Origin of the sequence: Desulfopila sp. IMCC35008 (assembly GCF_010646885.2) — a bacterium.
Lineage (GTDB): Bacteria > Desulfobacterota > Desulfobulbia > Desulfobulbales > Desulfocapsaceae > Desulfopila.
Genome location: NZ_CP050700.1, coordinates 5,090,001 through 5,147,671, shown reverse-complemented (window position 1 = coordinate 5,147,671; position 57,671 = coordinate 5,090,001). Strand labels below are relative to the sequence as shown.

Genomic DNA, 57,671 nt, shown 5'->3' with positions numbered 1-57,671 from the left:
TGGTACCATGCTGGACCCGATGCTTGTTGATGGTTTTGTGAATGTCCAGGAGTCGTTTTATCAGGTGCTTACCTCGTTCCCGGCTGGCACGTCTGACGCGGTTGAAATGATGGCAATGCGGTCTCGGGCACAGAGTGCTTCAGTAAAGGGTGAAAAAGAATTTCACCAACATACCTAAACACATCACTACAATCAGTATGCGCAGGAATTTGGGGTTGATCATGAAAAGGCAGTGAGAACCGGCCCAGGCACCAAGCGCCTGACCGGCCATCATGAGGATCCCTGCAGTCCAGACGACCTTTCCGGCGACGAGAAAAACGAGCAATGACGAGATATTCGTTGAGAAATTAAGGGTCTTGGCGACTGCAGTGGAGTGAATCAAACCCTGTCCCCGCAAGGAAACCCCGGCGAGGGCGAAAAAAGAACCGGTGCCAGGTCCGAACATGCCGTCGTACCAGCCTATTACCGGGACAACCAGGTTTCGGTATAAGGACAGGGGAAGTTTCGGTTCTGTTGCTGTTTCCGATGGTAATGGTGAGAAGAGGAAGTAGACAGCGATAACAACCAGCACGCCTGGGATAATAAAGGTCAACATGGCTGTATCGATAAACTGCACCGCACATGTCCCCAGTGTGGAGCCGATAAACGCGGCCAGCATAAGTATTTTTACATCCTCCCAGCGAACCCTTCTTTTGCGCAGCATCATAAACGTCGCCGTAGCGGTGCCCATGCTTCCCTGCAATTTGTTGGTGCCGAGCGCAAAGAGAGGGGGGATGCCGCTTAAGATAAGGGCGGGTAGGGAGAGAAGACCGCCCCCTCCCGCCAGGGTGTCGAGAAAGGCGGCAACAGTGGCGGTGCCAAAAAGAAAGGCGAGTAACTCGAAAGACAGGTGTATGGATTCCATTACAGCTCCGTGGGTCGTTAATTTCAGGCTAAGCATAGCAGAAATTGTGGTGAATCCAAATAAATAACGACTGTTTTCATCTCATTTATAATCTGACAACACCAAACTGAAGTGCTTAGTACAATAATGGACAGGGATCATTTTTCAATGCCTGAGTTGGTTCTAAATTGCTACCGACACGACATAAGTGTAGGGAGATAACAAAATTGTCGAGCGTGAAAAGGCGCTAGGCACTCCAACTGCGACATATTATCAAGTGGCTATGCTAATAAAATATTGATTGTATAGCTTTTTTTAGTTGAACGTGTGGTCTGGCATGGCTGTTGCTCTTTAGTTATTAAATTACGGACTGGTTCCACAGGGACGAAATAACAGATAAGGTGAATATCATGTCGAAAAAAAATGTAGAGGATTTTCTTATTGCCGGTGGTTCTAATGAAACACTTCGGATGAAGTATGATGCCATAAAAGGTATGGATGAGTTTGTTGCCACAGCAAATGAAGACGGTCACGACTTCAGTTCGGATGAACTTGAAGATGTACTCCGTGAATCGGGCGATTCATTCGAATCGTTCGGGAATCCGTCCAAGAGAATGATCTGGTGGTTTTAGTCTGAATCAAGCATTAGTTAGTTCCCATCCAAAAACGCAGCATTCTGTTCTATATCGAGGCGTGGCTTCATTAATTACCGCACGCATATGTACGATATTCGGAGGATAACTAATTTTGCCGGAACGCTGAGATTGGGCAGAAGGGTAGTTTTAGGACAGGAGCTAGTTAAAGCGGTGCCCGATTCAAAGTTATGGCAGTAGATCATGGCAGGTTATATCTACTGCCATAACACTGCCAGGACAGTACGGCATGGGGGAGCCTTTGGTGAATGTGAACCATTGAAAATGCCGGGCAAGGAGGGGGGCGAGAAGAGGGACTATTGTTTCCCCGTCTGCGGGTTTTGGCCGGAGATCGGCAGGGTAATCCGTGACAAGCGATTGAACTGATAGTTACGGGGTGTCCTGCATCGCCCTTTCGCAGATCTCCGCCATCCTTTTTCCGGCATCCAGATAGTGGTTTCTTATACAGGCTTCCAGTTCGTACACTTCACCCTTTTTCAATGCATCAACAATGACTTTATGTCTCCAGTATACCTCCTCAATAGAGTAGAGCTGGATCCAGTACTTGAAAAGAAGGAACTTCGATATGCCCTGGCATGATCTGGTGCAGAATTCGAGGAGCAGTTCGTTGTCCATTCGGGAAAAAAGGATTTTATGAAACTTATCATCGAGATGGGCGATTTTTTCTATCGGCTCATTGTTCTCCGATATAAGCCGCATTTTTTCTGCAATATCCTCCAGTTTCTTTATGTCCCGAAGTGTATATTTCTGGATGACCGAGCAGACGGCCGCGGCTTCGAGTATGCCGCCGGTGAAATAACTGTCACGGATCTGTTTTGGGGTTAACTCCGTTATGAATTTCCCTTTTTGTGGAATCCAGACGACTAAACCTTCCTTTATAAGAATCTGGAGGGCTTCCCGAATCGGGGCGCGACTTATTGACAGTTTTTTAGCTATGACCAGTTCCTTAACTTTGGTGCCTGGTTTGTAGGTGCCGTCAAGTATGGATCTCTTGATATACGTGACGACGAGATCTGTGTATGTCTGTTTTTTCAATTCCAAACCAGTTTTCCTTATTGGGGTTAGTTTTGCATGGGGTGCTTCCTAAAGCCCGGTGGAGCGAAACCGTTGTCAAGGTTAAGTGAATACATTGTTACCTGTAAATTGAAAATTATTCAATACAGGGAGCTGGCAGGTGTAATTATATGAAGCTTCGGCGATACAATTGAGTCAGGGGTGGTCCTCTTTATTGCACACCTATCATGAAAGGAAGGCGAAGTCTTTTTCATTGAAATTGCGTCTTGCATCACATTCATCATTTGCGGCCTGGATATTTTCAGCCAGGAGAGGAACCGCATTTTCAATTACCTCCAGGTACATGTCTGAGTCCTGGGCGGTAAATGCCGGAATTTTCCAGATATGAATAGCAGACTCTGAGATGGCCATGGAGAGAACTGCTGCGCTGCCCGGCATGAGACCGCCTCCTCCAACTATATCGTGGAGCCTTGAAGACATGAAGGAAATACCTCCAGCGTCTTCGCTGACCAGTAAAGCAAGTTCACCGATAATCTGCACTTTCTCCCGCGAAGTTTCAGATTGGGCCAGGGCCTTACCCAGGTCGGCGATCCTGTTTCCAAGGGCGCGGGTGGCTGAAGCGATTTCACCGGTTTCACGGATATAGGCAGTGTCTGTTTCGATACAGAGATGATTGGCCATTGCTGTACCGCGTACAAGCGAGTCATATACGATCCTGTTGTCCACATCTTTGTTTATGCGAACCCAGAAAGCGTTCTGGTCACGACCTTTACAGATGGCGGGAACGTACGCCTTGCTCTCCAGTACGATAGTTGGGAGGTGGTCAAGGCCCAATTCCTTCATTAACGTAGCTTTCCTGCCAAGCATTATGTTGCCTTCAAGATCCTCGTCCGGGCCAAGGCCACCCTCGTTGGCATTGAGTACGGCCATGACAGAGACAGGGATGCCGTCAATCTCAATGACACTCCCGATACATTTTCCAACTTTGCCTTGCATGCCTTCCGGGCAGGACCGAAAAGATTGCCGGTACCGTTTTTCGAATGTATCGATGACAGCTAGGCAGGTTGCGGTTTGCAGGGCTACCGGTAGTTCGAGGCATCCTTGACCGTAAATCCTGCCAAAGGCGGCGAATGCTGCACTTTGGCTATAAACGGCATCGAGACCGATAATAAGGCGGGCCAGGGTTGCCTCGTATGGCGTAATCCCCCTTCTCGCCTTTGCGGTACCGGTGCCGCCATCCTGCGTTTTTACGGTGACGGTCCCGGTGTCAATATCCGCCTCGACGGAGGAAATCGTTGTGCAGACCGGGAAGGCACGACGAAGAAGGCAGGCAATTACTGCAAAACCTGCTGTATCATCCTGAACAAAACCGGAGTGGCTATGTACGTGACCGGCACCTGCGTGCCCGGTAATACCGAGAATTCCTTGGTCCTTGGTGCTCTTGGTAACATTCATAGCTCGCTCCTTATTTGTTGTCTAATCTTAGACTTGAGTTATAACGCTCTTTTCTACTACAGGCCCGGTAACCAAAGTGCTATCTGCGGAATAAATGTCAGTGCCAGGAGCGCCAGGATCATGGTCAGCAAAAACGGCATGACCGCCACACTGAGTTTTTCGATGGAGATGTTGGCGATACTGCAGCCGACGAATAGGTTGACCCCGACCGGCGGCGTTAAAAAGCCCATTGATGAACAGACAATCATGACAATACCGAAATGGATCGGGTCTACACCGAGCACCTTGACTACCGGCAGAAGCAGTGGGGTTAGGATCAGGATGTTTGCCAGCGCATCCATAAATGTTCCCATGATGAGCAGGAAAATAAGGATTATCGGCAGTAAAATATATTTATTGTCAGAGATGCTGACGAGGATTTCTACGAGCATGTTCGGGAGATTGTAGAACAGCAGGATCTGGCCGAGAGCTGTGGCTGTGGCAACCACGAGAAAAATAGACGAAGTTGTCAGCGCGGTTCCTCTAAAAACATCTATTACTTTTTGCCAGCTGAGGGTGCGTAAAAAAAGACCTTCGACAATAAGTGAATAGACGACAGCAATAACCCCGGCTTCTGTCGGTGTGGTCAGCCCGCCATAGATTCCACCAAGGACGATAATTGGCACCATGAGAGCAGGGAGTGCATCCCGGAAAGTGATGGCAATCTCTTTTATCGGGGCTCTTTTTCCTGTACCGGTAAAGCCATATCTTTTCGCCAGGATATAACTGCATACCATCAGGCAAAAACCAATGAAAAGGCCAGGAATTATTCCGGCGATGAAAAGATCACCAACTGAAACTCCGGCAGTGGTGCCGTAAATGATAAGAGGGACACTCGGTGGAATTATAACTCCAAGGCATCCCGCAGCGGTGTTCACGGCGGTGGAAAACGATTTGGAATATTTCTCCTTTTCCATGGCGGGAATCATAATACCGCCAACTGCCGCCACTGTGGCCGGGGCAGAACCTGAGAGGGAACCATAAAATAAACTGGTCAGAACAGAAATATGGGCCATACCGCCAGTTAAGTGGCCGACCAGAGCCCTGGAAACAGAAAGAAGCCTTTGGGCCATACTCCCTTTTTGCATGATTTCACCGGCCATAATAAAAAACGGAACGGCCATGAGGGGGAAAACATCCAGGGATGTGATCATTTTCTGGATAAGAAATTCGTATGGCAGCATGTCGCTGAAAGTCATTCCTACAACAACGCTTAAACCAATGGCGATACCTATGGGGACGCTTAGCAGGAGAAATGTTGCCAAGGCAACAAAGGTCAATATGATGGCTAAGTCCATTGTCAACTACTCCTTAATTAATCTCTATTTCGGCAGGATTGATTTTCCCCGTTATTAACCAGTACAGTCTCTCAAGTGTTCGAAGCCCCATAAAACCAAGCCCAACCGGCATGCAGAGGTAGACCCAGTAGGCGCTAATTTCCAGAGCCGGAGTTTTCTGCCCGGTTCCTGCAAGGAATATGATGAATTTTACCCCGAGAACAGTGGCGAATATGCAGAATGCAAGGGTGAAGAATGAAGCAAGAATGGTTATGGGTCGAGCAAATTTGCCTTTAAAGACAGTTCGTAGAATGGTCACTTCAAGGTGCCTGTCCATCTGGGTTGCATAGCTGCAACCAACATAAACAGACCAGATAAAGAGATAGCGGGCAAGCTCTTCGGACCAGTCGAGAGAACTTTGGAGAACGTATCTGTTAAAAACTTGAACCGCGGTTATGCCTGTCATTACTACCAGTGAAACAGATGCAATAATCATCTCCACACTGGGTATCATGGATTTCGGCGTACTTTTCATGGTGGAACTCTCCATTGTCTCGTAATACCGGGTGGTGTAGAACCACCCGGTATATTAGATACGCTTATTCACCTGCAATGGTCGCCTTGGCTTTTTCGATCAGGTCTTTGCCAATTTTGTCTTCAAATTGGGCGTAGACTCCAGCTGTTGCAGCTGCCCAGCGCTTTCGTTCTTCAGGGGAGAGAACGGTAACCGTTACACCTTTGTCGGCGAGTTTCGCCATGATTTCTTTCTCGCCATCACGAATGAGCTTACGCTCGTAGAGCTTGATTTCGTCGAAGGTGGTGAGAACAAGTTCTTTATGCTCTGGTGAAAGGCTATCGAGGAAGCGCTTTGAAATCATTACCAGGTGCGGGCTGAACAGGCTGTTAACGATGGTTACGTGGTTGTTGACCTCGGGGAAGTTGTTGTGCCATGCAAGGTTGAGATCAATGTCGATTCCGTCAACAGTTTTTTGTTGCATCGCGGTATAGACTTCACCCCATGAAATTGGAGTTGGGTTTATGCCAAGACTTTTGAGGGTCGCGATATGCGCTTTGGAGGGTGTTGAACGAATCTTTAACCCCTTTGCGTCCTCAAGAGTTGCCACTGCTCTGTTATTGTTCCAGAGGTTACGAAAGCCAATTTCAATGTAGCCAAGTCCGATAATGCCACTGCTTTCCAGAGCTTTTGTAGCATTCATCCCTATGGGACCATCGGTGATTTTATCAGTCGATGGGTAATCGGGAAAGAGAAACGGCAAGTCAAAGATGAGGAATTCATTGGAGAATGGGGAAAGGTTCGGAGTTGAAGCAGAACCCATCTGGAGCATGTTGAGCTGAAGACCCTGCACTACACTGTCAAAGTTGCCGAACTTGGAACTGTCAAAAATGTCGACACGAAAAGCGCCGTTACTGCGCTCTTCCATGAGTTCCTTGAATTTGATGAAGGCCATCCCCATCGGATGCTGCGGCACGTTCGGGTGGGCCAGTTTGATGACGATCGGTCCTGCAAAAGCAGAGGACATTCCCAGGCACATGCAGAGTACCAGTGCGGTTAATACGGTTTTGAAACTTTTCATTGACTCCTCCTGAAGGTTTGGACGATCTTCCAGCATCCCAAGTATGCTGTCTGATCTTGTGTGTAAAATAAAGATACACATATCGTTGTTTGACACATTGCTACAGAAAGAGGACTATCGAGCACCTTGAAAAAACTGATTTATCAAGGTGCTTCTCTACTGTAACAGTGTATCGCGGATTACCTGAAAGTATCAAGGTACGCATAGAGTGCCGGTGAGCCACCGGTATGGAGGAACAGTACATTGGCGCCCTCCTTGAAATGGTCCTTGCGTACTAGGTCGATGAGTCCGGCCATTGCCTTTCCGGAATAAACGGGATCAAGTAGGATGGACTCGGTTTGAGCGAGCAGCTTAACGGCTTCCGTCATGCTGTCGGTGGGGAGGGAATAGCCCGGTCCGACATAGCCGTCAAAGCACGTCACCTGGTCTGCCGGTATCTCTTCCCGCATTCCAAGGCGCTCGGCAGTTTCCATAGCGAGTTTGTGTACAATTTCTTCCTGTATATCTTTTTTTCTGCTGACATTGATGCCGGAAACAGGAATGCCTGCATTGGTGCCGTACATGCCGACTACGATACCCGCGTGGGTTCCTGCACTGCCGCTCGGAACGACCATGTGATCGATGTGCAGGTTTTTGCAGAACATCTGTTGCTGGATTTCCTTGGCGCAGGCGACATAGCCGGTGGCTCCGATAGCGTTGGAGGCACCACCAGGGATGATATACGGCTTCTTGCCATCACCTTTCAATTTATCTGCGAGTTTTTCCATTTCGCCTAGCATGTCGGAACCGCCAGGGACGACGGATGTGCTTTTAACACCCATCAGCTGGAAAAGGAAGTTGTTGCCGGAGCCGTCTTCCTTGTAGCTGCCGGGTACACGTTCTTCCAGGATGAGGTGGCAATCCATAGCCTCCTTGACTGCCCATGAGAGGGTAAGGCGGCAATGGTTCGATTGCACGGCACCACAGGTAATTATCGTGTCAGCACCGTTTTCAATGGCGTCTGCGATACAGAAATCCAGTTTCCTGGTTTTGTTTCCACCGGCACAACCAGGTAACAGGTCGTCTCGTTTGATGAAAATGTTCACTTTGCCGCCGAGGGCTTTGGAGAATGCCGGTAACGCTTCTATCGGTGTTGCATCCTGTACGTAATTTCTTCTGGGGAATTGAGTTAGATTCATATTTCTATCCTGTAAATGTGAAGTTCATTTGATGAGTACAACGGCTTCTATTTCTATATCAGCGCCCAATGGAAGGGCGGCTACCTGGAAAGCACTTCGTGCCGGAAATGGCGTTGAAAAATATTCGGCATAGACGGTGTTGACTTTCTGGAAATCCCCGATGTCTGCCAAAAATACTGTCGTCTTTATAACGTCTTCAAGCTTGCCGCCAGCGGCCTCAATGACTGCGGCAAGATTCCTGAGAACCTGATGTGCGCGGTCTTCAACAGAGCCTCCCACCATCTTTCCTGTCGCCGGGTCGATCGGCAATTGGCCGGAGGTGAAAAGCAGGCTGTCAGTTTTCATTGCCTGGGAATAAGGGCCAACAGCGCTGGGGGCGCTTGCTGTCTCGATTGCTATTTTTCTATTCATTATCTCACGTGGGTTGTGTGTTTTGTATTTAATGTGTCTTAAGTGTTTGTAAAAGAGCTAAAAAATGGCTTAGAAAATGTGTAATGTCGACATTTATAGTTTTTCTTATGCCAGACTTGCCCATCCTTGTCAAATAAAAAAGAAGCATCCAATGGAAGATATATTGATTTTTCTATTCTATTCAAAACAGATAGCATGTAAAATTTATTTAGACGTAGAAACAGCCCTTTTGCTTGGAAAGAAGCGGTGTTGTAATACTGTGCTGTCAAAAAATTAACTGCCGCTTTGATATAAATATCTTGCCTGTTTCAACACGAGAAGTGTAGATATATAAAATACCGTGATGTATTGCCATATCATTAATGTCGACATTTTTTTACTGTATGGATAAACTATTTCAATAGCTGAACTGCTGTATCTTCACATCAGGGATAGCACCTTGTAATTGATACTATTACGTAGAGAGAAGAGATATGGGGAAGACCACACTGGACCCTGAGGATTGGGGCGCTTTTCGTTCATCGGCCCATAAAATGCTGGATGATGCTCTGGATAAAATGGAATCCGCACGAGACGGCAGGGTCTGGAATCCTTTACCGGAGAAGATGAAGGCGGCTTTGCAGTCGGAGATACCTAAGCAGGGATTGGGCATTGATGAGTTACGCCAAAAGCTTGCTGACCTACTTCCCTACGGAGTAGGGAATACCCATCCTCGGTTCTTCGGTTGGGTTCACGGGGCCGGGAATCCTGGCGGTATCCTTGCAGAGATGACCGCTGCGGCCATGAATGCAAATCTGGGTGGTCGTGATCACGGAGCCATATATGTTGAAAAGCAGGTGGTGGAATGGTGCCGTCAGATGATGGGTTTTCCGGCAGGGGCAAGCGGGCTTATTGTCTCAGGAACTTCGATGGCGACAATTATTGCCCTGAAAGTAGCACGGGATCAGCGGTTCAATTTTACCTGCAGGCAGGAAGGTCTATCCGGGAGGAGACTGGTCGGTTATGCCTCTTCACAGTCACATTCCTGCCTTGGCCGGGCCTTTGATCTGCTTGGGCTGGGAGCCGCAGCGTTGAGGAGAATTGAGTGTGACCATAACTTCCGCATGGATACAGCTGAGCTGGAGGAGACAATTACAAGGGACCGTGCAAGAGGGCTGGTCCCGTTTGTTATTGTCGGCACGGCAGGGTCTGTGAATGTCGGGGCCATAGATGACCTGCAAACCATCAACATGATTGCTGAAAGAGAAGATCTCTGGTTGCATGTGGACGGCGCCTTCGGTGCCACTGCGGTTCTGAGTAAAGATCTTAAGGGAAGGCTTGCAGGGCTTGAGCAGGCGGACTCGCTGGCTTTTGATTTTCACAAATGGCTGCATGTCAATTATGATGCAGGGTGCATCCTTGTCCGGTCAGGTGAGTCGCACCTACGCTCCTTTTCAGGCAGACCGGAGTATCTGGCAGGTGAAGGACAAGGCTTGGCAGCGGGAAGTCCATGGCCTGTTGATTTCGGGCCGGAGCTTTCGCGAGGATTCAGGGCGCTTAAAGTCTGGGCGCATCTTCTTGAGCACGGTGTTGAAAAACTTGGTCGTGCTATCAATGAAAACTGTGTGCAGGCCGCTTACCTGGCAGAAAAAATTACAGCTTCTTCTCTTTTTGAGCTCGCCGCTCCGGTAACGCTTAACATCGTCTGTTTTCGCTACGTGTCGGAATCCGTCAACGATCAGGATGAACTAAACAGGTCTATTGTCATCAATCTTCAAAATAAGGGGATCGCTGCACCTTCAACGACCATTTTACGCGGAAAACTGGCGATCAGGGTGAATATCACCAACCACCGGACTGAGTGTGGTGATCTCGATCTGTTTTTTGAAGAGACAGCAAAAATTGCGGTGGAACTCGAGAGGGCCGCGTCGTCGAATGGCGTATGAATGCCACATCGTCTTAGAGAGGGGTTGAGTTGGGAGGATTAATCCTCGTAATCATACTCACCCTTACCGCACAGAAAACACCGCAGGACCGGATCGTCACTGTCGAAAATGTATTCCCACTTGTATTCCTTGATCTTCTCTTCCTGCTCTTTGACACAAAAGGGGCAGATCCATTTGTCGCCTTTTTCAGTTTCAAATAAATGCATTCGGTTATCCTTGCACGTGAATTTTTCGGGGTAATTCCTGTATAAGCCGTACAGTGTGCGGCTGTTGTGATTACAGCCGGGAAACTGTATCCTGTTTAAGCCAGAAAGGCTATGAATAATGTCTTTTTATGTCTCACAAAGGATACCTGGGTTGACGTCAAGGTATAATATTTGCTAAAAATAGCGCCTTCTATCAGTTTAGTGTCCCCGTCGGGGATGGTTGAAACCCCTCGCCTTTAGGCGAAGAGAAGATTAAAATTGTCGCTATGCGACGTTACAGACTTGGATCTCATACAAAAACAGACCTGAAGGTGCACATAATTTGGATCCCCAAGTATCGAAAAAAGGTACTGAAGGGTGAAGTTGCTGTGCGCACTCGTGATATCCTCAGGCAAATTGCATATGAACATGAACTTGAAGTGATCTCTGGCAAAGTAGCGAGCGATCATGTTCATATGTTTATAGGGTATCGACCGACCCAGAATATAAGTAAAATCGTTCAATGGTTAAAAGGAATCAGCTCGCGGGTCCTATTGTCCGAATTTACCCACCTAAAAAAGCAATTTTGGGGCAGGCATTTATGGGCTCGAGGTTACCTTGCCGTGAGTTCAGGCAACATAACCGATGAGATGATTCAACAGTATATTGAAGAGCATGAGGGTGAACCGGTTAATGCCGACAACAGTCGATTTCCAATCGACCCCTCTTGAACCCCTCGTCTTAAAGACGAGGGTTGTTTAGTGTCCCACCACTTAATGAAGGAATGATCCATATACCTAGAGGTTTTGAATGTCCGCGATGACCGAAAAAGATGTACGCAATCCAGATTACCTGCCGCCCCTGCACCAGTCGATACCACTTGGGATACAACATGTGCTTGCCATGTTTGCATCCAATGTAACTCCGGCAATTATTATCTCGCTGGCTGCAGGCTTTACCTTCGGCTCTGCTGAGATGGTATACATGATCCAGATCGTCATGGTTTTTGCCGGTATTTCCACACTGTTCCAGACCGTGGGATTGGGGCCGGTCGGTGCAAGGCTTCCTGTTGTTCAGGGGACCAGTTTTGCCTTTATCCCGATCATGATACCGATTGTGAAAACAGCGGGTATGGCTGCGCTTTTCGGAGGCGTTGTTATTGGTGGGATATTTCATTTTTTGCTTGGAACCGTGATCGGGCGGCTTCGTAACCTGTTGCCTCCCCTGGTGACAGGGATTGTGGTGCTTACCATCGGCCTTTCCCTTATTCCGGTTGGTATCAAATATGCTGCGGGTGGTGTACCACTTATGGGGAAACCAGAATTTGGCGGATTGGAGCACTGGAGTCTGGCCCTGGTCGTGATTTTTGTAACCCTGGCATTGAAATTCTTTACCCGGGGGTTGTTCTCTACGGCTGCCGTTCTTGTTGCACTTGTTGTAGGCTACCTGGTCGCTATTCCTATGGGTATGGTCAACCTGAGTAAGGTGAGCGGTGCTGCCTGGTTTGCGATGCCATCCCCTCTCCACTTTGGTTTTGAGTTTAATGTGGCGGCAGTTGTCGGCATGTGTCTGATGTCGTTTGTCTCGGCGATTGAGACTGTGGGTGATATTTCGGGAATTACCAAAGGTGGTGCGGGCCGGGAGGCTACAGATAAGGAAATCTCCGGCGGCACCATGGCCGATGGCTTGGGAACCGCTATTTCCGGCATATTCGGCGGATTACCGAATACCTCTTTTAGCCAGAATGTCGGTTTGATCTCAATGACCGGTGTCATGAGCCGTCATGTTGTTACCTTTGGTGCACTCTTTCTGGTTCTGGCAGGGCTCATCCCGAAAGTGGGGGCGGTCATTGCCGCAATGCCCATTGCAGTTCTTGGCGGCGGTGTGATTGTTATGTTCGGTATGGTTGTCTCCGCAGGTGTCACTATGTTGAGCGAGGTCGCCTGGAACAGGCGCAACATGCTGATCCTGGCTATTTCGCTTTCCATTGGTCTTGGTTTGCAGGCGGTCCCGGAGGCTTTGCAGCATGTGCCTGGTACCCTGAAGATTTTGCTTACCTCAGGCATTCTGCCGGCTGCCGTTTTATCAATTGCCCTGAATGCCGTTTTGCCTGAAGAGCTTAAAGGATAGAAATATTTTATGGATGTGCCCTGTTCATAACTGAGAGCAGGGCTTCAAGAACGCCGCCGGAGATACAGCGTGCCTTGTCTGAGATGGTGAAACAATTCTCTGGCTCGTTCATGCGGGGATCGACGTCCGCAATTTTCATGTTCTCCTTCACCCTGAACCGATCCCGAATCATTCCCCTCACCAGCCCGGTTAGAGGTGCGTGGACAGGGATTGTGCCGATGCGGGCAATGATCTCACCTTTCTGTACAGCGCTCCCGATATCCCTTTTGATTTCAAGGATGCCCGCTACTGAAGCATGTACGACGCGCTCCCGGCTGTAACCTTGTATATCACCCGGAACGCCACTGTTGGGCAGGGGCGGGCCGGAGTGGATCAACCGGCCGAGATTGTGGCCGCGGGCGGTTTCGATGACGCAGTGAACATCTCTGCCTGCATGAAATCCAGGTCCAAGGGCAATGGTGTATGGGGCCATTGCCATGTATGTACCGAAATTTTTTTTCCCTACGATGGCATCAACAATCACCCCGGCCTGGATTCTATGTAGGTGGCTGCAGCACGGATCAATAAATAAGGGAATATTTTTGCGGTTCCAGACCTCATGCCTTTGGCTCAGTTCACTGATACGTTCTGCGGTAACCCCTTCCACAGTCTGTTGTCCGTCGTACACGGCTTCGCTCAAAGAAACCCGTCGTCTGATTGCCGATGGATTCTCGGTTTCAAGAACGAGAAGTCGGAAGCCGCAGTTATACAGTCTGCAGATTGTGGCGGTGGCGATATCACCGGCTCCACGTATGATTATCAGGTTATCGTCTTCCATCTCGTAAGGTCTCAGCTGTAGACTTCGGCCAGGTGGAGACTGCCGCCAAAGCACTGTAACTGAGGCAGCAGATTGCGAAGCTCAGCTGCTTTAGCAAAATCATTGGCAGATTCCATTCTATTGAAGAATACGATTTTTTCTCCACGACTGTTCACAAAAATCCCTTTGCGACCTTCAATAAGTCGTTGTAAATGGGAGAGGGTGACGGCTTCTCCTTGTCTGGCTCCGGTCAAACTGAGGAATTGGGGGAGTCGGTGAACATTGTGTTCATTGACGACCATATTGATCGTGTTGATATCGACAATACCAATGGTTTTTGTGGTGAATTCGGGAATTACCGGTTCGTTCTCCCGCCAGCCTTTCAACCTTTTGCAGGCAGCCCCGTCAGCTTCATTCAATACAAGATCAAACCGATCTCTCGCTGATTGCAGCACGTCAAATGAGCAACCGGTAATTTTGTCATCTTTGTAAGCTTTAGAGCCACCGACATAAATGCCTGGGTCGAGTTCCTGCTGGCTATCAAACAACATTCCGCTCAGATCGATCCGGTCATATTGATTCCTTGCCGGTACCAGTATCCTTGTGGTTGTTGTAACGAGTACCCTGAAATCCATGTCACGTGCTTCCTGAGCAAGATGATACATGAGAGAGGTTTTGCCTCCGGCTCCGCTCAGACAAATGAGATCTCCTCTTTGTATCGCGAATGCTGCAAGAAAGGATACATCTCTATCCCACCGCTTCATCACTTTCCAGCATGGTCATCAGCACTTTTTCGCCTGTCACCGGCAGATCCCGGAAGTAGTGGCTGGTAGCGTTATGGATGGCGTGGGCAATGGCCGGAGCCGGAGTGTTGCAGACGACCTCGCCGACGGATTTGGCACCAAAAGGGCCGGTCGGTTCGTTGCTCTCTTCAAAAGCGACCTGAATGTTGCCTATATCCTCTCTGCAGGGAATTTTGTATTCCATAAAAGAATCGGTGGCCAGTCTGCCCCTTGAACTGTAACGAACATCTTCAAACAGGCCAAGTCCAATACCCATAACCACACCGCCTTCCACCTGGATGCGTGCGAGATTTTCATTTAATACGGTACCGCAGTCGACCACGGCGACGAAATCGGTAACTTCGCTGACCCCGGTTTGCAGGTCAACCACCACCTCGGCAAAACCTGCGATGAAAGGAGGAGGGGAGGTGTTGCCGCCAAAAGACCCTTTGGCGACGAGTTGGTCCTGTCCCTCGAATGAGCAAAGTTTTTGGGCCAGTTCTGAGATGGTCATGGTTGTGCCATCCGTCATTGTAAAGGTGCCGGATTCATAAGTCAGGTTGGTAATCCCTGTGTTCAGAAAACGAGCAGCCGCTTCGAACATTTGCTTTTTCATGTCTTCCGCTGCCAGTCGCGTGGCATTTCCGGTAACGTAGGCACCGCTTGATGCGTAGGCACCAGGATCATAGGGAAGGGTATCCAGGTCAAAGCTGCAGACCACCACTTCATCCATGGAAATTTCCAGGATGTCAGCGGCTATCTGGTTTTGGATGGTATCCGAGCCCTGGCCCATGTCCGAGGCGGAGTGACTGAGTGTGAAAAAACCGTCTTCATTAAGTTTAATGAGGACCGAGGCAGTATCAATATTGGCGATACCTGAGCCTTGCATGGTGACAGCCATGCCATATCCACGCATCTTTGTGTCGCTGATCTTTGTTGCTGGATAGTTCTCCTGCCAGCCGATCAGTTGTTTGCCCCTCTCGATACATTTATGCAGACTGCTGCTGGTCAGTGTTGCAGGTTGCCCGGGGACGGAACCGCATAGTTCCGGATGACTCTGCCCTTCACGCGTAAGGTTTTTTGCTCGTAGTTCTGTGGGATCGATCTGCAGTGCATCTGCAAGTTCGTTGATAGCCGACTCGAGAGCGAAGGTCCCTTGAGTTGCACCGTAACCACGAAGAGCCCCGCCCGGTGTTTTGTTGGTGTAGACGGCGTGACCATGATATCGGCACGCCCTGGCATTTCCATACATCGGTAATGTCTTTTGGCCGACGACCCAGAAGACGGTTGGGGCGTGCTCACCATAAGCGCCGGTGTCAGATATACAATAGATATCCACCGCCTTGATATTCCCATTGTTGTCGGCGCCGAGACGTACCTTGAGTGTCATGGCGTGACGACTGGTCGTACAGCTGAAAGTTTCCTTACGGGTGTAAACGAGTCGGGCTGGTCTCCCTGTTTTCATGGTGATCACGGCGGGGAAAATCTCCATGGCCGCTGTCTGTTTGCCACCAAACCCGCCGCCCACCCGAGGTTTCAGTACCTTTATCCTCGATTTCGGGATGTCGAGGATGTGGGAGAGATGGCGTCGAACATGGTAGGGAATCTGGGTAGAGGTCATTATCTGCAATCGGCCGTTCACATCAAAAGAGGTGGTTGCCCGGTAGGTCTCCATCATGGCGTGAGCCTGCGGTTGCGTGCGATATGTCTGCTCAATGATCACATCGCTCTCTGCCAGTTCCTTCTCCACATCCCCCTGTTCGGTGTAGTGACTTGCGGCAATGTTTCTGGAGGCATCATTACCGATCTCGAAATTGGTGAACGGCTGGCGGTCATGTACGAGAATTTCGTTGTCAATGGCGTTCTCAGCGTCAAGTAACGGCTCATATATCTCGTATTTGACCTTGATCCTGTCCAGGGCTCTTGTGGCGCTCGCCTCATCAACAGCTGCGACGATGGCGACCTCGTCACCCACATAACGTAAAGTTCGGTCGAGGATTTTCCGGTCGTATGGAGATGGTTCCGGAAACGATTGCCCGGCAAGGGTAAATTCTGTTTGGGGTACATCTTCCCAGGTTAGTACGCATTCAACTCCGGGAAGAGCCCGTGCTTCTGCAGCGTCGATAGAGACAATTCGGGCTGAAGCATGCGGACTCCTGAGTAGTTTAACGATGAGAGCATTATTAGTAATGTCCAGATCACTGGTATAAGCCGGGGTGCCCTTTACCAGCTCCCTGCCGTCAATTTTGGGAATCGGTTTGCCGACAAAATTCATTACTCAACCCCCATATATTTTTTTATTGCCCGCATTTGGGACTTATACCCGGAACAGCGGCAGAGATTACCGGCGAGATAATGGTTCATAGCCTCCTCGGTAGGATGGTCGAGTTCATTTTTCATGGCAAGTACTGTCATGGTGAATCCGGGGGAACAGAAACCGCATTGTTCGGCCCCTTCCTCTACCATGAAACGGGCGAAGTCGGATGCTTCATCCTGGACACCCTCGATGGTGGTTATGACGCAGTTTGCCATTCGCGCGGTGAGGGTTGAGCAGGAGAGAACCGGTTTCTGATCAACCCAGACGGTACACAAGCCGCAGGAGGAGGTCTCACAGCCTTGCTTTACCCCCAAATAGCCGTAACGCCTGAGCGTATCGTAAAGGGCTTCACCCGGGGGGAAGTCAAGCGTTACCGTACGGTTGTTGATCGTTGTTTCAAGCTTCATTTATGTACCTCCGCAAGGCAACGTTCGATCAGAACGGGACAAATTGCACTCCGGTATTTGCCTTTTCCTCTCGGGTTGTCCCCAAACTTGAGTTCCTCGGCGGCAATTTTTCCGGCTTTGCTGGCGGTGTCGGCATTAAGCCCGTTTGCCAGCAGATATGCCTCTGCCCTGGTCGCACGTTGCGCTTTGCCCGGCCTGCTGCCAACAACTATCCGAAAAGAATCGGTTGTTACCGTTACTGCACAATTGAGTATTGCGTAGTCGGTGTTGGATTTGCGGATACTGGCAAATGCTCCGTTCCTGACATCATCCGGTATGGTAATCTTGACCACAATATCGCGGAGTCCCTTGGTTTCAAGGAAATCTGCCAGGTCAATCTCTCCATGATTAAAAAGTGCAACCTTCGCATCGAGTGCCAATAGAGCTGTTATCGGGTCAGAAAAAGCGTAACGACCGGCTACTGTACCACCTGTAGTTACGATATTGCGTAACTGCACCCCAACGATATGGCTTACGGAGTTGGCAAGCATTCCGCCCCATAAATCAGAGGTTAAAGGGCTGGTCTCAATGGCTCGTAGTGTCGTCATGGCCCCTATCTCAATGGTGTCCTCTCTCTTTTCAATGAAGTCAAGATTAAGATGGCTGAGATCGATGGCGGTGGCTATCTTTCGGGAACCGAGGCGGAGATAGCCGCATCCGCCTAATACTACACTGTCTGGCTCCGATATGTATGCCCGATACGCCTCTTCCAAATCTTTGGCGTAGAGAATATTTTTTATCTGCAGCATATGACTGTCCTTTAAGGGATAACGCGTTAAACAATGAGCATCTTTTAATGGGATATTCGTGTGAGTATACCCGAAGACAGGGGGGAAAGAACATACTCTATTTAGTCGGGGAGAACACTCTTTTGGCAGAGCAGGGTAAAACCTTTATATTATTGACACCATGATCCTGTTCTGAAAGAGTGGGTATCGGCTTGGTCATTATTCTGAAAATTGGCGGGAGTAAGCCATGAGTGTTCCGTGAGGAAAATACTATCCTGATTTCAAAAGAAATTGAGTATCAAAAATGGTTCCGGGAGAGAATAAGGAGTTGTGACACTATTCAAAAGCACTTCACTTCATCATTCCCTTAAAGGGCTAGTCCCGGTAGCCCCTCACAAACCGGAAGTATAATCAGAATTATTGGTTGGTGATTGCAACTAAAGGATACCTTGAATACGTTCTTTTCGAAATTTCTCTTCAAGATACCCATTTCTATGTCAATGATGACAGTTGCTTCCTCCACCACAAGCTTGATCGTGACCCATTACGGGAAGCTTACCTTCTACAAAAGCTGCGGCAACATCACTGACCAGTGAATACTCATCTTTTGGTGCAAAATAGACGGTCATGCCGATCTCGTCACAAAGGGCCAGCGGGGTTGCTCCCATACCGCCGACAATTATCTTTTTCACACCGGCATCAGCCAGGGCCCGAACCGGGGCCATACAGCCACCGGAGTCATGAGCAACGCTTTGCTGGGTGCTGACACCCACCACTTTATCACCTTCAACTTCAAGTAAGGTATAAAGATCGGCATGACCGAAATGACCTGAACGCTGGGCGTCGATTCCTCCAGGGTTATCTGAAGGTACTGCAATGAGGTAGGACGACATTCTCTTCACCATTTAGTTTGATTACGGGACTGTGAATAACAATCTCAGGTTCCCTAGATTGTAATGCGAATATTTTGCCTACGCCAATTTGGTACCAGGTGAAGAGTTTGTCAAGGTTTTCCATGGGTGTTTTACTTAAACGTTACAGGAAAGGGGTGAAATTCTTTCCACCGAACTGAATATTCTCTGCTGTGGGGTTCATAGGTGCCACAGCGTGGACACCACCACACTGAGGACAACTCCCAACGTATGTTGACAGTGAAAAGTGTTCTCCACATCCTTGGCATTTTGTTTCCAGGGCGCCGTTTCGAATGGGTTGATCCCGAATAGTGCCCTCATGGGCATTGTAGACAAACTCGACCAGATCTCTTCCTTTTGAAAAAGGCCCGGCCCCATCTCCACACCCACATCCACATCCAGACATAATCATTTCCTCCTATTAGAGATTATAAGTTTTCTACGGTGGGTTGATATTGTACGTTGGAAAAGCATATTCTATGCAGCTAACAGGAGAAATGACCCAAGTCAATTCGTTCGCATAATCTTATTTGCTTGAATGAAAATGGTTTGGTGGCGCAGTGTTGTATTTTTAGAATGAGTTGAGTGGGAAGTCGTATCTTGTAAAGCCGCTCTGTGAGTTGGAGCTACTTTGCAAGTAGTCGTGGATGAAGAGAAACAGGACGTATAAATTTGCGGAATTGCGAAATGGTTAACATTGCCATTTTGTATACGTAACAACCCTGTTTCTTCTTGTTGTTTTAGATGATTACGTTGTCTTGTTATCCCTTCTTTTCTTCTTTTAAGTCAAGATTTTTTATAGTAACACCGTCCTGTACCAGGCGGCGTTGATCAACACATGACGTTCCACGATGTCAGGTTACCTTTTATTTCCATGACCCTGGTCATTGATTGGTAGTAATCCATGCGAGCCCTCTGATTCGATAACCTGGCATACCTCAGTGTTGTTTTAATCCGGCTATGGCCCAACAAGTATTGGATCGTTATAATGTCGGCACCAGCGTTGAGTAAATCTGTGGCCATTGTATGACGGAGTTGATGACAGGATAAATAGAACTGCCCTTCGTCCTGGCAATGATAACTTAATGATCAGCTTCTGGAAAATACCAATCAGAAAAAGACCTACAAGACGATCCGGTTCAGCTATTGACACTGTTTAGACTTCTCTTTGATCCACCATACACGACACAACAGTGCTACCTTTCTCTATTTACCTGAAAGGTAGGGAAGATACTACGCTGTTATTGTGTTACGTGAGTACCCTCAGTATCCAAATTACAAGAGGCGGTTAGTGAAACACATTCCGCCTCTTCAAAGCCTATCGAAATCACTAATTATTGGTATTGTTTTTTTTGTATTTCCTATAATTAGTCACAAAAAAATATGCTCCCACAAGTAACAAGCCAATATAGCCGAATAAATCAGCAAGCATGAAGCGACCAGACTGCGTAAGTGTAATCACTATCAAGATAAGAGAGCATGTTAACAAGCCTACAGCAATGACAATATTTCTCTTGTATTTATTCATTTCAAAAACCTCTATTTTGAGTCCTCTTGGCATCCTTGGTTTATTTCGGTAGATTGCAGAATGACGCCTGCCCCTTCTGTTGCACCAGTAGTTATTTCCAACACACCTGGAAATTTTACTGTCCAAGTACCAATCGATTGTCCTAACATCAAAGAACTGACAATTAGATCATTGCTTTTGGCCCTACTGGGATTGCCGGTAATTGCTAAGGTTGCCACAGTTGGAGCTGTAGCTGCCGGAAACTCTTCCTCAATTCCCATAAAACCAGCTGTGATCTCTGAAATACCATGAGATAGCGCAGGTATAGAAAAGCCAACTAAAGAACCAACTACAATAGAAGCAGCCCCCATACTTTGAACTTCACTGTATGCAGCACCTACGATACCAAGAATTCCCCCAATTGTTTCGACAACTCCTTTCCCGACACGACCCCACTGTATAGTAGTATCTCCATTACCGTGAGCATCTTCAAGACTCCCCGGTGATCGAGTATCATCCATTCCCTCCTTATCAGCGAATAAACCTAAAACATCAAAAAGATTAATAGGATTGTTGCTCAAATATTGATACAAATTTGGTCCATCAAAGATAATACCGCTGGGATCAGTGGTAGTCCAATTCCCAACCTCAGCATCATACTTCCTGAAGTGGAAATGATACAGATTGCTCTCTGGATCTAATCGCTGCCCAGTAAAGGCTTAAGGATTGTCAGCGAGATCTCCCCCTAATACCTCACCAAAAGCATCATATTGATACCTGGTCTTCAGTTTGCCTTGATGATTGGAGAGCCCTGCTACACTACCAAGCCCATCATAGGCATAAAACAGCTGCCGACCTTCAGGACGGTTCTGGTATCTGTCATTATTCCCCTGAGAGATGGTATATTTCTGCTGAGTAACGATCCGACCGTTTGCACGATAATAGGCCGTTATGGTGATTTTAGCGAGAAGTCACTTGTGGTGTAAATGATTTGCAGAAGGGCAAAGAATTACAATCAGCTATCTTCACCATGAAACTGAAGAAATAAGGCAATGTTTTGTCGGCGGGAAGGGCTTTGAGGCTTCGTGCGACCAAATAACGTATCCCTTAACCAACTTTCAAGGTATATGTTGCTATGTGAAATGCCAACACTCCCTCACATAAAAAAAGGAAGTGTCGACATAATGTTCTAAACACACGGAATAACAACTAAATAATCAAGTATCATTCAAAATACTTACGTACTTTGGGAGTAAAGGTATAGGTTGCTTCAGTACTGATGTCTTCTCGTTCAGAAGTAGAAAGTTTATTTTGCAGCTTCAAAGAAACACTTTTCACTTTTGAAGGTCTCTCAATTTGAAACTTATTAGATTGTACATGACAGTAATAATACCCTAAAGGTTCATCCCAATTAGATTGGCATTGAAGATTGTTATCAAATAATTGTTTAATGCCAGTATTTTTACCATCAACTGCTACCTGGGCGTTGACAATTTTAAGATATAAAAGGCTTTGAGGTGAGAAGACGTCAATCCTAATATGATAATAATCATCAGTTTCTTTGCCATGTCTTATCGATGGAATAATAACTATATTTCCAAATTTATATTTCGATTCCAATTCCTTACTGATATCTGCAGGGATAGCTCTTTCTCTCAAATCAGGGCTGACAAAATCAGTAATAGAATGAAATTTACAGCCTCCAGTTACAAGAATAAAATAGACTATTGGAACCCACTTAATACATTTATTTTTCATTGCAATTATCATCTCCTCTAACATTACCACCGGCATAGTAGGGAGCCATATCAGCTATGAAATGCCCAAGCCCTTGAGTTGCAGCTTCTATCAACCCAATGGTATCTCTAATCTCATTGAGATCTGGTGGGTTCATGTAATTATAAGTACCTTCCAAACAAGGATCTGTTACTAATTCCCCTGTTGCACCGTCATATATAGCTTCTCGCCCATCGGAGTTGACAAATTTAGATTCTGGGTAAGCGTCCCCATTATCATGATATACATTCATGCTATCTGGCATTCTCTTCCATTCTGATCCAGCTTTTTCAGCATCAGCTATGGTAGCAGGGAGATTTTTGTTCAGGCTCTTCCTGTCTTCAAAATGAAACTCTGATAGTTTTTGACCAATGGGTTTTAAGGTAGATTTTATATCTGACCATAACTGCCCAAAGATTCCATCTTCGTTGTTGTTTGCATCTTGTAGACTACCTTCGGAGCGCGTGTCATCCATCCCTTCGGAGTCAGCAAACAAGCCTAGTACATCCAGGAGGTTCACAGGGTTGTTTCTTACATATTGGTACAAGTTAACTCCACCAATCATTCCAATTGGATCAGTAGTTGTCCAAACACCCACCTCTGCATCATACTTCCTGAAATGAAAGTGATACAAGCCGCTTTCAGGATCTAACAGCTGTCCGGTAAAAGCATAGTGATTATCAGACAGATCTCCAACCAGTACCTCACCAAAAGCATCATACTGATACCGAGTCTTCAGTTTGCCCTGGTGATTGGAAAGTGCCGCAACACTACCAAGTCCATCATAAGCATAGAACAGCTGCCGACCCTCAGGACGATTCTGGTATCTGTTGTTCCCCTGAGAGACGTTATATTTCTGTTGAGTAACTATCCGACCGTTTGCACGATAATAGGCCGTAATTGCATATTCCGCCAGGATGTTCTGGAAGATGTGGTATTGTTAGGAAATTGAATAAAATACTACGCTGTTATTGAGTAAAAATAGGCATCTTGTCAGTGACGGAAACGTCTATTAGCTTAGTAGGCTTTCAATCTAACACTCAAAACATCTAGTTGGTTGGAGCTATTACAGGTAAAGCAAAAAGGGGGCAATATTAATCCGAACGTTAATCAGTAGACACAATCGTATACTTTGTCCACGGATGCTGAAAGAATGATTTTACTGTCTCTGGTCTGCGTTGGAGCGAGCGCATGACCTTCATGACTCTTTTATACAGATCCCATGCATTGGTGGTGGTTTGACGACCAATTTTATGGTTCTTAAGATAATTCCAAACGTGCTCATCAGGATTCAACTCTGGTGCGTAGGGTGGCAGAAAGAAGATTTTCAACTTCCCATTGGTGCTCTCTACAAATTTACGAACCTCATTCGAACGATGAACAGAGCTGTTGTCGAGAATCAGAAAAACCGGCCTTTTCACCCCGATAATAAGGCGCTTCAGGAATTCAATAAAAACGGAAGAATTTACACTGTCTTCCGTGGCCATAAACTTCATTGCACCACGAGGGTTGATTGCAGAGATCAAATTAACTTTATGCCTAGATCCTGTGGTTTTAACCACAGGCGTTTTCCCCTTTGGGGCCCAAGTCGTACCGGAATGGTAATCAGAACGGACTGTCGACTCATCACCAAAGAATATTTCAGCCTTCTCCTTCTTTGCAAGCTTCTTGATTTCCTTAAAGTCTTCCGCCATCCATTTCAGAACAAGGTATTCATCCTGCTGATACGACTTTCTTTGTGGCCGTTGGGGGCTCAGCCCAAGTTTTCTCAACAAACGACCTACAGAAACCTCACTCATGCTGACTCTAAATCTTCGCTTTATGAGTTCCTGCACCATGCCACGTGTCCAAAGCGCAAATTCAAATTTGAGTTGGCGAGGATCTACCCCAACAATAATTCGATACAGTTTTTGAAGCTGCTTTCCGTTAAGTTTTGGCTGTTTTCCAGGGGCTTTCTTACTGCGAAGAGCATCAAGACCACCTTCTCGATATTTCGCAAGCCATTCATAGATAACGGTTCTAGTAAATCCAAGGGCCTTTATAACTACTTCAGGGCTCTCTCCTGCTTCTACACGCTGTACAGCCCTTATTCTTATAGCTTCAAGGGCTTCTCGGTTAATTTTCCTTCCATCTTCAATATTCATGGATGGAGTATAACACATGTCTACTGATTAATGAGCGGATTAATACCAAATTTGTCTCCCTTTCACTTATTTTCTATAGGTTACCTTTAGCTTATGAAAAAACAAATGCAATAAACAACATGAGTAAAGGCGGAATTGGCAATATTAATATCGAATAATACCTCATTTTTCTACTAAGAGTAGGCAGTTTTAAAAAAGAATATATAAAGACATACCCATAAGCTGCCAAACATATTACATAATCTAACGCTTTGTTACTAAGCCCAATCAACTCAAACAAAATTCGCAGCGTAATGAGTGTTGAACAGATAGCAATTATAAAGAATATGAATTGGGTGAAGTATAATTCGTATTTTTGAATTTTTGATGTCATTCGCTATTCACACTCAATGTCTTTTTTTTCTATCAAATCAGGCACACCATTAAGATTCCTATCCCAATCCGGTAATGTCGCATCTCCCAAAGTTGTCGGATGAAGCATGTCCCAGACTACAGCCATGACTGTACTACCAACAACACCACCAACCGTTGATAATGCTGATGGGCTGAGAGGTTCTGGCATACTTGTGAAATGATCAATCACTTTGAAAACAACATGTTTATCCAAAACATTTATTGTCTTTTGCAATAGGCTTCTACTACCTAGCCTTACTGATGTAGTGTACTTCGCAAACTTGTCCCAGTTGACTGCTAAGCCAACAAATAGTGTGTCAAGGAGACCAGAGGTTAAACTACTATCAGTGTCACCAAAAGATTCGCCATACCCTTCTTGTCTTTCACTATACCCTTCATGGCTTCCAAATTCATCTCCTTCACCGACAGCTGAATTTCCGCCACCAGTCGTCAAACCAAGGATATCTACATGGTTGATAGGGTTATTACGAACATATTTATAAAGGTTAGGTCCGTCAAAAATCACCCCAATCGGATCTTTAGCAGTCCAAACACCCACCTCAGCATCATACTTCCGGAAATGGAAGTGATACAGATTGCTCTCCGGATCTAACCACTGTCCGGTAAAGGCATAAGGGTTGTCAGACAGATCTCCGGCCAACACTTCACCGAAAGCATCATACTGATACCTGGTTTTCAGTTTGCCCTGGTGGTTAGAAAGAGCCGCAACGCTACCAAGCCCATCATAAGCATAGAACAATTGCTGTCCTTCAGGGCGGTTTTGGTAGCTGTTATTATTACCCTGAGAGACGTTATATTTCTGCTGAGTAAGGAGCCGACCGTTTGCACGATAATAGGCCGTTAGTTACTTTGCAACCAGTGGAGGGGGTTATCTAGTGAATGGTATCAAAAGAGGCTGCCCTTCAGTGAAGAGCAGGTTCAAAAGTTAAGTATCTGCTTTTAATCATATCTGACAGACTCTATAGTTTTTATAACTTTAGAGTTTTTATCAAACCTTACGACTCTTACTAACCAAGCCCAGTCGCCCCATTCGCTTTTCCCATCATTAGAGAAATACCAATCCTCAGCACCTTCATCTTCTAGGACATTCTTGGTAAAAGGCTCACCGAGTAGTTCTATTATGTATTCCTCTGACATACCAGGTTCAATAGAAGAGAATTTACTTTCATCATAACCAGGAGAAAACTGTGTATCAATTGTGGGATTCCACCAACAGTATGTTTCAAAGCCCAAAAGAGCGTACCCAATCAAGGCAATGGTTACGATAGCAAACAATATGCTGTAGTAATGCTTACGCTTTATCATGGAATAGACCTACTTAAAATTCGAAAAGCAAAGGGTTGTCCTTATAGCACAACTTCACCAGTCGGCTCATCAGGTGTAGAGGTAGATTCATTTGCTTCATTGAGTCCTGAACAACTTTCGAACAAGTTGTCCCATCCATAATCGGGAGGAGTGTCTTTATGTCGCTCTTCTAAAAACTCTTCATCTTTCTTGCCGCCTGGACCCATCTCATTCAGAAAGTCCGGTCCGTATAAGTCTACTCCGCCATCATCTACTGTAATATCGCCTCGCCCGAATGGACCAAATGTTTTGGTAACCTCCCATTTTCCCTTTTCACCCTCTGCACAGATGCCATCAATAGCATCATCATACACTCCTCCATTTGGTTCTACTTTTGTAGATTCAGATGTCGTTTCAGGCTTTACGTATACAGGACTAGAGCTATTATTAGTAACCTTTAATCCCAGTAAATCTTTTTGGTTAACCGGGTTATTTTCTACATATTTATAGAGATTAATCCCACCATTTACTCCAATCGGATCAGTAGTTGTCCAAACCCCAACTCCAGCATCATATTTCCTGAAGTGGAAATGATACAGATTACTCTCCGGATCTAACCGCTGCCCGGTAAAAGCATACGGATTATCAGACAGATCTCCGGCCAGAACCTCACCAAAGGCATCGTACTGATACCTGGTCTTCAGTTTACCCTGATGGTTGCTGAGAGCTGCCACACTCCCAAGTCCATCATAGGCATAATACAGCTGCCTACCGTCAGGACGATTCTGGTACCGGTTGTTGTTACCCTGGGAGACATTATACTGCTGCTGCGTGACGATACGACCATTTGCACGATAATAGGCCGTTATCTTATTGTTCTTGTTTACGGTCACCACCTACATAACTTTGCGAAGGGATGGCGGGTGGACGGTTATGCAATATCGACAGAGAGGGGAATGGTCTATATGGCTACTCCCCTATTTTCGTCATTTTACGATGATATTGTGGAGCTGTCCCATGCCTTGAAAAACCCAATTTTTTTTGAGCGAAGCGAAAAATACACCCAAAGAATGTTGTATTAACTGTGTCATATTAGCATGTTGAGAGGATGGGAATGGATGGTTTTGCCAGAAACGTCAAAAACCTGCAACAATTACGATGGGAACGTGGGAAAAATGTCCAAAACACTGGAAATCTTGCTATGGCTAATTCGGCAAAAATTACGATAAGCGTTTGGTGCGTAACAACTATGGGGGCATTTACAAAAAAATAGAGTCAGTTCCCACACAGGGGAACTGACTCTAAAGTTAGTTACACCAAAAGGGTCACTGCTGTCCCATAAATAGTTATGTAAATACAGATAAATAAAGGCCCGGAGAGCTCCTTGTGTTATAATGAAAGTGCGAATTAACATTTAAATACAAGGAGATCCGAGCCATGGCACATTATAACACAATACTCAATCAAATAGCCTCATTTTTACCGAGACATGATTTTGAAAAGCTTGCCCAAAAACATCATCAGGGACATAAGTTTCGCTCCTATAGCCGTTGGAGCCAATTTATGGCAATGACCGTTGCTCAACTTACCGGCAGGAAGAGTCTGCGAGATCTGGTTAGTAACTTAGCTGCAAAGGGTAAGCGCATCTATCACCTCGGCATGAAGCAAACAAGCAGGACTACACTTGCGCGGGTGAATGAACAACAACCACATGAACTTTATCAGGAGATGTTTTTTAAGCTTTTACGGACGTGTGAGGAGCATGCTCCTAAACATCGGTTTAAATTTAAAGGGAAAATTCTCCTCTTGGATGCTACGACCATCAATCTCTGCCTTACTGTATTTCCATGGGCCACATATCGCAAAACCAAGGGAGCAATCAAGTTAAATTTTGGCCTTGATGCAGATGGCTACCTACCAGTATTCATGGATATGACCGAGGGTAAAAGACACGAAATTGAATTGGCCAGAGCACTCAAACTTCCAGCTGGCTCATGTGTCGTTTTTGACCGCGGCTATACAGACTACAGTTGGTATGGTGATCTCGATAAAAGCAATATCACATTTGTTACAAGGCTAAAAAGCAATTCCGGTGCCTATCAATTTGGAAATAGGCGGAAACCTGATACCGAAGATGTCGTCTTGGATTGCAAAGTCAAACTCCCTGGGCATCAAGCCACCTTTCGCCAAGTAAATTATGTTGATCCGGAAACAGGTAAGGAATATCAATTCCTTACCAACTCAAAAAAGATAAAGGCTTCCGAAGTTGCAGCTATCTACAAAGAGCGTTGGCAGATCGAACTCTTTTTCAAATGGATCAAGCAAAACCTCAAGGTTAAAACCTTTCTTGGTACTTCACCAAATGCCGTACTCACTCAGCTGTGGATAGCATTGTGTGTATATTTACTGCTTTCCTATTTCAAGTTTATGGCAAAGTTCAGAGGATCGATTTCAGAGATCTTGAGAATATTGCAATTGAGTCTGTTTGAAAGAAGACCCTTATCTGATCTCCTTAGGCCGCCTGACAAAGTTCACCAAGAGACTAATTCTCCGCAACTTTTATTGTGGAATTAACTGTGGGACAGCAGTGCAAAAGGGTCAAACAATTATTTTCTATTGTTCTTTTTGATTTCCCGTAGAATAGAGTTAATAGAGGTTGGCTTGCCACTAATAATGAGCTCTTGCTCACCTCTTTTAGCAGTATGCCACTTTCCTTGATAAAAAACTGAAGTTTCACCCGTTTTGATATCATGTTTATAGTCTGCTTGACCATCCATGCCATAATCATCAACAATTTTGACAGGACTACCCGAAGAATCAAGCACAGTGTAACTTAGGTGATCCATGAGGCCATCGCCATCATAATCAACGACAAAGAGATAAGTATCCTTTTTATCTCTTTGTCTTAGCTCAATACCATTATCATTAGCCCCAAGGGCATTATGCCCTACTGCTACATTTCCAATGGTCGGATGAGATAAGGTTGCAATCAACGTTTCCCTGTTCAAATCCTCTTTCTTAAGAAGTGCACCTTTAAGAAAGGATTGATAATAGGATTCCAGGCGAAAACCGTTCGATTCATGGATATCAATATCTCTATATCTTGTTTTTACGCCCAAAGTGTTTGCAATTACTGTGTTCCCATCTATTTCAAAATTCATTGCCGTGCCATCTTCGGCAATTTTTGAAAATGACGTTACAGGATTACCATGTTCTTGGTTCTCCCCAGCTACTGCATACACCTGCTGTACGATGAAGATGATTCCACACAATGAAAGCAGGTAACTGATTATTTTCATAGGTATTCTCGAGAATTAGTTAAGTAAAGGTATTAGTTGAAAGCTTTATCCCAATTGAGATCTTCAAATTTAACATCAACTCCTCCACCCAAATTTTCCCAATTCTTATTTTCCCAATTTGTATTGGGAAGATATCCCGGCAGTCTATCATCGCAAGCAGGATTATCTTGGGCCCCTGGTTGTTGACATTGCCTCCATTGCTCATATCCTCGCTTCATAGCCTTGTATTGCTCTTTCTCGACTTCAAATGCAGCGTTGCCTAATCCAACGACAAGACCGGTGTTGCTTTTTGGCCCTTTTGCACCTCCAAAAAAGCCTTTTATAGCCTCGCCAACCGTTGAAACTGCATTACTGATTTGTTGTTTTATATCGCCAAGTTTATCTACAAGATTACCAAAAAAACCTTTGTCCTCTTCCTCCTCCGTGTCTTCCTCGCTTGTTGAGGGAGCATCGTCGTAATCTCCAGTATCATTAGATTCGTTGTCCTCTGACTCCTCACCACCAGTCAGACCGAGAAAATCAGCATGATTTATGGGATTGCTATTAACGTATTGGTACAAATTAACCCCGCCAATCACTCCAATCGGATCAGCTGTAGTCCATACACCCACCTCAGCATCATATTGTCTGAAATGGAAGTGATACAGATTGCTTTCCGGATCTAACCGCTGCCCGGTAAATGCATAAGGGTTGTCAGTCAGATCCCCGGTCAGCACCTCACCAAATGCATCATACTGATACCGGGTCTTCAGTTTACCCTGGTGATTGGAAAGAGCCGCAACACTCCCGAGTCCATCATAGGCATAAAACAGCTGCCGACCTTCAGGACGGTTCTGGTACCGGTTGTTATTACCCTGGGAGACATTATACTTTTGCTGAGTAACGATCCGGCCATTTGCACGATAATAGGCCGTTAGTTACTTGGTGAGCAGTAATACTATCGGCACGGGTTTTGAGATGTTGAAGTGATAAAACATTACTGTCTTTGACCAAACAAATGAGCTAAGACACCATTACTCTTAGCTCATTTCGACAGCACTGTAATTCGAATCAATCTCAATTCAATTTTATTTTACTCGTCAGTCAACACCCTCCTAATTGATATTCGCGAACCTATGGCCATTAGCTGTATAATTACAGGTGGTTCACTCACATTATTAGCAAATTCGAACTGAAGTGCATCTCTATAACCATTATTGTTCTCCATAAGCCAGAACCACCTGAGTGATCGATTAACAGCTTCATCAAAAAAATGGGTATCAAACTCTTTAATGGCGTTATCAATTGGACCTTGAGGGGTTACATTCAGCGTGTCATCTTGCTCATCTATATTTATGTATATACAGATGTCACTGAAACACAATTCAATACATACTATATCTGTTGGTAGATCTTTATGATGGAAATATCTTATCGATGAGAGCTTATGTCCTAATTCTACAATTTTATTTATCTCGCTTGTATTCATCTGATTTTACTTTCCACAGTATTTGCCGGCTTTTGAACTTGCCTGTTTAATCATTTTCATAGCAGTCTCAGCAGCAGGATCTTTGGTGGCTGCCATGTTGGCAATTTCGCCTACAGTTTTTTCTTTTAAATCTGTACTTAATTGGTCAACCTGGCTCTTTCCACCACCTCTCAATCTTATGGCTTCATCTGCTCGCATGTCTTTAAGATCTTGGAGGTTCCCAATTTTTCGCTTCCCTCCTCTTGTCAGTTTTACACCAGAAGTAACAACCTTTTTTGTTGTAGTTTTTAGACTTTGAATAGCGAGGGCAGGAGCAATACCTTCCCCGGTCGGTCCTCCTAATATAAAATCTACAGCCGTCAGTGCTACGCTTACAACATCAATAACAAAATCGGTAAAACCATAGCCATCATTACCACCATTTCCGTTAGCATCCTCAAGACTACCGGGTGAACGTGTATCATCCATACCATCAGCGTCAGCAAATAGGCCGATAACATCAATGAATGTGACAGGATTATTGTTCACATATTGGTATAGATTGGGACCATCAAAGACAATACCGCTTGGATCAGCAGTGATCCAAACACCAACTTCAGCATCATATTGTCTAAAATGAAAATGATACAGATTGCTTTCTGGATCTAACCGCTGCCCGGTAAAAGCATAGGGATTATCACTCAGATCACCAGAAAGTACCTCACCAAAAGCATCATACTGATACCGAGTCTTCAGTTTACCCTGGTGATTGGAAAGAGCTGCAACACTGCCAAGTCCATCATAGGCATAATACAGCTGCCGACCTTCAGGACGATTCTGGTATCGGTTGTTGTTACCCTGGGAAACGTTATACTTCTGCTGAGTTACGATCAGACCGTTTGCACGATAATAGGCCGTTATGGTGATTTTTAACGAACAAAAATATTTTTGAGAACTATTCTAGAATTAGAGAATGATTATGATCAGCTATGCCCTTTCGCTAGTACGAAAAAGTATGGAGATGTTATTAAGACTCCGGAAGCCTATTAGTTGTAATCTTTATACAAAAGAGCGAGCCAAGACTGCTGACAGTCTTAGCTCGCACTAGCTTGATACATTTAAAACTTTATACATATAATGAGGGAAACTATTATATGGCTATATATCTTTCACTTACATTTAATTAATGGAACAGTTACTACCCTGATCAATTCAAGTACCACAAACAGCAGTACGATCAATGGCCACAAGTTCCAATACCCAGACAGAAATATAAGTGCACCGCATACAATTAGAAGAATATAAGCTACAGCGGTATAAACCATTGTGATCCAAGGGTGCTGGACAAATTTCCCATTACAATTTTTGCAATTTATTGGAAAAAGAGTGCCATTATAAAATCGCTTGAATCCACAATTGTTTATTTCTCCACACTCAGGGCATTTAAAGTTTGTAATCATTTCTCTTTGCATCCATCATTTGGTCCACCGGCATCACCTCCCATTAAAGCCGCCCCCAGTTGCGCTGCAGTTTCTGCTGGATTTTCAACGGCCTCTTTAATATTTTGGTGGATTGCTTCTTTGCTATCTCCCATCATCGCACCAGCTGTAGTGGCGGCGGCGGCTGCCCATGCATAAGCCCCACCGTAACGTGATGCTGCCGCTCCAATAGCTAAACCTGTTGCGGCTCTTCCAGCAATCTTTGCTTTATTGTGGCTAGCGTAATTTTTCATTTCCTTTATAGCCATATTTCTCAAGGTAGGATTTCTCAATACTTCAAAGGCAATCTTATTAGCTATTTTTTCTTCGATTATGGCCTCAATTCTAGCTTTTTCTCCTAAAATCCCTGAACGTCGCATAGAATGAACCATAGCACGCTGAATACCAGTGAAATACGAGCCAACGCCTGCCCAAAAACCTTCAGACTCTCCATCTCCTTCTTTATCACTACCTGTAACATCGCTGTCATCACTACCATCCCCATTGTAGTTTGAAAGCCCTAAATAGTCTTTCAGATTAACAGGATTGCTTTGAACATACTGATAAAGATTAACCCCACCAATCACTCCAATCGGATCAGCAGTAGTCCAAACACCCACTTCAGCATCATATTTCCTGAAATGAAAATTATACAAATTGCTTTCAGGATCTAACCGCTGCCCGGTAAAAGCATAGGGATTGTCGGTCAGATCTCCAGCCAGTACTTCACCAAAAGCATCGTACTGATACCGGGTCTTCAGTTTACCCTGATGATTAGAAAGAGCTGCAACACTCCCGAGCCCATCATAGGCATAGAACAGCTGACGACCTTCAGGACGATTCTGGTACCGATTATTATGACCTTGGGAGACGTTGTACTTCTGCTGGGTGATGATCCGGCCGTTTGCACGATAATAGGCCGTTATCTTGTTGGCATTATTACCGGTAACTTCCTGCAATACTTCAAGTCCATCATAGAGGTACGCTGTTACGTCCTTTTGCTTATTACCCTGAGATTTGTAGATCCTCCGGTTCATGGCATCATAGCCATATACCGTTACATCGTTTTCCGGATCATTGAATTGTACCAGAAAATTATCAGAATTGTAAAAATATTGACTGGTTCCCGCTTCTCCCTGTTTGGTTACCCTGTTACCGTTGGCATCGTAACTATAGGTGATATCACCGGCCTGGACAAGTTGGTTGGCTTCGTTATACGAGTAATCTATTTTTGATATTTCATCTGATTTAGACAGTCTGTTTCCAGCTGCATCATATTCATAAGAAACGGAAGTGGGAACGACCTCAACCTGGTGGCCCTTTTTCTTACCTTTTCCTTTGGTGCTCCCATTATTTTTTACACCGCTGGCACCGGCAATCTCCGGATATTGAACATGAACAAGGCGATAGGCGGCATCATACTGATAGCTGGTAACGCCTGTTTCTTCAGTCATGGACAACTTGTTGCCCACATTATCGTACGTATATACAAATGAAGCCAGGACACCATCTTTGTCACTGGTGGTGATCATGGACTCAAGCCTGTTATCATTATTGTAGACTTGTACTGTTTGACTATTGTTTGGATAATCAATAGAGGTTACCCGACCCATGACATCATAGACATAGGAGGTAACTTTTCCTTCAGGATCGGTGAAGGCAATCAACCGGTTCTTCTCGTCATATCCATAGGAAAATGTACCATTATCCGGATCGATCATTGAGGTTCGGTTACCAAGGAGATCATACCCATAATCGATTCTACCGTTATAATAATCGGTTGTTGCTATAAGACGGCCACGTGCATCATACTCGCGGGATTCTGATGTCTCCTCATTAGCCATGCCAACCATGCGACCGGCAATATCATAGGTAAAGGACTTCTCGGTTCCGTCCTGATACACAACAGCGATTAACCGGTTGCGGCTGTCATAGCTGTAATCGATGCGCGTTCCATCAGGATTCTGTTTTCTGCTCAGATTTCCGATACCGTCATACCAGTAGTTGGTGGTATTCCCCAAAGCGTTTACCTGGGAAATCAGCCGGTTCATTCCATCATAGTTATAGGAGATAGGGTTTCCATTACCATCAGCCACCTGAATAATGTTACCTACAGGGTCATAACTTGCTGTGATGGTGGAACCTGTAGCATCAGTTTTACCGGTAGGCCGATTTGCGGCATCATAGGTAAAAGAGGTGATATTACCGTTTGCATCCTGCTCGGAAATCTTCAGTCCTTTTCCATCATAGGAGTAAACAGTTTCAAGATTGCCAGGAAAGGTGAGCTTTTGTACCAGACGATTCCTCGCATCATAACCAAACTCGACCCCTGTTTCGTTGGGAAAGGTCTTTTCCACCATATTCCCGGCACCATCATAAGAATAGCTGACGGTGTTTCCAAGAGGATCGGTTTCAGAGAGGATATTGCCGCGTCTGGAATACTCATAAGCTGTGGCATTGCCTAAAGCGTTTATCGTCCGGACCTTGCGTTGCAATTCATCGTATTCAAAGCGGGTTTCTGCACCTACCGGATCGATGGTGGACACCAGACTCCCAAGGTCGTTGTAGGTAAAGCTGGTGGTATTGCCGAGTTCATCACGAACAGAAGTTACCCTGCCAATGATATCCTGGGTGAGTTCACGACTGCTGCCATCCGCAAAGGTGGTGCTTACCAGTTGAGCAAGACCGTTATAGCCAAGGGTTGTTGTATTGCCATTTTCATCGGTCACGCTATCAGGAAGGCCAAACTCGTTGTACGAGATAGTCCTGCTTGTTCCGTCAGGATGTGATATCCCGATAAGGTTACCACTCCCATCATACGAAAAGGACCTGGTAAAGCCACGTGCATCAGTTACTGAAGAAACTTTGTTAAAACTGGACTCATAGGTGATCTCTGTTCTTTCACCAAGAGCATTCGTGGTTGCAGTTACATCGTTATTCTCATTGTAGTTGAGATAGGTAATGTTGCCGTTTTCATCATTGATAGCCACAACATTGTTTCTGCCATCATAGGCATAAGAGATTTCAGAACCATCTGGATAGAGGGTTCTTTCCAGCCTGTTACTCTCATTATAAACGTAGGTTGTAACCAATCCTCTACGGTCAGTGACTTTTGTGGTACGGTTCTCCGGATTATAGTTGTAAATGAAATTGAACCCTTCTTTATCTGTTTCAAGGGTCACCCTGGACTGTTCATCATAAACATAACTGTGAGCTGCACCTTGAGGATCGATACGGCTGATCACACGACCGGCATCATCATAGGTGTAGTTGTAAGCGTACCCCATGGGGTCGGTGTAGCTTACGAGCAGTGAGCCGTTATAGCTGTACTTATGCTCATGACCTTCCGGATCAACAACCAAGGAGATAAAACCATCTTCATTATAGGTAAATGTGGTTTTCCTACCGACTGCATCAGTGATCTCATCAAGTTTGTCACTGGTTCTGGCAAAGAGGTTTGTGTTGTTATTGGTGTCAACTGTTTTTGAAAGAAAGAAAATGCCTTTGCCATTGTGCAGAAACTCCCTCACCTCCTGATGCTTATTAACCAGTTTGAAACCGTTCTCTACAGCTATAATTTCATCGGTATAGCTGCCGTTATCAGATACCGGGAAGTAATGCCCCTCTTCATCTTCATTTTCCTGGAAGACGATAGGTGTTCCCTCTTCGGTGAAAATCTTTACATAGCCCGGACCAAAGTAAACTGTAGGATCTGCCGGATATGCATCAAGTGGATACCTCTCCTCTTCTTTTCTGGCTTCATCTGCTGCCTGGGCTGCATCGGCAATACGCTCCACCAGAATGACCTGTATCGCATCTTCTTTTTGCTCGATATCAGCTACGGCTTGCTCTGCGATTACAACATCTGCATCTGCTGCATCCGCTGTGGCGTTTGCCTGACTTAAGATAGCATTTGCCGATGAAAGCTTACTTCCAGCTGTAGTCAATGAGACATTAGCGCTTGCAGCGGCACTGGCCGCAGCTGCTGCATTGCTGTTTGCCTCATCGGTACCGGCTATACCTGCCTGACTGGAGGCCGTATTTGCTGCACTGTCAGCAGAACTTGCAGCACTGGCGATCGCATTATATTGAGCCTGGATCTGATTCCGTACCCCTGATATTTCACTCGCTTTGGCTCTGGCGTTCAGTGCTGCCTGTTGAGCTGTTTCCAGATTGTTCAGGGCGTCATTCATGGCCGCTACTGCCAGGTCTGCTAATCGCTGAGCTTCAGTCTGTAAATCTGCTGTCAGGATTTCACGCTCTTTGATATGCGGCTTACGACCGGCCACAACCTTGGTGTCGTAGTTAAAGAACCAGCTGGTACCAAATGAAGATACCAGATCTGTTTTATTACTGCGGAACTGCCGAGCAATGCGAATCACATCGTTGACAGACTTATAGCTGTAGTCTTCTTCATTGTAGGTCTCGAAACCACTGGCAACAAGAACCGGGTCACCTGTTGTACACCCTTGCGTCTGGGTATTCCGAACATTGGCGGCAACACGTTCAGCCACTGCTGTTGCGACCTGTTTTTCGATCATCGCCAGTCCCTGGGGACCGAGGGTCTGACCCTGAGCCAGGTACCCTGCAACAAGAGAAAGGGAACCCTGAATAGAGGTGAGAGAAGATGCGACTTGGCCACGATAATTGTTCAGGCTGGATTGGAGGCCTGCAAGACTGCTATACAGGTTATTTAAGGCCGCGAGTTGCGCTGCGGCATCACCTGCAAAACCTTGAGCACTTTGTAGTGCTGCAAGTACCGCGGCTATGGCATCTATTTGTTCCTGAGTGAGGCCACCTCCGCCTCCGGTGTTACCACCACCTCCGGTTGAGCCGTCGCACGCCTTCACGCATGTGCGGTAGGCTCCAGCCTTATCGTCACAGATAGTGGTGGTTCCTATGGAACAATCCTGAGTACTGGCATTGGTGTTGAGCCCAAGATCGGAGCATTTCAAATTACTCTCTATCCAGGAATACCCTCCACATTCGCTGTCCGCAAAGGCGAGACCCTTTATCGAAAATAGCATGCCCAAAAATAGACATAGCATAGTTAAAATAATCTTAATTTGACGTTTCATCCAAAACCCCTCTCCCATTTACTTTTTCTGGAACGAATTCTTATTTTGTGTAAGTGCCACCCTTTGCACCTTGAGATGATAAAAACATGACAGACAGCTTTATGACGGAAGGAAATGAGCAATAAATCCTGACCATTATGTATATATCTCATACACACATCAGTTTGTAGTCCTTGCAATTACCATACCGGCTTAGGGTGATAATCAAGATATAGTTGGGGAGCCCGATATCATAGCTGCTACTTTTTTTCTCAAAAAAAGAGAGTAATATCAGGATGTTTCATCATTACAAAATCGTAATTCATCACCGTAATCTGAATATTGAATTGGTAATTGCAGCGGGGGGGGTGCTTTAGAGGCTTCGGACCATCAAACCACCATATTGTGGCATGCCAACTTCATGGATCCGTTTGTCAGGAATGAACTTAAACTGGTCAAAAAGTAACTAACGGCCTATTATCGTGCAAACGGTCGGATCGTCACTCAACAGAAATATAACGTCTCCCAAGGTAACAACAACCGATACCAGAATCGTCCTGAAGGCCGGCAGCTGTTCTATGCTTATGATGGACTCGGCAGTGTTGCTACTCTCGCCAATCATCAAGGTAAACTGAAGACCCGTTATCAATATGATGCTTTTGGTGAGGTGTTGGCCGGAGATCTGGGAAGTAACCCTTATGCTTTTACCGGGCAACGATTAGATCCGGAGAGTAATCTGTACCACTTCCATTTCCGGAAATACGATGCGGAGGTGGGTGTTTAGACTACTGCTGACCCCATTGGAGTGATTGGCGGGGTTAACTTATATCAATACGTTAACAATAATCCTGTTAACTATTTCGACATCCTTGGATGGACGACAGGTGGAGGTTACTCTGCTCCTGGTGACACGGATGAATTTGGTAGTGAAGGGCATGCGGAAAGGCAAGAAGCATCCGATAATTCCTTTGATCATGACGAAGAAGAGTATGAGGAAGCCCTTAAGGAGATTGAAGTAGGAATAAATCAGACATATTCTGCTCTGGATAAGGCTGTTAATTTCGTTAAGGAAGTTATTAACTTAGCAGCAGCTTTTTTCTCTGACGGCTTGCTCAAAGGAGTTAATAAGCCTGGTAGGACTGGACGGCAAGCAAAGCTTAAGGCTTTGGCAAAAGATCCTAAGGTATCATCAGCAGATCGCGGTTGGATTCTAAATGAAATGCGGCATATTACGAATAAGAACAGGACATCTATACGTATGCCAGGTAATTCACGAAAATCTAAAGGATGTGGAAAAGTGTCAGCGGCGTTCTGGAACTACCCCTAACCGGGCGGCTTGAAAATACGTAATCCGTCTTCTTCGTTTTACTTCTCACCAAGTGTGTAACACTCTCTTCTTCCTGCTTCTTTTTCTTCCTTTTTTCTTACCTGTTACAGTTCAAAATCAGTAAACATATCCCTCAGGAGGACACAGGGATATGGCACGGTCACGACGACGGAAATGTAAGCATTGCCGGGAGTTATTCATCCCGGATCATCGTAACAGAAATAAGCAGCGCTACTGCTCCAAACCGGAATGCAGGGTGGCAAGCAAAGCTGCCGCCCAGGAGAAGTGGCTGCAAAAAGAGGAAAACAAAAACTACTTTCGGGGACCGGATAATGTCCGTCGTGTACAGGCATGGAGAGAGCACAATCCAGGGTACCGGCAAAAGCAGCGATTAAGACGAAATGCGTTACAAGATCACTCGTCTGGAAATAACAAAAGAAAACAAGAGGATAAGCCAAAGTTAACGAAAGAGCCGTTACAAGATCTCTTGACGAGCTATCCCATCGTACTTGTGGGCCTATTGGCACATTTTAGCGGTTCACTGTTACAAGATGACATTGTCCATACCGGCCTTCGTCTGCAACAATTGGGGCGGGATATTCTTACCGAACCATCAATAGATAAAGGAGGTCGTCATGACAGTAGAAAAACAACCCATACTTCCGCACATGATCCGCAGGGTGCCGGAACAGTTCAGCTGGCTGGATCACCGCCTGGTCCGTGAGAAGTACATCGATCAGCTCAGCCACCAGGCATCGGCGCTGTACTTGTTCCTGGTTACGGTCTCAGACAATCAGGGACTGAGTTATTACAGTGAGAAAACCCTGAGCAAGCGGCTCAACATGGACACTCTCAGCCTGGCGGAAGCCAGGAGTATTCTGGTGCAGCACCGCCTGGTCGCGTACCGGAAGCCGTTATACCAAGTGCTGGCCCTGGAACAGCCCAGAGAACTGGCGCAGACGGATTCCGAGGCAACTTCACTCGGACAGATCCTGCAGCAACTGGCGGGAGGGGTACGATGATAACGTACGAGCAGTACTGCCGGATAAAATCCTACAGGGAAGAAGGGTTGAAAGCGGGTCAGATCGCAGAAAAGCTTGCGCTTAACCCCCGTACCGTCTCCAAGTGGATGGAACGAAATGGCTACCAGCCAAGGTTACCGGGCCATCGGACAAGTAAACTCGACCCCTATAAATGCGACATCCTGTCCATGCTGGAGCGACACCCTTTTACCGCCGCCCAGGTTTTCCAAAAGATCAAGGATCAAGGTTTTGACGGAGGCTATACCATCGTCAAAGAGTATGTCCGGAAAGTCCGGCCGAAACGGCATAAGCCTTATCTGAAGCTGAGCTTTGGCCCAGGTGAGTGTGCACAGGTGGACTGGGGCTCTTATGGCTCCATTCGCGTTGGAAGCACCCGGAGGCGGTTAAGCTTTTTTGTCATGGTGCTCTGTCACAGCCGCATGATGTATGCGGAGTTTACCGTCTCCCAGACCATGGAGCACTTTCTCGGTTGCCATCAGCGTGCCCTGCAGTACTTCGGCGGCGTACCCGACAAAATCATGGTCGATAACCTCAAGTCGGCGGTGCTGAGAAGGGTCACCGGACAAGCCCCGGTATTCAACCCAAAGTATCTGGATTTTGCAAACTACTACGGCTTCACCATTGTTCCCTGTGGTGTCGGTAAAGGTAACGAGAAAGGCATCGTAGAGAATGCTGTCGGTTACATCAAGAAGAACTTCCTGGCGGGACTCGATCCCGGTGACTTCAAGACCGTAAATCCGGCCGCTGCCCACTGGCTCGCCAACATTGCCAACGTCAGAAACCATGGGGAAACACGGAAAAGACCGAAGGATATGTTCGCAGAGGAGCAGCTGTCCGGGTTGCCGTCCGAACCCTACGATATCGGTACGGTCTCCCAGATACGAGCAACCAGCCAGTTCCGCATAACCCTCGACACCAACCGTTATTCCGTCCCGGCGGAATATGCCGGAATCCGGCTGACGATGAAGACCTACCCGGACCGACTCTGCATCTATCATGACAACAAACTTATCGCCAGGCACACCAGAAGTTACGACAGGCATCAGGACATAGAGGATCCTGATCACCCGAAAGCACTGCTGCAACAGCGCCGTAAGGCTAAGGATCAGAAGGTCCTTATGCGCTTTCTGGCCCTGTCTTCACTCTCGGAACAGTACCACCAGGGGCTTGTCGAGAAAAACCTCAACACAATGCATCATATCAGGAAAATCGTCGGGTTATCGGAAATCTACTCGAAAGAGCGGGTGGCACGAGCCATGGCGGATGCCTTGGAGTTCCGGGCTTTCTCCTGTGACTATATCGCCAATCTCCTTGAGCAGAGAAAATACTTCACAGAACCACAGGGTGCCCTGCACCTGACCAGATCTTCCGACCTCCTGGATCTTGAACTCAAAGAGCCAAATATGGACGTGTACGCAAAGGGGAAAAAGGATGAATAGCAAACCGCAACACCTCACAGAGCAACTCGACTATCTCAAGCTGAGATTTATGGAAAACAATCACGAAGAACTTGCAGCGACGGCGGCCGGAAACGGTTGGAGCCACCAGGAATACTTTGAGCAACTTATCCGCGGGGAGACAGATCTGCGCTGGGACAATGCCATTCAGCGCCGGATCAGAATGGCTCGCTTCCCCGTCATTAAAACCCTCGATCAGTTCGAGTGGAACTGGCCGGAGCAAATCAACGAAATGCAAGTGAAGCACCTCTTCCGGCACAACTTTATTGCCGATAAAGCCAATGCCATCCTCCTTGGCGGCGTCGGCCTGGGTAAAACCCATCTTGCAACCGCTATCGGCTATGAAGCTTGCCTGCGTGGTTACTCCGTACTGTTTACTACGGCGGTTGATGTGATCAACACTTTGTCCGCTGCTCAAACAGGCGGACAACTGAAAACATGTCTAAAAAAATATCTCAAACCTTCCTTGCTGATACTCGACGAACTTGGGTACCTGCCAATAGATAAACGAGGAGCCGATCTGCTCTTCCAGGTGATCAGTAAACGGTATGAGAATGGAGCGATACTCATTACATCAAATCGGGCTTACAAGGACTGGCCGGCTATCTTCAATGATGATGCGACACTGACATCGGCAATGCTGGACAGACTCCTGCATCATGCGGATACGGTTGTTATTGAGGGGAAAAGTTACAGAATGAAGGCGCAGGTAGAAATGTAAAAAGGAAAGAACCAACCGTCGCCGGTGGTCGACTTACGGCGGCGGTTAAGTCGTGTTTAACGGCTGCACTTTCAAACCGCCGTTTCTTGGTACTTCGACGCCGCCGCTAACAGGAAAAGAGCTCGCCCATGCAAAAGGTAAGAGGGCAAAAGATGGGTATGGCTATGAACACTCAAATATTCAAGATGCTGATTTGCATAAGATAGAACACAAATATGAAGGATACTAATGCATAACAAAAAGCTAAAAAATATCCTTAGTTTTCCTGCAGCCAAGCGTTATAGTTATTTTATCGGCAAAGTTTGTGATTTTGAGGAGATCTGGGGGCTTCACGCAGATGGCTGGGCAATGGCTTCAAGTGATTCAGGGGAAAAGGCAATTCCTTTTTGGCCAGAGAAAGATTTCGCAGAGGTCTGTGCAAATGGCAGTTGGAGAGGCTACTCGCCAAAAGTCATCAAGTTAGAAGATTTTGCCAATAAGTGGATTCCCGGCATGGCTAAGGATGGGTGCATTTTAGCGATTTTTCCGACACCTGAAGATAAAGGAATCCTAATTAATCCAGATAAAGTTCTTAAAGACCTCGAGGAAGAATGCTCTCAGTATTAGATATAAGTGTCTGATATAAAATCATAATTACCATAATTTGAGAGCCAATACTGCAATTCTAATGTATTGGCTCTTAACAATTGAACGACAGTTTACTGCGTACTAACTGTTACGGGTTACCCATCGTAATTGGGGTAGATTTTGATGGTTTTGGCAAAAAGCATAAACTTGCATATTTATAACGAACTACTATGATGTGACCAATGGCAGTGTGCGCAACGTAACAAACTAACAGCGTATAATCTTAACCCTTCTTGCATTTTCGTTTACCCCAAAGATCCTCCTCGCTAAAACCACCATAACGGCCTATTATCGTGCAAATGGCCGGATCGTTACTCAGCAAAAGTATAATGTCTCCCAGGGTAATAACAACCGGTACCAGAACCGTCCTGAAGGTCGGCAGCTGTTTTATGCCTATGATGGACTCGGGAGTGTTGCGGCTCTTTCCAATCACCAGGGTAAACTGAAGACCCGGTATCAGTATGATGCATTTGGTGAGGTGCTGACCGGGGATCTGACTGACAACCCTTATGCATTTACCGGGCAGCGGTTAGATCCGGAAAGCAATCTGTATCACTTCCATTTCAGACAATATGATGCTGAGGTGGGTGTATGGACTACAGCTGATCCGATTGGAGTGATTGGCGGGGTTAATTTGTACCAATACGTTAATAGCAATCCCATAAATCATGCTGATTTTCTCGGTCTGACTGGTGGTGAGGAGTCAGAGGACAACGAATCTAATGATACTGGAGATTACGACGATGCTCCCTCAACAAGCGAGGAAGACACGGAGGAGGAAGAGGACAAAGGTTTTTTTGGTAATCTTGTAGATAAACTTGGCGATATAAAACAACAAATCAGTAATGCAGTTTCAACGGTTGGCGAGGCTATAAAAGGCTTTTTTGGAGGTGCAAAAGGGCCAAAAAGCAACACCGGTCTTGTCGTTGGATTAGGCAACGCTGCATTTGAAGTCGAGAAAGAGCAATACAAGGCTATGAAGCGAGGATATGAGCAATGGAGGCAATGTCAACAACCAGGGGCCCAAGATAATCCTGCTTGCGATGATAGACTGCCGGGATATCTTCCCAATACAAATTGGGAAAATAAGAATTGGGAAAATTTGGGTGGAGGAGTTGATGTTAAATTTGAAGATCTCAATTGGGATAAAGCTTTCAACTAATACCTTTACTTAACTAATTCTCGAGAATACCTATGAAAATAATCAGTTACCTGCTTTCATTGTGTGGAATCATCTTCATCGTACAGCAGGTGTATGCAGTAGCTGGGGAGAACCAAGAACATGGTAATCCTGTAACGTCATTTTCAAAAATTGCCGAAGATGGCACGGCAATGAATTTTGAAATAGATGGGAACACAGTAATTGCAAACACTTTGGGCGTAAAAACAAGATATAGAGATATTGATATCCATGAATCGAACGGTTTTCGCCTGGAATCCTATTATCAATCCTTTCTTAAAGGTGCACTTCTTAAGAAAGAGGATTTGAACAGGGAAACGTTGATTGCAACCTTATCTCATCCGACCATTGGAAATGTAGCAGTAGGGCATAATGCCCTTGGGGCTAATGATAATGGTATTGAGCTAAGACAAAGAGATAAAAAGGATACTTATCTCTTTGTCGTTGATTATGATGGCGATGGCCTCATGGATCACCTAAGTTACACTGTGCTTGATTCTTCGGGTAGTCCTGTCAAAATTGTTGATGATTATGGCATGGATGGTCAAGCAGACTATAAACATGATATCAAAACGGGTGAAACTTCAGTTTTTTATCAAGGAAAGTGGCATACTGCTAAAAGAGGTGAGCAAGAGCTCATTATTAGTGGCAAGCCAACCTCTATTAACTCTATTCTACGGGAAATCAAAAAGAACAATAGAAAATAATTGTTTGACCCTTTTGGTGTAACTAACTTTAGAGTCAGTTCCCCTGTGTGGGAACTGACTCTATTTTTTTGTAAATGCCCCCATAGTTGTTACGCACCAAACGCTTATCGTAATTTTTGCCGAATTAGCCATAGCAAGATTTCCAGTGTTTTGGACATTTTTCCCACGTTCCCATCGTAATTGTTGCAGGTTTTTGACGTTTCTGGCAAAACCATCCATTCCCATCCTCTCAACATGCTAATATGACACAGTTAATACAACATTCTTTGGGTGTATTTTTCGCTTCGCTCAAAAAAAATTGGGTTTTTCAAGGCATGGGACAGCTCCACAATATCATCGTAAAATGACGAAAATAGGGGAGTAGCCATATAGACCATTCCCCTCTCTGTCGATATTGCATAACCGTCCACCCGCCATCCCTTCGCAAAGTTATGTAGGTGGTGACCGTAAACAAGAACAATAAGATAACGGCCTATTATCGTGCAAATGGTCGTATCGTCACGCAGCAGCAGTATAATGTCTCCCAGGGTAACAACAACCGGTACCAGAATCGTCCTGACGGTAGGCAGCTGTATTATGCCTATGATGGACTTGGGAGTGTGGCAGCTCTCAGCAACCATCAGGGTAAACTGAAGACCAGGTATCAGTACGATGCCTTTGGTGAGGTTCTGGCCGGAGATCTGTCTGATAATCCGTATGCTTTTACCGGGCAGCGGTTAGATCCGGAGAGTAATCTGTATCATTTCCACTTCAGGAAATATGATGCTGGAGTTGGGGTTTGGACAACTACTGATCCGATTGGAGTAAATGGTGGGATTAATCTCTATAAATATGTAGAAAATAACCCGGTTAACCAAAAAGATTTACTGGGATTAAAGGTTACTAATAATAGCTCTAGTCCTGTATACGTAAAGCCTGAAACGACATCTGAATCTACAAAAGTAGAACCAAATGGAGGAGTGTATGATGATGCTATTGATGGCATCTGTGCAGAGGGTGAAAAGGGAAAATGGGAGGTTACCAAAACATTTGGTCCATTCGGGCGAGGCGATATTACAGTAGATGATGGCGGAGTAGACTTATACGGACCGGACTTTCTGAATGAGATGGGTCCAGGCGGCAAGAAAGATGAAGAGTTTTTAGAAGAGCGACATAAAGACACTCCTCCCGATTATGGATGGGACAACTTGTTCGAAAGTTGTTCAGGACTCAATGAAGCAAATGAATCTACCTCTACACCTGATGAGCCGACTGGTGAAGTTGTGCTATAAGGACAACCCTTTGCTTTTCGAATTTTAAGTAGGTCTATTCCATGATAAAGCGTAAGCATTACTACAGCATATTGTTTGCTATCGTAACCATTGCCTTGATTGGGTACGCTCTTTTGGGCTTTGAAACATACTGTTGGTGGAATCCCACAATTGATACACAGTTTTCTCCTGGTTATGATGAAAGTAAATTCTCTTCTATTGAACCTGGTATGTCAGAGGAATACATAATAGAACTACTCGGTGAGCCTTTTACCAAGAATGTCCTAGAAGATGAAGGTGCTGAGGATTGGTATTTCTCTAATGATGGGAAAAGCGAATGGGGCGACTGGGCTTGGTTAGTAAGAGTCGTAAGGTTTGATAAAAACTCTAAAGTTATAAAAACTATAGAGTCTGTCAGATATGATTAAAAGCAGATACTTAACTTTTGAACCTGCTCTTCACTGAAGGGCAGCCTCTTTTGATACCATTCACTAGATAACCCCCTCCACTGGTTGCAAAGTAACTAACGGCCTATTATCGTGCAAACGGTCGCATTGTCACGCAGCAGAAATATAACGTCCCCCAGGGTAATAACAGCAGCTACCAAAACCGCCCTGAAGGTCGGCAGCTGTTCTATGCTTATGATGGGCTTGGTAGTGTTGCTGCGCTCACAAACCATCAGGGCAAACTGAAGACTCGCTATCAGTATGATGCTTTTGGTGAGGTATTGGCTGGTGGTCTGAGTGATAACCCTTATGCCTTTACTGGGCAACGGATCGATCCAGAGAGTAATCTGTATCACTTCCATTTTAGGAAATATGATGCTGAAGTGGGTGTTTGGACGACCGCAGATCCAATAGGTTTTTTGGGTGGTATTAATCTGTATCAATATGTAGAAAGCAACCCTGTTAACTCTAAAGATATTTTAGGGCTTGAGTCAGATGGCAACAGTCATTCCGATGATTCTGATACCGGTAATTATGGTGATTCAGCCAACTCTGCAAGTGATGATAGTGAAGGGTTTCACAATATATCTGGGTATATGGGAGAGTTCCCAGGTCAGGACTATTCTCCTGCGATTTCAGACGAATCTCGCGCAAAAGTTTGTTGCAGACCAGTTCCTTTTGTGGGGGTTGTTGGGCCAACTCATTGTTATACTGAAGACCAGCAAAACGGAGTTAAGCGGACGTTTGGACTTATTGGTGATGATCATGGTGGGCCAGCTAGCACTAGTGGGATAGTTCATGAAAACAATCCTTTTGATGCAGGAGGGGTTTGCGGGTCATGGTCATATGAAAATCCCAATAATAATGGCACGGTAAGTCAATGTGTCGAAAACGCCGCCACATCATATCCAAACCCAAGTGAGTACTCTTTCTTTACTGGCCCAAACAGTAACACTTTTGCCAGTACAGTAGCTAAGGCATGTGGTCTGGATAAGCCAAATGCGTGGTCACCTGGCTGGGGACACGATCCAGCCGGTTCTGCAAAATAGGGAGAATTGAATGTTAGCATCCATGAAAACAGCTTACACAGTTACTATCGTTCTAGCATTTTCAATGCTAGGTGGATGTTGCTGGGGACCAAATCAGTGGACATATGATGCCTCACCTCAATTGAAGTGTGGTATGAGCGTTCAAGAAGTTCAAGAAGGAATCAATGAACAAGTGAAGACGTTACACTACTCAGCAAGCTGGAAAACACATCGAGCAGAGAAGAAAGATTCTGTTATTGATTTCGAGTTTGTTAATGTGTATTGGTTCAGCGGGAATTGGAGTTTTCTATTGTTTGAGTTAACATACTCAACCAAAGGAGAACTCAATGAAGAGGAAAAGAAAAAATCGTTCAGGGGAAGAAAAAGTAACCATCTTGAAACGGCACCTTGTTGATCATGTCCCTGTTTCAGATCTGTGTGACGAATACAATCTTCACCCGACCGTCTTTTATAGGTGGCAGAAAGAGTTTTTTGAACACGGTGCCGCCGCTTTTGATCGGAATAAGACAACCGAGAAAAAGCAGGATGAGGCCAAAATTCAAGCTCTGGAGCAAAAACTTCAGCGTAAGAACGAAGTGCTCTCTGAATTGATGGAGGAGCACGTCAAGCTAAAAAAAGATCTTGGGGAGATCTGAAAGGAGCCTGGGTGCCTCACGATACTCGGGACAGTATAATAGATTTCGTGAGGTACTGGTCAGAGGTAACAGGTCTCCCCGCAGTGAAATATATCGGTTGGCTGCAAATTCAATCAAGCAAATATTACAACTGGAAGGACAGGTACGGCAAGGCCAACGAGCACAATGGCCTTATACCACGAGACTTCTGGCTCGAAGCCTGGGAAAGGCAGGCAATAATCGATTATCATCACAAGTTCCCGGCTGAAGGTTATAGACGGCTCACCTTCATGATGCTGGATAACAATATTGTCGCCGTCAGCCCGAGTTCTACCTACCGGGTATTGAGCGGTGCAGGTCTACTGCAGAGGTGGAGTAAGGGCAAGTCGAAGAAGGGTAATGGTTTCACTCAACCCCTTGGGATACATGAGCACTGGCATATTGACATGTCCTACATCAATATCTGTGGGACTTTTTACTACCTGTGCACCATTCTAGATGGGTGCAGCCGATATATCGTCCACTGGGAGTTACGGGAATCGATGACCGAGCAGGACATTGAGATTGTGTTACAAAGAGCCAGGGAACAATTCCCTAAAGAGAAACCAAGGATCATATCGGATAACGGTCCACAGTTTGTCTCAAAAGACTTTAAGGAGTATATCAGGTTTGTTGGGATGACCCATGTTAGAACATCTCCCTATTATCCGCAGAGTAATGGCAAAATAGAGAGATGGCACGGCACCTTGAAAAGGGAATGCATCAGGCCGGGAGTACTGCTGAGCCTTGAAGATGCGAGAAGAGTGGTCGGTGATTATATACATCATTACAACAATGTTCGCCTCAACAGTGCCATTGGATATATTGCTCCGATCGATAAACTAAATGGACGATCCCAGGAAATCTTCCGGGAACGAGATGAGAAGCTTGAATTGGCTCGGCAAGCGAGAAAGAAAAAACGTTCAGGGGGCATCCGGGGAAATAATCCACCCCACCAAGTCCCAATATCCTCTGCCGGGCATTCAGTTGGGGCCCTTTATCGGAATCGGGCCTTGACGGGGTTCCCTGCGGCGGTAGAGGGCAGTTGAAAAGCGTTGAAAGAGAAGAAACAACCAACTAACTCAACGAGGGGGATTCTCCAATTCCAAGAGAAGCATTACAAATGGACAACTTCGTAGCTACAAAATTTCATGGGTGCATGACTGGGATAAAATGGCTTCATTTTCAAGAATCGACATTTGTTCCAAACCGTTTAAGATGCTAGATTGATATCTATAGTCGAACTCAGTAGTATTTGTTTTAAATAACGTCTTTATTCAATCGTAAACTTAGAAAAAGGCTAGAACTGCATGAATAAAGTTCCAGCCTTTTTTGATAGAGGTGAGGATATCGTATCGATTAATTACCTGGTGATCGGGCAGGTGTGACAAGGGCCAACTTCCTATATCTCTGCCCCATCATTTTATGATGAAGATAACAGCGTATAATCTTCCCTGCCTTTCAGTTAAATAGCTGCTCCATTTTAGGGGAAATGGATGAAAGGTAGCACTGTTGTGTCGTGTATTGTAGTTCAAAGATATGTCTAACCTGTGTCAATAGCTGAACCGGATCGTCTTGTAGGTCTTTTTCTGATCAGTAATTTCCAGAAACTGATCATGAATTTATCATTGCCAGGACGAAGGCAAGCAGTTCTATTTACCCCTTCAGCTTAAGATGCTTCCTGTTGCCCTCAACCTGGCAGTATGAATGATTATAGATGGGGAGATTGGTCCTGCTACCGCTCCCCCCATCAATTTTCTCAGGATTAACCATAAAGTGTCTCGATCCACCTGATTGCTTCAGAATCATTCACCTTGCCCAGATACCTCTGTGTTGTCGACAAATCAGCATGTCGCAAAATCACTTTACTGACAATCTCAATAGGAGTACCAGATCTGGAAGCATACGTTGCAGCATATCGCCTGAGATCATGAGGCCGTAATTCAATATCAACGAGCTTGCCTGCTTTCTTGACCATCGACCATGCTGCGACATAAGAAATCTGAAAAATTCTTTCACCCCCATTGAAATTATTGGCTCTCACGTAGTCGTTTAACCTTAGCAATAATTTCCGTGGAACATAAACTTTCTCCCCAACTCGACCGCTTTTGGGGTTCTGGACTGCCAGAGTTCTTATTTGGATATCAGCTGGTTTGAGGTTTAGAACTTCTCCTATTCTCATTCCTCCTCTGGCCATTAGCTCAAGCATAACCCTGTTACGGATGTTCATGGTCCGAAAGATAATCTCATCGATTGTTTCTTTATCTACTATTTGCCACTGAATGGTTTGCGGGCGTTTGAAAATCTTTTTAATAACTGCAGTATTGCAGGGGGGTCATCAGGGCGGGTAATGCGTTGTTGATACTGAAATTGTAGAAAGAAGAAAGAACAGAATAGCGGTTTCTCTTTGTCGCCTGTTTGTTGTTTTTGGTCAGGGATAGAAGAAACGCCATCACCTCTTCTTGTGAGATACTAGCGAGATCACGTTTATCAAACTGTGCAGTAAAACAGGAAAGAACAAACTCGCAGGTCTTAATGGTATTTTTTTTTGGAGTTAGCTCGGTGATACTGCAGATGGAATTCGACTGCTTGTGAAACTTTCATAGTGCATTTCCTGATAGATTGGATTTTAGGTAGAAATTGCCACATTTAATGATACTCCAGATGCAGGGCTTATGACAGGAGGAGGGGGAATAGCCACAGGAATAATGACAACTTGCAATTTTCCTTAAATTCTTAATCTTGCCAATGGGCTTCTTTCTAGAAATTCCACATGTGCTACATAGTGCATTGACACGACACTTCTTCCTAGCATACACTTTAACCAGAAGATGATCTTCAAAAAAGAAAAAGCCAAACCTGCCAGAAGGCAGGGACGGAAAGCTACGGGTCTTTTATAAATAGTCGGGTTGCCTCAAAATAAGGCAGTTCGGCTTTTCTCTTTGTGATGTTTGAGGCAATAATATTGGGATTCTGGTTGTTGATCCTGCTATAAAAAGGTGGACCCGATGTCAAGTCAAATCATAGGCTACTACATCCCATACAAAAAGAAACTGCTAAGGAAATTTGGCACCACCTCTGAGCGAATGCGGGCCTCCGTGGTCGCACGCTACGGCGAGGAGTTCACCAATACGTTGCAAAAAGAGGTCCGTCAGCAATATGATGATCTCATTCCGGAGATCCCCTACATAAGGGGACCACGTGCAAGGATGCTCAACACGTTTTTACTCATTTCCGCTCAGGAACTCGCAGTCTACAGGGCAATGGCCGAACATGGTAAGTCACCTGGTGAGGCATGGGAACTATGCCACAAGGCCCTTCGCTTGAGACTGTCGGAGATCCCTCAATGGAAACGGCGGATAATGCGACAGTTCATGTTCTCTCGCGTTGTGAGGAGGATTATGGCAAAACGATTTCGCAAAAAGCAGAAGACTCGTTTTGGTGACTTTGAGATAGAATATCTAATCGGCGAGGGAGATGACTTCGACTTTGGCGTCAATTACCTTCAGTGCGGGAATTACGAGTTTGTCAAGAGACATGGAGGAGAAGAGTTTGCTCCATATGTCTGTATGTCTGATATTGCGTTGGGTGAGGCCATGGGGTGGGGCCTTAGGCGTACGCAGACGCTCGCCGACGGGTGTCCTCATTGTGATTTCCGATTCAAGGATGGAGCGACAACGCATATCTCCTCAAAAACACTACGAGTTCAAGAGACGATTGTAAGAATACGCAAGAGGGAGGCCGAACAGGGCTCTACAACGACGGTTGAACGTCGCCGCTGAGCTCAAAAACCGCTTTTTGAAACGCTTTCTACACTACCGTCTTGTGAATATGGATACGCTATCAACCCTGTCCGGCAATCCCGCTCATGCAGGTCGCCAACCCTTTACCTATGCACCTTCAGGTCGGTCAGGTCTCAATCAGGAGTAGTGGCTTTTTAACCCGTTTGTAATGAATGTTATGGAGCTATTATGTGTCGCGCCCACCTGATTTTCTGTTGTCAACTTGCCGCGCTAAACGCGGGATTGGCATGATAAATTTATAGGCTGACGATCAAATCAGTTTTATTATGGGAAACGACATGTTAGGGAAAACGGTTAGTGAAAAGGCAGCTCAAAAAGCATCCCTTCGCCAGTGGATCCGTTTATTTTTAGTGTATTTCTCCATACCACTGGTTCTCTTGGTGTGCGGAGCGGATTTCGGTTGGTGGCAGGCGTGGGGCTATTCCCTGCTGGTTGTCGCCACCGGTATAGGGGGGCGCATGTGGGCGGAACGGCGGCATCCAGGGTTGTTGGTCGAACGACAAAATATAGAGAAGATCCAAAGTGCAAAAGCCTGGGACAAAGTGCTTGCGCCGTTGATGGCGCTGAGTGTGAGTTTCCCACTGGTCATTGTGGCCGGGCTGGATCAGCGCTTTGGCTGGTCACCCGTATTTCCGTTGTGGCTCATCGTGCTCGGCTTCCTCTTGATTTCGCTCGGATACGCTTTCGCTGCGTGGGCATTGATAGAGAACCACTTTTTCTCCAGCGTGGTCCGTATTCAGCTGGATCGAGGGCATGTGGTTTGCGACAGTGGCCCCTATCGGGTTGTACGACATCCTGGCGATGCTGGAAGTATATTGGCACTCCCAGGTATGGTGTTGGCGTTAAACTCGATGTGGACACTTATTCCGGCGGCGGTGGCGCTAATCATCGCGGTGATTAGAACGGTGCTGGAAGACCAGACTCTACAGGAAGAGTTGCCGGGCTATCGAGACTATGCACGACATATGCGCTTTCGATTGATTCCTGGGATGTACTGAGAGACCTGGGTGGCGGGTGGCCCAGATCAGAGATTGAGTCCAACCGAGGGAATTACGCGCCACCTATCAAAGCGTTATAGTGGACCCAATGCCGCGTCGCTTGTGCTCCTTGTATTGGTCCACTTACCGTCAGCGTTGCAGAAACGAGATTCAGGAAGGTAATGGATGACGGAGATGTACGCAGGGCTGGACGAATAATAAAATGCTCTTACCTATGTAACAGCCAATAATGATGCTACTGGAAAAAATTACACTCACCAACTCGATTGAGATCAACACGACCCCTGAGAAGATCTTCGGCTTCTTCCTTCAGATAGTCGATGATGCAAGCTACCAAGCCTGGCATACAGATGACCATGTAGTGTTTCGTCTGATCAAGGGTAAGTTCTGCCAGCAGGGCTCTGTCGTATATGCCGAAGAGTACATCCACGGAAAACTGCACAAGTTCAAGTTTCTGATCAAAGAGGTCGTGCCGAACAGGAAGATCGAATTCGTGCCCGTCTCCCGTCTCCTTCGAATCTATTTCCCCCGAAATACTTTCCTGATCGAGGCCCGGGATGGATCATGCGTGTTCACTGCGTCATGCGTGCTTCGCGTGGGATGCTTGGTCAAGCTGCTGGCGAGAAACAGGCTTGAGCAAGGGCTTTTAAGCATAAGGAAGCATATGAAGGAAGAGGGGGAGAACATGAAGCGGATTCTTGAGAAGAGGGAACTACATAATCACCCAGTCGAGGAGACGTCCTAAGAACCACGATTCACTGCTGTCGTTAGCTTCCGAAAAGGTAGTACGATGGATAACAAAACAGAACTTGATACATGCACATCTACCGACGAAACCGACGAATATCGCTTTGGATATACTCATGAGGAGATCGAACGGCTAAAGTATCAGCATCAGGTCTGGGCCAAAGAAAATCAACGGTTCATTTCCCGAGCTGGATTCAACACAGGTGCAACCCTGGTTGATCTTGGTTGCGGGCCTGGATATACAACCCTTGATCTGGCAGAAATTGTCGGACCGGGGGGGAAAGTTATTGCCGTAGATCGAGATGGAGAACGTTCACTTCCCCTATTGAGGGCGCAAGCGGAGGCCGCAGGTCTTTTAAATATTGAGACAATGGCTGCTCGTCTGGAATCATTTGATCTTCAAGAAGAAAGCGTTGATGGAGTTTACGGTCGATGGGTGCTTATGTATCTTCCCGAGGCAACAGTAAAGCCGCTGATCGATCGTATAGCAAAGTGGCTTCGGCCCGGAGGCGTTTGTGCCCTCACCGAGTTATGCAACTACCGTCATATTCATATTCATCCCAAAAACAAGTATCTACCAGAAATAGCTGGAGCTCTTATTCGAGCCGTTACAGGAGAACGCGGCTGTAACCCGGAGATTGGAAACAATCTTCCCGGATTACTCTTCTCTGCTGGACTAGAGGTCGAGATTAATGTGATCATTAAGGCAGTTAGAGCTACCACACAAGAATGGCTCTGGCCAGATGCCCTATTCCGAAATCATTTACCTTCTCTTGTGGAAGAAGGTTTTCTTGCTCAGAGCGTATTTGACGATTTCCTCGCAGAGTGGGAGGCACGTTCAAAAGAACCAGACACAATTTTTTTCAGTTCGCCAATGATGGAGGTTATAGGGAGACGTTCATAATCAGAATTGAGTCCAAACAGTGATTGTGGGGTTGAGACGGCAGCTACAAAGCATTTACCTCGGAGCGCAACGCCGTTTATACGTTGAGGATGGTTTTCTACTTACGGTTTGATGAGAAACTTCTATGGTAAATTTGACATTGAGAAAGTCTATCGCTCTTGGGGCGATTACTATTCTCCTGCTCATGGAATTTAGCTTTTTCTTCGACTTTTTTTATCCGTTTTGGTTTCTATGGAATCAAGGCAAGCTGATCGAGCTCTCTCTATCACTTATTTTGTTCTTCTGGAGTCTGCTGAGCGCATTTTTACTGTTCTTTAGCGACCGCAGTATTTTTCGAAAAATATCATTACCTTTCTTTCTGTTTTTCTTTCTTTTTAATTATGGTTTTTTCAAGATCGCAAACTCGCCTTTAGATTTCCAGCAAGCAGTCATTATCGTGGAAAATTTTCAATGGTGGTTTTGGGCAGTGATCGAAAATTATGGTTTGGCTGCACTCCCTTTTTTAATAATTCTTTTTCCATTTATTATTTTCATCGAACGGTTACCGGAACTTGTAAAATTCAATATCTCCCCCAAGGCCTATGTTCTTCCAGCAAGCGCAGTGGTACTTATCACTTCTGGCCTGCAATATAGTCATGGTTTTTTTGATCGATATCCCTCGTTTTTCAGGGTTCCGTCAATGCTGGTATTTGCCGCTCTAAGCCCCATTTACGATGGTGAAAGATCTGATGTTACGTACTCAGGTTCTTTAGATCCACAGCTTGAGAAGATTATTCTGATTGTCGATGAAAGTATTCGTGCGGACATTCTGGGAATCAATAAATTCGAAAAAAACACCACACCCTACCTCTGCTCTCTGGAAAGTGGAATCGTGAATTTTGGGTTAGCTGCTTCAGCTTCAAACTGCAGTGATTATTCCAACCTGATCCTTAGGACAGGGTTAAGAAAAGAGGAGATTCCAGACTACAACCAAATGACTTTAAAGAAACCTTCGATTTGGCAATTCACCAGGAAGGCTGGATTTTACAATGTTTATCTGGATGCCCAGAGTGATGAGGAGTGGTAAAACTACCAAAATTTCATGAATGAACATGAAGTTTCTTTCGTAGATGAGATCATTAGAGTTCGACAGAAAACTGTTTATGAAAGTGATGAAGTTGCTCGTGACAAATTAATTGATCTTCTCAAGCAGCCCGATAAAACCTTTATCATGTTTAATAAATACGGAATTCATTTTCCCTATTTCAGGAGCTATCCCGAAGAGCATAATTTGTTCACTCCGGCGCTTAAGCAGGGCGAACCGATGAATGACAGGGAAAAAGCTCTTAATTCTTATATGAATGGAATACGTTGGAGTGTTGATGACTGGTTCAAAAACTTGTTTTCTGAAAGCGGGTCCTTTAAGAGTTTCGTCATTATATACACAAGTGATCATGGGCAAAATATCGTCGACGATGGAACACTTGCCACTCACTGTAGGCCGGGGGGGAATCGATTTGAAGGCATTGTGCCTATGATAATTTTTTCCAATGACGAGGAAATTTTAGAAGAGTTAAAGGTTGTTCAGGAGACCAGCTACGATAAGGCAAATCATTTTCAGATATTTTCGTCACTCCTGAGATTTGCTGGGTACAACAGGTCGTGGGGCCGAACCCATTACGGAGCATCATTAAGCGAGTCACCCGGCACCTTGCCGGAATTTTTTGTAGGAGATCTCCATGGTCGTGGTTCAGTCAGACGATGGGTCTCGATATACCAAACAGAGGCTGAAAGCTATTAGGGACTTTTCAGGAAAATCGCCCAACAAAAACTTCTTGGGGACTGCCGAAGATGTTCTCGTAATATCGCCACATCGAAGTTCGGAAGATCCTACTAAAACCCCTATTTGACCTTCTTACAGTTGCTCTTCAGAAAGAGGACGGCAGGAAATGGATCGCGAATCTTGATTATCGAATCGGCGATGCACAGGAAACACCTTTCGTTGGAGTATAAGCCAACACTGAATATCTTTGTAGTGGCAATATTAAGTTCAATGATAAGTCGCTGACCTTATGTGACCAAAGACAAGGTAATTTGAGCAACAGAGCCTTGTACTTAACATTGCTATGACGAAGGAAAGCAGTTCAGCCTTTCCCTCTAGCTTTAGGTGCTTCCTGAATCATCGTTGAGCATATCGTGCGGTTCGGTCGAAGAGAGGTCGGTCGGTCATGTTGCAATAATAAACAGCAGTATCAAGCATTATGGAAGAAAGTCGCTTACTAAGTTCTAAAAAATTCTTGATTGATAGAGTAGCAAGTCCAAACGCAAAAACCCCGATCAGTCTAAACTGATCGGGGTTTTGTATATATAAATCGGCGGCGACCTACTCTCCCACATAGTTTCCCATGCAGTACCATCGGCGCAGAAGAGCTTAACTTCCGTGTTCGGAATGGGAACGGGTGGAACCTCTTCGCTATGACCGCCGAAAAGAGAAATCGTGCTACTTTTCGGTATATGGGGAAGGGGAGTGGTTTATGACATCCTTCCCTTGGTAAAACAAAGATAATCGAATAGTAGGGTAGTAGTAGTTAGTTTTAATCAAAAAAATGTGGATAAGCCGCACGGCTTATTAGTATCGGTTAGCTCCATGTGTTGCCACACTTCCACACCCGACCTATCAACGTTGTAGTCTACAACGAGCCTTCAGATGACTAATGTCATGGGAAATCTCATCTTAGAGTGGGCTTCCCGCTTAGATGCTTTCAGCGGTTATCCCTGCCGAACTTAGCTACCCAGCAATGCCCCTGGCGGAACAACTGGAACACCATAGGTTCGTCCACCCCGGTCCTCTCGTACTAGGGGAAGATCTCTTCAAATTTCCTGCGCCCGCAACAGATAAGGACCAAACTGTCTCACGACGTTTTAAACCCAGCTCGCGTACCACTTTAATTGGCGAACAGCCAAACCCTTGGGACCTGCTTCAGCCCCAGGATGTGATGAGCCGACATCGAGGTGCCAAACCTCCCCGTCGATATGGACTCTTGGGGGAGATAAGCCTGTTATCCCCGGAGTACCTTTTATCCGTTGAGCGACGACCCTTCCATGCGGAATCGCCGGATCACTAAGACCTACTTTCGTACCTGCTCGAGATGTCTCTCTCGCAGTCAAGCTCCCTTATGCCTTTACACTCTTAGGCTGGTTTCCAATCAGCCGGAGGGAACCATCGCGCGCCTCCGTTACTCTTTAGGAGGCGACCGCCCCAGTCAAACTACCCACCAGACAATGTCCTGGATCCGGATTACGGACCGCAGTTAGATTCCTAAGATAACAAGGGTGGTATTTCAAGGGTGACTCCATCGACACTGGCGTGCCGACTTCAAAGTCTCCCACCTATCCTACACATGTTACCTCAAAAACCAATGCCAAGCTGTAGTAAAGGTTCACGGGGTCTTTCTGTCTTGTTGCGGGTAACCGGCATCTTCACCGGTACTACAGTTTCGCTGAGTCCCTGGTTGAGACAGTGGGGAAATCGTTACGCCATTCGTGCAGGTCGGAACTTACCCGACAAGGAATTTCGCTACCTTAGGACCGTTATAGTTACGGCCGCCGTTTACCGGGGCTTCGGTTCAGTGCTTCGCCTAAGCTAACA

General features: G+C 45.8%; 61 protein-coding genes, 2 rRNA genes, 2 pseudogenes and 1 riboswitch (2 of these 66 cut by a window edge). Of the genes and pseudogenes, 28 read left to right on the top strand and 37 right to left on the bottom strand.

The window, feature by feature from the left end; translation table 11 throughout:
* On the top strand, positions 1-178 hold the final stretch of the coding sequence (locus tag GA520_RS21980; protein ID WP_163340641.1) for an HD-GYP domain-containing protein. 1,634 nt of this gene lie to the left of the window's left edge; 178 of the gene's 1,812 nt are visible here — the last part of the coding sequence; its start codon lies off the left edge, out of view; it ends in the stop codon at positions 176-178.
* On the opposite strand, the gene GA520_RS21975 is transcribed toward GA520_RS21980, so the two are convergent.
* Positions 140-904, bottom strand: coding sequence for a TSUP family transporter (locus tag GA520_RS21975; protein ID WP_163340639.1), 765 nt, complete (start codon positions 902-904; stop codon positions 140-142). The two genes, GA520_RS21980 and GA520_RS21975, sit on opposite strands and share 39 nt — an antisense overlap.
* A 389-nt stretch (positions 905-1,293) precedes the next feature.
* Here GA520_RS21975 and GA520_RS21970 point away from each other — a divergent pair, with 389 nt between their 5' ends.
* Entirely contained in the window at positions 1,294-1,515 is a 222-nt protein-coding gene (locus GA520_RS21970; protein ID WP_163340637.1) for a Nif11-like leader peptide family natural product precursor, read from the top strand.
* 204 nt (positions 1,516-1,719) lie between these two features.
* Positions 1,720-1,902, top strand: coding sequence for a hypothetical protein (locus GA520_RS21965; RefSeq protein WP_163340636.1), 183 nt, complete (start codon positions 1,720-1,722; stop codon positions 1,900-1,902).
* Between the two features lie 3 nt (positions 1,903-1,905).
* On the opposite strand, the gene GA520_RS21960 is transcribed toward GA520_RS21965, so the two are convergent.
* The 7 genes from GA520_RS21960 to GA520_RS21930 all read right to left on the bottom strand — a co-directional run bounded on the left by GA520_RS21960 (position 1,906) and on the right by GA520_RS21930 (position 8,505).
* Entirely contained in the window at positions 1,906-2,577 is a 672-nt protein-coding gene (locus tag GA520_RS21960; protein ID WP_163340634.1) for a GntR family transcriptional regulator, read from the bottom strand.
* Positions 2,578-2,775: 198 nt separating this feature from the next.
* Positions 2,776-4,005: a hypothetical protein gene (locus GA520_RS21955; protein WP_163340632.1), complete on the bottom strand. Its 1,230-nt coding sequence runs from the start codon at positions 4,003-4,005 to the stop codon at positions 2,776-2,778.
* Between the two features lie 56 nt (positions 4,006-4,061).
* Positions 4,062-5,342, bottom strand: a complete 1,281-nt coding sequence (locus GA520_RS21950) for a TRAP transporter large permease (protein ID WP_163340631.1) — start codon at positions 5,340-5,342, stop codon at positions 4,062-4,064.
* 13 nt (positions 5,343-5,355) lie between these two features.
* The gene (locus tag GA520_RS21945; RefSeq protein ID WP_163340629.1) at positions 5,356-5,856 is read right to left on the bottom strand and encodes a TRAP transporter small permease; all 501 of its coding nucleotides are present in this window, start codon (positions 5,854-5,856) and stop codon (positions 5,356-5,358) included.
* 64 nt (positions 5,857-5,920) lie between these two features.
* The gene (locus GA520_RS21940; protein WP_163340627.1) at positions 5,921-6,916 is read right to left on the bottom strand and encodes a TRAP transporter substrate-binding protein; all 996 of its coding nucleotides are present in this window, start codon (positions 6,914-6,916) and stop codon (positions 5,921-5,923) included.
* Between the two features lie 179 nt (positions 6,917-7,095).
* Complete coding sequence (locus GA520_RS21935) at positions 7,096-8,094, bottom strand: D-cysteine desulfhydrase (protein WP_163340625.1); 999 nt, start codon at positions 8,092-8,094, stop codon at positions 7,096-7,098.
* A 24-nt stretch (positions 8,095-8,118) separates the two neighbouring features.
* A complete protein-coding gene (locus GA520_RS21930; protein WP_163340623.1) occupies positions 8,119-8,505 on the bottom strand; it encodes a RidA family protein in 387 nt (128 codons plus the stop codon).
* 473 nt (positions 8,506-8,978) lie between these two features.
* On the opposite strand from GA520_RS21930, the gene GA520_RS21925 reads away from it, so the two are divergent.
* A complete protein-coding gene (locus GA520_RS21925; RefSeq protein WP_163340621.1) occupies positions 8,979-10,430 on the top strand; it encodes a pyridoxal-dependent decarboxylase in 1,452 nt (483 codons plus the stop codon).
* 38 nt (positions 10,431-10,468) lie between these two features.
* Here the strand turns inward: GA520_RS21925 and GA520_RS21920 are convergent, their stop codons facing one another.
* The gene (locus GA520_RS21920; protein WP_163340619.1) at positions 10,469-10,636 is read right to left on the bottom strand and encodes a hypothetical protein; all 168 of its coding nucleotides are present in this window, start codon (positions 10,634-10,636) and stop codon (positions 10,469-10,471) included.
* Positions 10,637-10,902: 266 nt separating this feature from the next.
* On the opposite strand from GA520_RS21920, the gene tnpA reads away from it, so the two are divergent.
* Positions 10,903-11,346: an IS200/IS605 family transposase gene (tnpA, locus tag GA520_RS21915; protein WP_163336264.1), complete on the top strand. Its 444-nt coding sequence runs from the start codon at positions 10,903-10,905 to the stop codon at positions 11,344-11,346.
* 79 nt (positions 11,347-11,425) lie between these two features.
* Positions 11,426-12,745 (top strand): uracil-xanthine permease family protein, encoded by a 1,320-nt coding sequence (locus GA520_RS21910; protein ID WP_163340617.1) that lies wholly within the window; start codon positions 11,426-11,428, stop codon positions 12,743-12,745.
* Positions 12,746-12,752: 7 nt separating this feature from the next.
* On the opposite strand, the gene yqeB is transcribed toward GA520_RS21910, so the two are convergent.
* The 16 genes and pseudogenes from yqeB to GA520_RS21840 form a co-directional block, all read right to left on the bottom strand.
* A complete protein-coding gene (gene yqeB / locus GA520_RS21905) occupies positions 12,753-13,562 on the bottom strand; it encodes a selenium-dependent molybdenum cofactor biosynthesis protein YqeB (protein ID WP_163340615.1) in 810 nt (269 codons plus the stop codon).
* An 11-nt stretch (positions 13,563-13,573) separates the two neighbouring features.
* Complete coding sequence (gene yqeC / locus GA520_RS21900; protein WP_163340613.1) at positions 13,574-14,305, bottom strand: selenium cofactor biosynthesis protein YqeC; 732 nt, start codon at positions 14,303-14,305, stop codon at positions 13,574-13,576.
* Positions 14,289-16,598: a xanthine dehydrogenase family protein molybdopterin-binding subunit gene (locus tag GA520_RS21895; protein WP_163340611.1), complete on the bottom strand. Its 2,310-nt coding sequence runs from the start codon at positions 16,596-16,598 to the stop codon at positions 14,289-14,291. The genes yqeC and GA520_RS21895 overlap by 17 nt, the downstream gene beginning before the upstream one ends.
* A complete protein-coding gene (locus tag GA520_RS21890; RefSeq protein ID WP_163340609.1) occupies positions 16,598-17,047 on the bottom strand; it encodes a (2Fe-2S)-binding protein in 450 nt (149 codons plus the stop codon). The genes GA520_RS21895 and GA520_RS21890 overlap by 1 nt, the downstream gene beginning before the upstream one ends.
* The gene (locus GA520_RS21885) at positions 17,044-17,835 is read right to left on the bottom strand and encodes a xanthine dehydrogenase family protein subunit M (RefSeq protein ID WP_163340607.1); all 792 of its coding nucleotides are present in this window, start codon (positions 17,833-17,835) and stop codon (positions 17,044-17,046) included. The genes GA520_RS21890 and GA520_RS21885 overlap by 4 nt, the downstream gene beginning before the upstream one ends.
* A 476-nt stretch (positions 17,836-18,311) precedes the next feature.
* The gene (locus GA520_RS21880) at positions 18,312-18,707 is read right to left on the bottom strand and encodes a NifB/NifX family molybdenum-iron cluster-binding protein (protein WP_163340587.1); all 396 of its coding nucleotides are present in this window, start codon (positions 18,705-18,707) and stop codon (positions 18,312-18,314) included.
* Between the two features lie 142 nt (positions 18,708-18,849).
* Positions 18,850-19,131 carry a hydrogenase maturation nickel metallochaperone HypA gene (locus GA520_RS21875; RefSeq protein WP_163340585.1) on the bottom strand — a complete coding sequence of 94 codons (282 nt, stop codon included), beginning with the start codon at positions 19,129-19,131 and terminating at the stop codon, positions 18,850-18,852.
* A 425-nt stretch (positions 19,132-19,556) separates the two neighbouring features.
* The gene (locus GA520_RS27325) at positions 19,557-19,748 is read right to left on the bottom strand and encodes a tyrosine-type recombinase/integrase (RefSeq protein ID WP_163340583.1); all 192 of its coding nucleotides are present in this window, start codon (positions 19,746-19,748) and stop codon (positions 19,557-19,559) included.
* A gap of 516 nt (positions 19,749-20,264) precedes the next feature.
* Positions 20,265-20,825: a hypothetical protein gene (locus tag GA520_RS21870; protein WP_240910262.1), complete on the bottom strand. Its 561-nt coding sequence runs from the start codon at positions 20,823-20,825 to the stop codon at positions 20,265-20,267.
* A 6-nt stretch (positions 20,826-20,831) separates the two neighbouring features.
* Positions 20,832-20,915 (bottom strand): annotated as a pseudogene (locus tag GA520_RS27320) (hypothetical protein); the annotation flags it as partial.
* Between the two features lie 541 nt (positions 20,916-21,456).
* On the bottom strand, positions 21,457-21,990 hold the full coding sequence (locus GA520_RS21865; protein ID WP_163340581.1) for a hypothetical protein: 534 nt from the start codon (positions 21,988-21,990) through the stop codon (positions 21,457-21,459).
* Entirely contained in the window at positions 21,980-22,696 is a 717-nt protein-coding gene (locus GA520_RS21860; protein WP_240910265.1) for an RHS repeat-associated core domain-containing protein, read from the bottom strand. Before GA520_RS21860 ends, GA520_RS21865 begins: the two co-directional genes overlap by 11 nt.
* A gap of 418 nt (positions 22,697-23,114) precedes the next feature.
* A complete protein-coding gene (locus tag GA520_RS21855; RefSeq protein WP_304511263.1) occupies positions 23,115-24,170 on the bottom strand; it encodes an IS630 family transposase in 1,056 nt (351 codons plus the stop codon).
* A gap of 358 nt (positions 24,171-24,528) precedes the next feature.
* Positions 24,529-25,305 carry an RHS repeat-associated core domain-containing protein gene (locus GA520_RS21850; RefSeq protein WP_163341226.1) on the bottom strand — a complete coding sequence of 259 codons (777 nt, stop codon included), beginning with the start codon at positions 25,303-25,305 and terminating at the stop codon, positions 24,529-24,531.
* Between the two features lie 200 nt (positions 25,306-25,505).
* Positions 25,506-25,871 (bottom strand): hypothetical protein, encoded by a 366-nt coding sequence (locus tag GA520_RS21845; protein ID WP_163341216.1) that lies wholly within the window; start codon positions 25,869-25,871, stop codon positions 25,506-25,508.
* Positions 25,872-25,912: 41 nt separating this feature from the next.
* Positions 25,913-26,743 carry an RHS repeat-associated core domain-containing protein gene (locus GA520_RS21840; protein WP_304511260.1) on the bottom strand — a complete coding sequence of 277 codons (831 nt, stop codon included), beginning with the start codon at positions 26,741-26,743 and terminating at the stop codon, positions 25,913-25,915.
* 544 nt (positions 26,744-27,287) lie between these two features.
* Here GA520_RS21840 and GA520_RS21835 point away from each other — a divergent pair.
* Positions 27,288-28,424 carry an IS4 family transposase gene (locus GA520_RS21835; protein WP_304511262.1) on the top strand — a complete coding sequence of 379 codons (1,137 nt, stop codon included), beginning with the start codon at positions 27,288-27,290 and terminating at the stop codon, positions 28,422-28,424.
* Positions 28,425-28,456: 32 nt separating this feature from the next.
* Here the strand turns inward: GA520_RS21835 and GA520_RS21830 are convergent, their stop codons facing one another.
* The 7 genes and pseudogenes from GA520_RS21830 to GA520_RS21805 form a co-directional block, all read right to left on the bottom strand.
* Positions 28,457-29,149 (bottom strand): hypothetical protein, encoded by a 693-nt coding sequence (locus GA520_RS21830; RefSeq protein WP_163341225.1) that lies wholly within the window; start codon positions 29,147-29,149, stop codon positions 28,457-28,459.
* Between the two features lie 32 nt (positions 29,150-29,181).
* Positions 29,182-29,865 (bottom strand): RHS repeat-associated core domain-containing protein, encoded by a 684-nt coding sequence (locus GA520_RS21825; protein WP_163341222.1) that lies wholly within the window; start codon positions 29,863-29,865, stop codon positions 29,182-29,184.
* Positions 29,866-30,221: 356 nt separating this feature from the next.
* Positions 30,222-30,617 carry a DUF6334 family protein gene (locus tag GA520_RS21820; protein WP_163341108.1) on the bottom strand — a complete coding sequence of 132 codons (396 nt, stop codon included), beginning with the start codon at positions 30,615-30,617 and terminating at the stop codon, positions 30,222-30,224.
* Between the two features lie 6 nt (positions 30,618-30,623).
* Complete coding sequence (locus GA520_RS21815) at positions 30,624-31,085, bottom strand: hypothetical protein (RefSeq protein WP_240910282.1); 462 nt, start codon at positions 31,083-31,085, stop codon at positions 30,624-30,626.
* Between the two features lie 78 nt (positions 31,086-31,163).
* Positions 31,164-31,301, bottom strand: a pseudogene (locus GA520_RS27315) (RHS repeat-associated core domain-containing protein); the annotation flags it as partial.
* 751 nt (positions 31,302-32,052) lie between these two features.
* Positions 32,053-37,152, bottom strand: a complete 5,100-nt coding sequence (locus GA520_RS21810) for an RHS repeat-associated core domain-containing protein (protein ID WP_163341105.1) — start codon at positions 37,150-37,152, stop codon at positions 32,053-32,055.
* A 445-nt stretch (positions 37,153-37,597) separates the two neighbouring features.
* A complete protein-coding gene (locus tag GA520_RS21805) occupies positions 37,598-37,846 on the bottom strand; it encodes a hypothetical protein (protein ID WP_163341098.1) in 249 nt (82 codons plus the stop codon).
* Here GA520_RS21805 and GA520_RS27310 point away from each other — a divergent pair.
* The 8 genes from GA520_RS27310 (at position 37,799) to GA520_RS21775 (ending at position 42,285) form a co-directional block, all read left to right on the top strand.
* A complete protein-coding gene (locus GA520_RS27310) occupies positions 37,799-37,915 on the top strand; it encodes a hypothetical protein (protein WP_370362730.1) in 117 nt (38 codons plus the stop codon). The genes GA520_RS21805 and GA520_RS27310 overlap by 48 nt on opposite strands.
* Positions 37,916-37,936: 21 nt before the next feature.
* On the top strand, positions 37,937-38,458 hold the full coding sequence (locus GA520_RS21800; RefSeq protein ID WP_163341100.1) for a hypothetical protein: 522 nt from the start codon (positions 37,937-37,939) through the stop codon (positions 38,456-38,458).
* A gap of 151 nt (positions 38,459-38,609) precedes the next feature.
* The gene (locus GA520_RS21795) at positions 38,610-39,182 is read left to right on the top strand and encodes a hypothetical protein (protein ID WP_205749431.1); all 573 of its coding nucleotides are present in this window, start codon (positions 38,610-38,612) and stop codon (positions 39,180-39,182) included.
* Positions 39,094-39,480, top strand: a complete 387-nt coding sequence (locus tag GA520_RS21790; protein ID WP_163341153.1) for a hypothetical protein — start codon at positions 39,094-39,096, stop codon at positions 39,478-39,480. The genes GA520_RS21795 and GA520_RS21790 overlap by 89 nt, the downstream gene beginning before the upstream one ends.
* The gene (istA, locus tag GA520_RS21785) at positions 39,477-40,940 is read left to right on the top strand and encodes an IS21 family transposase (protein ID WP_163341155.1); all 1,464 of its coding nucleotides are present in this window, start codon (positions 39,477-39,479) and stop codon (positions 40,938-40,940) included. The genes GA520_RS21790 and istA overlap by 4 nt, the downstream gene beginning before the upstream one ends.
* Complete coding sequence (gene istB / locus GA520_RS21780; RefSeq protein ID WP_163341158.1) at positions 40,933-41,679, top strand: IS21-like element helper ATPase IstB; 747 nt, start codon at positions 40,933-40,935, stop codon at positions 41,677-41,679. The genes istA and istB overlap by 8 nt, the downstream gene beginning before the upstream one ends.
* Positions 41,680-41,731: 52 nt before the next feature.
* Complete coding sequence (locus GA520_RS27305; protein WP_205749439.1) at positions 41,732-41,908, top strand: polymorphic toxin type 8 domain-containing protein; 177 nt, start codon at positions 41,732-41,734, stop codon at positions 41,906-41,908.
* Positions 41,908-42,285 carry a DUF2750 domain-containing protein gene (locus tag GA520_RS21775; protein WP_163341256.1) on the top strand — a complete coding sequence of 126 codons (378 nt, stop codon included), beginning with the start codon at positions 41,908-41,910 and terminating at the stop codon, positions 42,283-42,285. The genes GA520_RS27305 and GA520_RS21775 overlap by 1 nt, the downstream gene beginning before the upstream one ends.
* A 244-nt stretch (positions 42,286-42,529) precedes the next feature.
* Here the strand turns inward: GA520_RS21775 and GA520_RS21770 are convergent, their stop codons facing one another.
* Positions 42,530-42,739: a hypothetical protein gene (locus tag GA520_RS21770; RefSeq protein WP_304511261.1), complete on the bottom strand. Its 210-nt coding sequence runs from the start codon at positions 42,737-42,739 to the stop codon at positions 42,530-42,532.
* 45 nt (positions 42,740-42,784) lie between these two features.
* On the opposite strand from GA520_RS21770, the gene GA520_RS21765 reads away from it, so the two are divergent.
* The 7 genes from GA520_RS21765 (at position 42,785) to GA520_RS21735 (ending at position 48,640) form a co-directional block, all read left to right on the top strand.
* Positions 42,785-43,468, top strand: a complete 684-nt coding sequence (locus tag GA520_RS21765) for an RHS repeat-associated core domain-containing protein (protein WP_163341222.1) — start codon at positions 42,785-42,787, stop codon at positions 43,466-43,468.
* Between the two features lie 32 nt (positions 43,469-43,500).
* Positions 43,501-44,193 (top strand): hypothetical protein, encoded by a 693-nt coding sequence (locus tag GA520_RS21760; RefSeq protein WP_163341225.1) that lies wholly within the window; start codon positions 43,501-43,503, stop codon positions 44,191-44,193.
* A gap of 440 nt (positions 44,194-44,633) precedes the next feature.
* On the top strand, positions 44,634-45,464 hold the full coding sequence (locus GA520_RS21755; RefSeq protein ID WP_304511260.1) for an RHS repeat-associated core domain-containing protein: 831 nt from the start codon (positions 44,634-44,636) through the stop codon (positions 45,462-45,464).
* Positions 45,465-45,505: 41 nt separating this feature from the next.
* Entirely contained in the window at positions 45,506-45,871 is a 366-nt protein-coding gene (locus GA520_RS21750; protein ID WP_163341216.1) for a hypothetical protein, read from the top strand.
* A gap of 299 nt (positions 45,872-46,170) precedes the next feature.
* The gene (locus GA520_RS21745) at positions 46,171-46,938 is read left to right on the top strand and encodes a DUF3750 domain-containing protein (RefSeq protein ID WP_163341240.1); all 768 of its coding nucleotides are present in this window, start codon (positions 46,171-46,173) and stop codon (positions 46,936-46,938) included.
* 326 nt (positions 46,939-47,264) lie between these two features.
* The gene (locus GA520_RS21740) at positions 47,265-47,573 is read left to right on the top strand and encodes a transposase (RefSeq protein WP_163341234.1); all 309 of its coding nucleotides are present in this window, start codon (positions 47,265-47,267) and stop codon (positions 47,571-47,573) included.
* Positions 47,574-47,584: 11 nt separating this feature from the next.
* Complete coding sequence (locus GA520_RS21735) at positions 47,585-48,640, top strand: IS3 family transposase (RefSeq protein WP_240910286.1); 1,056 nt, start codon at positions 47,585-47,587, stop codon at positions 48,638-48,640.
* Between the two features lie 716 nt (positions 48,641-49,356).
* Here GA520_RS21735 and GA520_RS21730 read toward each other — a convergent pair.
* Positions 49,357-49,800 (bottom strand): site-specific integrase, encoded by a 444-nt coding sequence (locus GA520_RS21730; RefSeq protein WP_163341113.1) that lies wholly within the window; start codon positions 49,798-49,800, stop codon positions 49,357-49,359.
* A 100-nt stretch (positions 49,801-49,900) separates the two neighbouring features.
* Positions 49,901-50,128 (bottom strand): hypothetical protein, encoded by a 228-nt coding sequence (locus GA520_RS27300; protein WP_370362814.1) that lies wholly within the window; start codon positions 50,126-50,128, stop codon positions 49,901-49,903.
* Between the two features lie 305 nt (positions 50,129-50,433).
* A riboswitch (cyclic di-GMP riboswitch) is annotated at positions 50,434-50,508 on the top strand.
* Positions 50,509-50,599: 91 nt separating this feature from the next.
* Here GA520_RS27300 and GA520_RS21725 point away from each other — a divergent pair.
* From GA520_RS21725 to GA520_RS21700, 6 genes are all read left to right on the top strand, one after another.
* Complete coding sequence (locus GA520_RS21725; protein WP_163341116.1) at positions 50,600-51,373, top strand: L-2-amino-thiazoline-4-carboxylic acid hydrolase; 774 nt, start codon at positions 50,600-50,602, stop codon at positions 51,371-51,373.
* Positions 51,374-51,660: 287 nt separating this feature from the next.
* A complete protein-coding gene (locus tag GA520_RS21720; protein WP_304511259.1) occupies positions 51,661-52,392 on the top strand; it encodes an isoprenylcysteine carboxylmethyltransferase family protein in 732 nt (243 codons plus the stop codon).
* Positions 52,393-52,621: 229 nt separating this feature from the next.
* A complete protein-coding gene (locus tag GA520_RS21715; RefSeq protein WP_163341121.1) occupies positions 52,622-53,137 on the top strand; it encodes a hypothetical protein in 516 nt (171 codons plus the stop codon).
* A gap of 45 nt (positions 53,138-53,182) precedes the next feature.
* The gene (locus tag GA520_RS21710) at positions 53,183-54,043 is read left to right on the top strand and encodes a methyltransferase domain-containing protein (protein WP_163341123.1); all 861 of its coding nucleotides are present in this window, start codon (positions 53,183-53,185) and stop codon (positions 54,041-54,043) included.
* 124 nt (positions 54,044-54,167) lie between these two features.
* Positions 54,168-55,109 (top strand): hypothetical protein, encoded by a 942-nt coding sequence (locus tag GA520_RS21705; RefSeq protein ID WP_304511258.1) that lies wholly within the window; start codon positions 54,168-54,170, stop codon positions 55,107-55,109.
* A gap of 15 nt (positions 55,110-55,124) precedes the next feature.
* Positions 55,125-55,823, top strand: a complete 699-nt coding sequence (locus tag GA520_RS21700; protein ID WP_163341126.1) for a sulfatase-like hydrolase/transferase — start codon at positions 55,125-55,127, stop codon at positions 55,821-55,823.
* A 569-nt stretch (positions 55,824-56,392) separates the two neighbouring features.
* Here GA520_RS21700 and rrf read toward each other — a convergent pair.
* Together rrf and GA520_RS21690 are read right to left on the bottom strand one after the other, a co-directional pair.
* Positions 56,393-56,509, bottom strand: a 5S ribosomal RNA gene (gene rrf, locus GA520_RS21695).
* Positions 56,510-56,630: 121 nt separating this feature from the next.
* A 23S ribosomal RNA gene (locus GA520_RS21690) occupies positions 56,631-57,671 on the bottom strand; it runs 1,967 nt beyond the window's last position.

What these genes read in the sequence shown, in the direction of transcription:
- GA520_RS21975 (WP_163340639.1), bottom strand. Translation starts at nt 904, where the DNA reads ATGGAATCCATACACCTGTCTTTCGAGTTACTCGCCTTTCTTTTTGGC.
- GA520_RS21970 (WP_163340637.1), top strand. Translation starts at nt 1,294, where the DNA reads ATGTCGAAAAAAAATGTAGAGGATTTTCTTATTGCCGGTGGTTCTAAT.
- GA520_RS21965 (WP_163340636.1), top strand. Translation starts at nt 1,720, where the DNA reads ATGGCAGGTTATATCTACTGCCATAACACTGCCAGGACAGTACGGCAT.
- GA520_RS21955 (WP_163340632.1), bottom strand. Translation starts at nt 4,005, where the DNA reads ATGAATGTTACCAAGAGCACCAAGGACCAAGGAATTCTCGGTATTACC.
- GA520_RS21950 (WP_163340631.1), bottom strand. Translation starts at nt 5,342, where the DNA reads ATGGACTTAGCCATCATATTGACCTTTGTTGCCTTGGCAACATTTCTC.
- GA520_RS21945 (WP_163340629.1), bottom strand. Translation starts at nt 5,856, where the DNA reads ATGAAAAGTACGCCGAAATCCATGATACCCAGTGTGGAGATGATTATT.
- GA520_RS21940 (WP_163340627.1), bottom strand. Translation starts at nt 6,916, where the DNA reads ATGAAAAGTTTCAAAACCGTATTAACCGCACTGGTACTCTGCATGTGC.
- GA520_RS21935 (WP_163340625.1), bottom strand. Translation starts at nt 8,094, where the DNA reads ATGAATCTAACTCAATTCCCCAGAAGAAATTACGTACAGGATGCAACA.
- GA520_RS21930 (WP_163340623.1), bottom strand. Translation starts at nt 8,505, where the DNA reads ATGAATAGAAAAATAGCAATCGAGACAGCAAGCGCCCCCAGCGCTGTT.
- GA520_RS21925 (WP_163340621.1), top strand. Translation starts at nt 8,979, where the DNA reads ATGGGGAAGACCACACTGGACCCTGAGGATTGGGGCGCTTTTCGTTCA.
- GA520_RS21920 (WP_163340619.1), bottom strand. Translation starts at nt 10,636, where the DNA reads ATGCATTTATTTGAAACTGAAAAAGGCGACAAATGGATCTGCCCCTTT.
- tnpA (WP_163336264.1), top strand. Translation starts at nt 10,903, where the DNA reads ATGCGACGTTACAGACTTGGATCTCATACAAAAACAGACCTGAAGGTG.
- GA520_RS21910 (WP_163340617.1), top strand. Translation starts at nt 11,426, where the DNA reads ATGTCCGCGATGACCGAAAAAGATGTACGCAATCCAGATTACCTGCCG.
- yqeB (WP_163340615.1), bottom strand. Translation starts at nt 13,562, where the DNA reads ATGGAAGACGATAACCTGATAATCATACGTGGAGCCGGTGATATCGCC.
- yqeC (WP_163340613.1), bottom strand. Translation starts at nt 14,305, where the DNA reads ATGAAGCGGTGGGATAGAGATGTATCCTTTCTTGCAGCATTCGCGATA.
- GA520_RS21895 (WP_163340611.1), bottom strand. Translation starts at nt 16,598, where the DNA reads ATGAATTTTGTCGGCAAACCGATTCCCAAAATTGACGGCAGGGAGCTG.
- GA520_RS21890 (WP_163340609.1), bottom strand. Translation starts at nt 17,047, where the DNA reads ATGAAGCTTGAAACAACGATCAACAACCGTACGGTAACGCTTGACTTC.
- GA520_RS21885 (WP_163340607.1), bottom strand. Translation starts at nt 17,835, where the DNA reads ATGCTGCAGATAAAAAATATTCTCTACGCCAAAGATTTGGAAGAGGCG.
- GA520_RS21880 (WP_163340587.1), bottom strand. Translation starts at nt 18,707, where the DNA reads ATGTCGTCCTACCTCATTGCAGTACCTTCAGATAACCCTGGAGGAATC.
- GA520_RS21875 (WP_163340585.1), bottom strand. Translation starts at nt 19,131, where the DNA reads ATGTCTGGATGTGGATGTGGGTGTGGAGATGGGGCCGGGCCTTTTTCA.
- GA520_RS27325 (WP_163340583.1), bottom strand. Translation starts at nt 19,748, where the DNA reads ATGGCCACAGATTTACTCAACGCTGGTGCCGACATTATAACGATCCAA.
- GA520_RS21865 (WP_163340581.1), bottom strand. Translation starts at nt 21,990, where the DNA reads ATGAAAAATAAATGTATTAAGTGGGTTCCAATAGTCTATTTTATTCTT.
- GA520_RS21855 (WP_304511263.1), bottom strand. Translation starts at nt 24,170, where the DNA reads ATGTGTTATACTCCATCCATGAATATTGAAGATGGAAGGAAAATTAAC.
- GA520_RS21845 (WP_163341216.1), bottom strand. Translation starts at nt 25,871, where the DNA reads ATGATAAAGCGTAAGCATTACTACAGCATATTGTTTGCTATCGTAACC.
- GA520_RS21835 (WP_304511262.1), top strand. Translation starts at nt 27,288, where the DNA reads ATGGCACATTATAACACAATACTCAATCAAATAGCCTCATTTTTACCG.
- GA520_RS21830 (WP_163341225.1), bottom strand. Translation starts at nt 29,149, where the DNA reads ATGAAAATAATCAGTTACCTGCTTTCATTGTGTGGAATCATCTTCATC.
- GA520_RS21820 (WP_163341108.1), bottom strand. Translation starts at nt 30,617, where the DNA reads ATGAATACAAGCGAGATAAATAAAATTGTAGAATTAGGACATAAGCTC.
- GA520_RS21815 (WP_240910282.1), bottom strand. Translation starts at nt 31,085, where the DNA reads ATGGATGATACACGTTCACCCGGTAGTCTTGAGGATGCTAACGGAAAT.
- GA520_RS21810 (WP_163341105.1), bottom strand. Translation starts at nt 37,152, where the DNA reads ATGAAACGTCAAATTAAGATTATTTTAACTATGCTATGTCTATTTTTG.
- GA520_RS21795 (WP_205749431.1), top strand. Translation starts at nt 38,610, where the DNA reads ATGGCACGGTCACGACGACGGAAATGTAAGCATTGCCGGGAGTTATTC.
- GA520_RS21790 (WP_163341153.1), top strand. Translation starts at nt 39,094, where the DNA reads ATGACAGTAGAAAAACAACCCATACTTCCGCACATGATCCGCAGGGTG.
- istA (WP_163341155.1), top strand. Translation starts at nt 39,477, where the DNA reads ATGATAACGTACGAGCAGTACTGCCGGATAAAATCCTACAGGGAAGAA.
- istB (WP_163341158.1), top strand. Translation starts at nt 40,933, where the DNA reads ATGAATAGCAAACCGCAACACCTCACAGAGCAACTCGACTATCTCAAG.
- GA520_RS21775 (WP_163341256.1), top strand. Translation starts at nt 41,908, where the DNA reads ATGCATAACAAAAAGCTAAAAAATATCCTTAGTTTTCCTGCAGCCAAG.
- GA520_RS21760 (WP_163341225.1), top strand. Translation starts at nt 43,501, where the DNA reads ATGAAAATAATCAGTTACCTGCTTTCATTGTGTGGAATCATCTTCATC.
- GA520_RS21750 (WP_163341216.1), top strand. Translation starts at nt 45,506, where the DNA reads ATGATAAAGCGTAAGCATTACTACAGCATATTGTTTGCTATCGTAACC.
- GA520_RS21740 (WP_163341234.1), top strand. Translation starts at nt 47,265, where the DNA reads ATGAAGAGGAAAAGAAAAAATCGTTCAGGGGAAGAAAAAGTAACCATC.
- GA520_RS21730 (WP_163341113.1), bottom strand. Translation starts at nt 49,800, where the DNA reads ATGCTTGAGCTAATGGCCAGAGGAGGAATGAGAATAGGAGAAGTTCTA.
- GA520_RS21725 (WP_163341116.1), top strand. Translation starts at nt 50,600, where the DNA reads ATGTCAAGTCAAATCATAGGCTACTACATCCCATACAAAAAGAAACTG.
- GA520_RS21720 (WP_304511259.1), top strand. Translation starts at nt 51,661, where the DNA reads ATGGGAAACGACATGTTAGGGAAAACGGTTAGTGAAAAGGCAGCTCAA.
- GA520_RS21715 (WP_163341121.1), top strand. Translation starts at nt 52,622, where the DNA reads ATGATGCTACTGGAAAAAATTACACTCACCAACTCGATTGAGATCAAC.
- GA520_RS21710 (WP_163341123.1), top strand. Translation starts at nt 53,183, where the DNA reads ATGGATAACAAAACAGAACTTGATACATGCACATCTACCGACGAAACC.
- GA520_RS21705 (WP_304511258.1), top strand. Translation starts at nt 54,168, where the DNA reads ATGGTAAATTTGACATTGAGAAAGTCTATCGCTCTTGGGGCGATTACT.
- GA520_RS21700 (WP_163341126.1), top strand. Translation starts at nt 55,125, where the DNA reads ATGAATGAACATGAAGTTTCTTTCGTAGATGAGATCATTAGAGTTCGA.